The organism is Priestia endophytica, assembly GCF_026790145.1.
Taxonomy (GTDB): domain Bacteria; phylum Bacillota; class Bacilli; order Bacillales; family Bacillaceae_H; genus Bacillus_I; species Bacillus_I endophytica_A.
The window spans coordinates 69925-125244 of the sequence record NZ_JALAMS010000032.1; the positions used below are offsets into that span (position 1 = coordinate 69925).

The following is a 55320-nucleotide window of genomic DNA, read 5'->3' on the forward strand; positions in this document are numbered from 1 at the left end:
TATTTTTTTATTTTACATCATAGCCTTGGTCGTCAATTGTTTCTTTAATTTCATCAAGCGTTGCTTTATCTTTATCAAATTCAACTGTTACAGCTTTTTCACTTAAATTCACGTCTACTTTTTTTACTCCGTTAAGTTCTCCAACACTACCTTCAATTGCTTTTACACAGTGGTTACATGACATACCTTCAACATTTAAAGTTACTTTTTCCATGTTCTCCATCTCCTTTATTTCATTAACCTCTTCATTGTTGTTAATAGCTCATCAACAATTTCTGGATCATCATTTTTAACACGTTCTACCACGCAATGTTTTAAATGACCTTCAAGCAATATTTTACTCACACTATTTAAAGCTGATTGAGCAGCTGCGATTTGTGTAATTACGTCATCACAATACGTATCTTTATCAATCAATCCTTTAATGCCGCGAATCTGACCTTCAACACGATTTAAGCGACTTGTTAAATTCTTTTTTACTTCTTCAGAATGATGACTTCTTCGCTCAGTTGAAATATGACAAAGATTTTCTTCTACAATTTTCTCTTCCTTCAATTATTCTCCCCCTTTCTATTCTAAGATTAACATACCCCCCTACCCTATGTAAAGAATGAAACTTCTATTTTTTGTCTTCCCTTTTTTACACTTTTTTATCTATAAAAACAAAAAATAAGAGCTTTAGCGCTCTTATTTTAAGCTATATTATTTAAATTTTACTTCTTTTAACTTTCCTGTTTGTTGTTTCTTTTGTAGAGGAAAACGCTGCTTTTCTAATCTGTCAATTTGAGTTATTTGTGAATCATGAACAACAATCTCCACCGAACCATATTCAATGCCTTGAAGTGATTGTACAATACGATCAATCCACTGTTGGTCAATTTGCTTTTCTCCCATAGAAAATCCCTCCATTTTTAATCTCGACTATTTCAGTCGAGTTTTAATTAAAAAAGACTCCTTTCATCTACACACCATTAATTGGAATTAGATAAGAAGGAGCCTTTAGTTGTCTAATCGGCATCTTTTAGTATGTAGTTTTATAACTTAGTAATTCAATTGGTTTTGTATGATTAATTGGATTATAGCCTATTCATGAAATGATGTCTACCTATTTTCTAAAAAAAGACAAAATTTGTAGTTAGTTTAATTGGATAGATTTTAAATTGCCTTTTAATAAATCATCAAGCGTAGTTTGTTCAAGTACATATGCAATTGTGTCCCGAACAAGAGTCCAAAGTGGCTTTAATAAGCAGGTCTTTTCAAGTGCACAAGGTTCATAAGCTGTTACACTAGCACAGCTCATTGGAGAAAGAGGTCCTTCTATTCTTCGAATGACTTCACCAATGTTAATGTCTTCAGGCTGTTTACTTAAAAAGTAACCGCCGTGTATACCACGTTTACTATCTACATATCCTAGTTTCTTAAGGGTAAGTAAAATTTTTTCTAGATATTTTACTGTAACAAGTGTTGCATCGGAAATATCGCTGATAGACATAAGCTCTTTCTTCTGTCCAAGAACAATAAGAGCACGCAGTGCATACTCACCTTTACTAGAGACTTTCATATTTCCACCCCTAAAACTTACTATACTTATCGGAATTATTATAATTATATCTATTTTCTAATTTATTGTCTACCCTAAAATAAATCTCTAGATATAAAAAAGTCGTTAAGAATTTCATCTTAACGACTAAAGAAGAACATCTCGTTTTCATATTACGTGTATAAATGAAAACACGCTTTATTCATTCACAGGAATGGTACGTTTTGCTTCATTAATAGATAACGCTAATAACTTATCAATACGTTCACTTATCTCCTCTTCAATCGTGTAATGTTCACTATTTATTTTCTCCACTTGCGTGTCTATAACATAGGCTCCACTTAAAATATTTGTTGCTCCAAGGGCTGATAACACAGGCTTTAATGCATAATCAATAGAAAGTAGATGTCCAAAAGAACCTCCTAGTACAAGTGGAACAACCGTTTTTCCCTGTAGTCCTTTCTGTGGTAACAGATCTAAGTAGGTTTTTAGAATCCCTGTATAAGCAGCTTTATAAACAGGTGTAAGGACAACAATAATGTGAGCATTTGCTACCTTTTCGTTAGCCCTTATAATTTCTTGACTCTGAAAATTAGCTGAAATCAAATCCTCTGCAGGTAAGTCTGCAACAAACACTGTTTCAGTTGAGATATTCTCTTTCTTAAAATACTGCTCGGCTTTGTCGAATAAACCTGTTAAACGTGATTTTTTACTGTTTCCTCCATAGATGATCAATGCATTTGTCATATTGTTATCTCCTTTCTTTAATGCTTGCGTAATGAATTTTCTTCAAGGTTATTTAAAAAATCATCAAACTTTCTTGCTAACCCTCCTTGCCCAAACTTCAAATACTTTGTACTTCCTTTTTTTATCCCTTTTTCTTCAAGGTAATTTAAAAATGCTAATAAATAGATACGACGAGAAAGAACATTAATAATACCGTGATTATAAAGCCAGTCTTCAATTGTATTAAACGTGCCTCTGTTAAGACCGTACCTTTGATAGCACCAATTATAAAAATGTACATTTGGTAAGTTAAGATATTCGCTTGTTTTGATCGATATTTTCGCTTCTGAATACAACTCTTGCATATTCTTTGTCCTCCTTTATTTGTTTAAGAAGTGAGTGAAGTGAAGAAAATTTTTGCTCAGCGCGGATGTAGAAAAGAGGAATGCATTTTAAATGTTGACCATATAAATCTCCTTCAAAATTTAGGAGGTGAATTTCAATTGTATGTTTAAGATCAGAGCCTATCGTTGGTTTGAAGCCTATGTTCATAATACCTTCGTACTTTTTGGAATTTACATGAACTTGCACACCGTAAACTCCATTTTGAAGCGAGGGAGATGAAGAAGCTACATTAGCTGTCGGAAATCCAAGCTTTCTTCCAATCTTCATACCATGAATTACTTCTCCACCAAACTCTTGCTTATTAATCCACTGTACATTTTTCTTAGTTTCCATCCTTATCACCCTTTACTTTAAAAATAAGAAAAGGCCTTTGATGTGTAAGATACACATCAAAGGCCTCTAGTTTTCTAGCCGGCAGATTTTAGATTAAACTCATCTTAAATCAATTATTCCTATTTGTAAAGTAGGTTTTAAATTTTCACTTCTTATCTCTTTTTATAAATTCTTCTCTTCTAATTCGTTTTTTTAATATGTTGTTGCTAGATTTTTAATACATCATGCTGTTGTTGCAAAAGGTATTTAGCACTGCTATACAAGAAATAAGCTCCTTTTATTAATGCTTTTTCGTTTATTGTAAAAGAAGGATGATGCCAATCTTCTGTTCCACTTGTTCCTAAAAACGCAAAAGCCCCCGGTACTTTCTCTAGATAATGAGCAAAGTCTTCTCCTGCCGTTGAAAGCTCTGGTTCAATAATTTCTAGCTCAGCACTTTTGGCTCCAGACTCTATTGCTTCAAGTATGCTGCAGTGATTAATCAGCGGCGGCGGCCCTTCATACCATTTGATATCTCCCTCCATTAAAAATGTATTAAATATATTTTCTAAAATGGTGTAGAAACGTTCTTTGACATGTGCACGCACTTCCTTATCAAATGTTCTCACTGTTCCCTCAATCGTCACAGAGCTTGGAATAACATTCCATGTATTTCCTCCCTCTATTCTTGTTACACTCACAACCGCATTTTTTAGCGGAGAAACATTTCGGCTTACAACGGTTTGTAAAGCTGTAATGATGTGAGCTGATGCTACAATTGGATCGTTTCCATTATGAGGAAGAGCCGCATGTGCTCCTTTTCCATTGATCACAACTTTAAAACGATCAACAGCCGCCATCAATGGGCCTCTTTTAATTCCTATTGTTCCAACTTGTAAGTCAGGCTTGTTATGAAGACCAATAATAGCCTCTACATCTTCCAAATGGCCTGCTTTAATAACCTTTTCTGCTCCAGCTCCGTATTCTTCAGCAGGCTGGAATAAGAGACGAACACTGCCCCTCAGTTGTTGTTCTTCTTTTTTTAATAAATAGGCCGCTCCAATAGCAGCCGCTGTATGAAAATCATGACCGCATGCGTGCATTTTTCCAGGTATTTTCGAAGAATATGGAAGGTCGGTATTCTCTTGAATGGGTAAAGCATCAATATCTGCTCTAATGGCCACAACAGGTCCCTCATTATTTCCGATGTTTGCAACAACTCCCGTTTTTAAAACTGGCTCTTCCAAGCGAATATCTTTGTCTATTAGCCATTCTTTAATTCTACTTGTTGTTTCAAATTCTTCATGAGAAAGTTCAGGGTATTGATGTAAAGACCTATAGATATGAATTAGATGTTCTTCAAGAACTTTGGCATTCATTTTCCTCTCCTCCTTTATATAAATCGTAGCGAAAACATTTCACAAGAATGGCTTGATTTGAAAACTCTTTTGAATAATCTCTCTTAAATCCCAACCGTTCATATAGTGAAATGGCCTCTTTCATCATCTCTCCAGAATGCAAATATAAGCACCTTGCTCCTTTATTCTTTGCATAAATCAGACTTTCTTTTAAAAGAGCCTTTGCCACGCCCCTTCCCCTTGCTTTTGGATGAACGGCTAATAAACGTACAATAGGATCAAAAATTTCAAGTTCTGGTTTGTTATAAGCTGTTTCCCCATTACAAAAAATTTGAAGAGTTCCGACTATCTCTTTTCCTTGTTTCGCAACTAAAATTCTGTCAATTCCTTGCTTTTCTAGGGAGTCACCTATATTTGCTTTGTACTCTTCCCATACACTTTTATCCTCATAATCTTTCTCATACTGTCCATAGCTCGCTAGTAGAAGAGCCCTTGTTTCCTCTTTTTCAAGCTCGCTCAACTTTGAAATAATAAGACGAGAGCCTATATCTACCTTCTTCATTTATATCGAGTACTCCACATCTCGATGCTCGCTTCTTATACTTTCTTCTCTTCCCATCACTCGATCTAAAATTTTCTTCTCAAAGTAAATAAAGTCATTATCTCTTGGTCTCGGTCTTGCTAATGAGATTTCAATATCCATTTCGATTCGTCCTTCTTCAATAAGAAGAACGCGATCTGCCAAAGCAACAGCTTCGCTCACATCATGGGTCACTAGAATGGCTGTAAAAGCTTTTTCAAACCATAATTGTTCAATTAGATTTTGCATCTCAATTCGCGTTAGTGCATCAAGTGCTCCTAGTGGTTCATCTAATAACAGAAGATTAGGGTCTGCGGCAAGCGCCCTTGCTAGTGATACACGCTGTTTTTGGCCTCCTGATAAAACCTGAGGCCACTTATTTCGTTTATCTGCTAATTTTACAGCTTGGAGAGCTTCAAAAGCTGTTTCCTCTGTTTTATCAACGGAGCAAATCCTCACGTTTTCAATTACTTTTTTCCATGGAAGCAGCCTCGGCTCTTGAAAAAGCACTCGAGTTTGCTCATTATATCCTTTTACTTCTGTACCATTTGCTTGCAAGTTTCCAGCTGACGGTTGCTCTAACCCTGCAATTAACCGGAGAAGCGTGCTTTTTCCACATCCACTCTTTCCAACAATGGCAATAAACTCTCCTTTTTGAATTTCTAAATTAATATTGTGCAAAACTGCTACTTCTCCAAATCGTTTTGATAGGTTTTGAATAGAAAGGTTCATCCCATTTGAAATGTTCTGCATAAAATATCCCCCTTTAATCTTTTGCAAAGTTCGGATGCCACTTAAGCCAGCTCTTTTCCATCCATTTTGCAACTGTATCTGATAACTTTCCCAACAACGCATAAATTAGGATACTAAGTACAATCACATCCATTTGCATAAACTCTCTTCCATTCATCGCCATAAAACCAATTCCAGAGTCTGCGGCAACCGTTTCAGCAACAATAAGGGTAAGCCACATCACACCGAGAGAATAACGAACTCCTACTAGAATAGAAGGAAGGGATCCTGGCAAAATAACATGCCAGAAAAGAGCCCTTTTATTTAAATTGTAGACTCTTCCCATCTCAGTTAAAGTAGGGTCAATGGAGCGAATGCCGTGAAAAGTATTTAAATATATTGGAAAGAAAACACCGAGAGAAATTAAAACAAGCTTGGCTGGTTCTGCAATCCCAAACCACAAAATCACAAGCGGAATTAGTGCTAGATGGGGAATATTTCGTACCATTTGAATCGAAGAATCTAACAATTTTTCCGATATGGTACTTAATCCATTTATCATGCCTAACGCTAATCCTAATCCTCCTCCAATCACAAACCCAGTGAATGCTCGCTTTGCACTGTCTCCAATATATTGAGTAAGTTCCCCTGTTTGTAAAAGGGTGATTAACGTATCTAAAACTTTTAAAGGCTGTGGAAACGTTTGTGCGCCGATAATACCTTTTGTTGTCACAACATGCCATGTTACTAATAACAAAAGTGGCAAAACCCAAGGTATGAGGTAGTGAAAAAAGAACCTTTTTTGTCTCATTAACTCCCCTCCCTATTTCTTTAATACTTTGGCTAATTCTTTATCAAACTTATTGCTCCAAAATGTTTTAGCATCTAAATCTTTCTCAATAATTCCCACATCTTTAAATGTTTCAATAATATCTTGCTGTGAATCTACTGTAACTTCAGAATTTGGAATAATTTTAGTCGGTTTCTGCGCTTCTCCTTCTTCTAGAGTCTGCAGCGCCTGTTTAACAGGCTGTTTTGTATTTGCAGCAACAATTTCAGCCCATTCTTCTTTATGCTGACGCTGCCACTCATACGCTTTATTAAGACGTGAGATATAATCTACAATTGCTTTATGCTTTTTAGGATCTTCAATTGCTGTTGTTGAAGCATTGAGTTGAAAATTTCCTGAGAGGATATTTTTAGCGCTGGCAACTGTCACAGCATCGTTTTCATGGGCTGATAAAATAGCATTACCATAGCTTGCTAGTGCATCGACCTTCCCACCAACTAATGCTGCAAGACCGTCAGATGTTGTAAGTTGGACTGGCTTAATATCTTCCCAAGAAAGACCAGCATCTTCTAACATCTTAATAAGAAAATAGTGTGACGTTGTATTATTTACGTAGGCTACTTTCTTTCCTTTTAAATCTTCAACTTTTTTAATTTTTGACCCTTTAGGTACAACTAGCTCTTGTTGAAGCGTGTGAGATTGTTGGGTAGCAATGACCTTGGAGTTCTCTCCCTTTTGGGATAAAGCAGAGAAAATAGGAGGAATCTCACTTGTTGCTCCAAAATCAATATGTCCAGCCGTCATAGCTTCTAAAATAAGATTGCCACCTTGAAATACGCTGTACTCCACCTTATACGGCGCATCATCTAATCCAGCTGCTTTTAGCGCTTCCTCATAAGATCCCCATCCTGTTTGAGCAACTTTTATGGTGACACCATCTAACTCTGAATCTTTCTTAGACTCCGATGCATTACTTCCTTGACTCGAACAACCGCTCAAAATCAAAACGATCAACAAACCCAATGCTAAAAAAATGTTCACTCTATTTTTCACTTTAGTTTGTCTCCTTTTCTAAAACTTTGTATTCCGATAAGTTTACTTATTATGAAGCAGTAGTGAACTTATAAACTTTCTATTTTTTTCGCCTTTCCTACTTTTTCTGCTTTTTTTACTGCTTTTATAAAACTTTGTTGATCAACAATAAATGTTAGCTGATCCAATGCTTGTTTTCTTAGTTTGACTTCATTGATAATTTGTTTTATCTCTTCACTCGAATCTTTTAATCCAAGTTCATCTAATGTTACGGGTGCTCCCCATTCGGCAATTCTTTCTGACAGCTGTTTAGCTTCATCTTCTTTTCCTTCCAAGAAAAGTTGAACAATTAATCCATAACCAACAAGCTCCCCATGAAGTGACTGATGTGCCCCATTAAATTGAGTTAAACCATTATGAAGAGAGTGAGCAAGAACAGCGCGCGGTGCGCCATCTGTAATGCTTCCTACCAATCCAGCAAGCTCAATAATACTATCAACAATAGCTTCAAAAGAAGCATTCACTTCCCTTTGTTCGTTAGCCGAAATGGCTTTTTCAGCATGTTGTGCAATAAGTTCTAAAGCTAATTTAGAAGTAGAAAGAGAAATATGAAAGGCTACGGATTCACGTTCATACTCTTCATGTGGTTTTAGTTCATACCATTTGGCTAAAGTATCAATGATACCAGCAATCAAAAATCGCTTTGGTGCTTCGGCTAAAAGTGCTAAATCGGCTAACACTAATGCTGGTGCCTGTTTTAAAAGCTGATGTCCGGTAGCTCTTCCATCCTTATCATAAAAAACGGACAAGGCAGACCAAGCAGCACACGTAGCTGCAACCGTTGGAACCGTTACAACGGTTTTATTCTCATCATCTCCAGCTGCTTTTGCGGCATCTAAAACACCTCCTCCTCCAACTCCAATAATGATTTCTGCATTTTTAGCATGTTGTTTGATTTTATCGATATTTTCTTCTGTGCAGTATCCTTTAAAAATAATAATCTCTGTTTTTACACCTGCTTCATCTAAACTTTTCATAAAAGAATCCTGTACTCCGCGAATTGCTTTTTCTCCTCCAACAACTAGAGCGCTTTTACTAATTGCTGCTACAAGTTCTCCTGCTGATTGTAAGATTCCAGCTTCACTAATATAATTTTTGGGCGTTTTAAATACTGGCATTCTCAACACTCCTATTATGTTTGAATTTTCTTATAATTTCTTTTAGAGATCTCACTACAAATTGATTTTCAGATTCTCTCCCTATCGTAATTCGAATCCAATCATCCATTCCAAAGTCTGCACCAGGTCTTATGGATATCCCTCTCTTCAGTAGTTCTTCAACTACTTTTTTGGCATCATGATGAACGTTCATCGTAATAAAGTTTGTTTTAGAAGGAATATACTCCCATCCTTCCTCCCTACAGTGCTGTTCATAAAAGGCTAATCCTTCTGCATTGTTCTCTAAACAATTTCTCTTAAACTCCTCATCTTGTAAACTAGCGTATGCCGCAACTTGTGCGATTTTATTAATATTAACAGGAATTCGAACTTTATCTAGCATACTGATTATTTCTTGACTACCTATCCCATAACCAATCCGCAAAGAAGCTAGGCCATATACTTTTGAAAAAGTTCTTAAAATAATTACATTAGAGTACTTTTGGATGATATCTATTGAATTTGGATAATCCTCTCCAACTGCATATTCATAATAAGCTTCATCTAAAACAACAACGATATCTTTTCGAATATCATGTAAAAAACTCTCCAATTCTTCATGTGAAAAGTGTGTGCCTGTTGGATTATTTGGGTTGCATAACCAAATCACTTTTGTTCTAGGTGTAATCGCTTCTTTTATATCTAACAATGCAATTTTATGGTGAACTAACGGTATGAAAAGAGGCGTACCACCTGAAGTTAATGTAACGTTTTTGTACCACCCAAAGCTTGGAGATGGAATTAATGAAACATCGCCTTCTTCAATGAAGGTTTGACCAATGAGAGTAATCAGCTCAAAAGATCCGTTTCCAAAGATAAGCTGATTCTCCTGAATATTATAAAGATTGCTTAGCGCCTCTCTTAAAAGCTGACATTTTGCATCTGGATATAGAAACAGTTCATTTTCCGTACTTTTCATCGCTTCTTTTACAAGCGATGAAACCCCCATTGTATTCTCATTCCCTGCTAGCTTTAATACTTTCTCTTGTTTATACTCTTGCTTGATTTGCTCAATTGTTTTTGCTTGTTGATATGTTGAGACTTTTTCAAGCTTTTCTCTCTGTTTATAAAGCATGTTGATGTACTCCTTTTCCAACATGATGTTGGTTATCGTAGTTATCACCTTCAAGTCGTTTTAAAAAGCGTTTCGTTCTTTCTTCTTTTGGTTTATAAAATATTTGCTCTGGCACTCCTTCTTCAACAATGATGCCTTCGTCCATAAACAGAACATAGTCAGCTACTTCTCTTGCAAAGTTCATCTCATGCGTCACGATAATCATTGTGATTCCTTCCTTAGCAATTTCCTTAATAACAGAAAGTACTTCTCCGACTAGCTCAGGATCAAGGGCGGATGTAGGTTCATCAAATAAAATGACTTTGGGGTTAAGAGCAAGAGCTCTTGCAATTCCAACTCGCTGTTGTTGCCCGCCGGAAAGCTGGCTTGGATAGTGGTGAAGTTTATTTTCTAGTCCTACTTTAGCAAGCATTTTTTTGCTTTGCTCTCTAGCGATTGATTTTTTCATTTTATGCACAACAACAAGCCCTTCCATTACGTTTTGAAGTACAGTTTTATGGGAAAACAAGTTGTAATGTTGAAAAACCATTGCAGATTGTCTGCGTAGTGCAATAATCTCCTTTTTCCGAACACTGTGAGCATCTAAACTTATCTCTCCAACAGATACAGTGCCTTCATCTGGTTTTTCAAGATAATTCAAGCACCGTAGCAACGTTGTTTTGCCGGATCCGCTCGGTCCGAGGATTGCCACAACTTTCCCATGCTCTACATTAAGACTAATGTCTTTTAATATCTCTTGCTCTCCAAACGACTTTTTAATTCCAACTAATTTAATCACCGAACTCCTCCTTTTGCGTATGAATACACCCTTTTTTCAATCCAAGATGACAACACTTCTATAAGAATCGTTAATCCCCAGTAAATCATCCCTGCTGCAATAAAGGCTTCTAGAAACTTTAAATTTGTAGATGCCACGATATTTGCTGCTCCTGTTATCTCTTTTTGAGAGACAATAAAAGCAATTGATGATGTATGCAAAAAGCCAACAAAAACATTAGTAAAGTTAGGAATAGACCCAGCAAAAGCCTGTGGTAAGACGATACGTCTCATTACTTGAAAAGTTGTCATGCCTGTTGCGTATGCAGCTTCTACTTGACCTTTTGGAAGACTGACAATGCCCGATCGGATTGTTTCCGATAAATAGGCCCCTGCGCTCAGTGACAAAGCAAAAAGGACAAATAAAGAAACAGGAATAGCATTTGTCTGTACGTTTATGTCCATTTCTCTCACTACTTTATCAATAAGAAGAGGAAGACCAAAGTAAATCAACATAACATGCATAATAATAGGTGTTCCTCTTAAAAAAGAAACATACATTTCCGCAAATGGTGCTAATATCCTCACCTTATAAATCCGAATAATAGCTAAAATTAACCCGAGAAGAAAGCCTGCACATAAAGGAATAAGCGTTAGCATTAAGGTAATCGGCAGTGCCTTAATAATTTCCGTTAATGCTGTCCAAATAAAGGGGATATCAATTGTCATTTTCTTCTTCCCTTTCTGCTTTTTAAGCTGATTTCATGACGCTTGGTTTATATCGATTTGCTCGTTTCTCAAATAATTGAAAACCTCTTTCCATAATCCATACAATCCCGTAGTAAATAATAGAAAGAGCGATATAAACTTCTAGAGCATGCATAGAAGATGCAACTAATGCTTCTCCTCGTCCAACCATATCCATTACACCAATTGTGAAAGCAAGGGATGTATCCTTTAAGGATCCAATCACTGTGTTTGCCATGTTAGGAAGTGCTATTCCTAATGCTTGGGGAATTACAATTCGTATAAAATTTTGTGTATCGCTCATCCCAATAGATAAAGCAGCTTCTGTCTGTCCTCTGTCAACAGCTCTAATTGCACTCCGGAAAATTTCAGAAAAAACAGCTCCATTACTAAGAGAATAAGTGATCATCACAAAATACATTGGATTAACTCTTGAAACGTCCCATCCAAATAACAATATGAAAGCTGGAATTCCATAGAATACTAGAAACAGCTGAATTAAAATTGGTGTTCCTCGCACAAAGGAAGCATAGAGTACAACAAGCTGAGAAAGGAAAGGAATCTTAAAAATTCTAGGGATGGCCGCTACCACCCCTATTATTATTCCAGCAATTGTTGAAAAGGCTACAATTTCAAGTGTAACGTATAGATAGGGAATGAGCTGTGATAGAAAAGTCCAAATTAAAGGGAAATCAAATGCTTTACCCACCTTGCTTTCCTCCTCGTTAGAAGTCTACTGTATAATCTTCACCAAGCCATTTCTTGCTTAATTTGCTCACTTCTCCCTCTTTCTTTAGTTCAGCTACCGCTTCATCAATTCGTTTCTGAAGCTTTGTTTCATCTTTACGTAACATAAAATACACGTTTGAATTTTGAACAGGATCGCCCACTACTTTTAATCCTGCATTAGCCTGTTCATTCTGCAATTTCACTCCAAATGGGGTATGAATGGTTGCATCTGCACGCCCTGTACGGATTTGGTTAATCGTATCGTCAGATCCTTGGCCAGAATAAACAATATTAATTCCTGCATTATGCTCTTTATTATACTTTTCGATGAAAACAGCTGAGTTACTTGTTGCACTTACGATGACTTTTTTTCCTTTCAAATCTTTAATAGACTGGATGTCTTTATTCTTCTCATTCACTGCTACTTGCAGCGGGAAAATATTATAAGGCTCTTTGCTAAAGAGAAACTTCTCCTCACGCTCTTTATTCACTTCCATTTGATGTGCAATAAAATCAATCTTATTGGTTTCTAAACTTAACAAAAGATTAGAAAAATCCATTGTTTTAAACTCAAATTCATATTCAGGTAGTTTCTTATCAATCTCGCGCACAAGCTCCACATCATAACCTGTAAGTTTCCCATTGTCATCGATGAAGCATATGTTTGGAAACTGTGTTCCTGTTCCAACAATAATTTTTTGAATCTTTTCCTTGTTTTCTCCATCAGAGCTTACTTTCTCAACTTGCGAGCATGCTGTTGTTAGTAAAGTAAATACAAGAGCTAAAAATAGACCCGCCTTTTTCTTCATCCTTGTTCTCCTATTCCTACATGATTATCTAATAAGTTATAAAGAGATGGATTTAGCACTTTCCGAAGAAAGACAATATCATCCCCTTCATGTACTTTTTCTTGAAAAGCTTGATACCCCCGTCGTTCATAGATTCCGACAAGCCACGGGTGGCGCTTAGCCGTAGCCAAATAAACAGCCGGTGCTTTGGCTTGCTCTCCGAGTATCTTCTCTTCTACATAAGAAAGCAATTTAGAGCCAACACCTTTTCGTTTAAACTTTGGATGAACAGCAAACCACCAAATAAAGGGATATGGGGCAATGTGCTCTGGATGTGTCCAAGGATATTGAACAGTCACAGTTGCCGCAATTTCTCCATCCCTCTCTAGTACATAAGAGGCATTCCTTGTTATGTTCTCAACCACAAGGTTTCTATCAGCTGTTGCTGCTGAAAATTTAATATTCAATTCTCGAATTGGTGCATAAGCTTGTAATGTTAGAGCATGGACTTGATCTACATCCTCAGTTTCTGCTAGACGAATAACATCTTTCATCACATTTCCCCCTTTATCTATTAAATCGATAAATTTAGTTGGTTTTAAGACAATAAAGAATCCTTTTCTTTTCTAATACGATTAATAGCTTCTTGCACATATTGAATACCAACTTTTGTAACAGCTTCATACACTTCACCTTTTCCAATTTCAACAACTGGAACATGACGCACTCCATATTTGATATCTAAAATATCGCGACGGTCATCAGCATTTGTTACATCAATATCCTGATAAGCTATGTTGTGGTTACTTAAGTATTCTTTCACCTCCGTGCAATAATGGCACCCTTTCTTTGACCAAACAGCAACTGAAAATGAATTTGACATGCTTATTTCCTCCTTTATTAAACTTTTTGTTTTGTATATTGATTTTCCTTAAACGGAAGACCTAAATTTGCTCGTAACGTATTCCCTTGATATTGACGACTATAATATCCTTTGCTTTCTAGAATAGGAAGAACATGTTCTGTGAAATCGTCCAAACCACTTGCAAGAACAGGTGACCCTAAAATAAAGCCATCAGCTCCCCCTTGTTCAACCCACGCAATTAGTTTTTCTGCTACTTCTTCATAAGTTCCAAACAAAGCGCTTTTTGGAGTTGTTACTTCTAATGCTACTTCTCGTAATGTTTGATTTTTCTCGCAGGCTCGCTGCTTAATTTTATCTGTTGTAGAACGAAAGCTATTTTGACCAACTTCTCCGATGTCGGGAAATGGTTCATCTAATGGATATACGCTAAAATCAAAATGATCAAAGAAACGCCCTAAATAGTTTAATGCTTCCTCAATTGAAACTAGGTTTTGAATCTCTCTATACTTCTCTTCTGCTTCTTCAACAGTAGCTCCAACAATGGGGTGGATACCCGGAAAGACTTTAATGTCTTCTTCATCCCTACCAAACGTTTTTGCTTTATTTTTTATGTCTTGGTAATATGCTTGTGCCTCTTCTAAAGATCCTGCATTTGTAAACACAGCATCTGCTTCTTTTGCAGCTAAATTCTTCCCTCTTTCAGAAGCCCCTGCTTGAAAAATCACGGGCTGACCTTGCTCTGATCGTTCAATATTAAGAGGACCTTTTACAAAGAAGAATTTCCCTTCATGATTTAATGTATGAAGCTTGTTTCGATCAAAAAATTCTCCTGTTTCGCGATTCCTTACAAAAGCACCATCCTCCCAGGAATCCCAAAGTCCCTTTACCACTTTTAAATATTCATCAGCTATCTCATAACGTTTTTTATGAGAAGGATGCTCTCCTTTATTATAGTTTTCAGCAGACCCCTCTAGCGGAGATGTCACAACATTCCAGCCAGCACGCCCTCCGCTAATTTTATCTAGTGAAGCAAACTGCCTTGCCACTGTAAATGGCTCACTATAAGAAGTTGATAATGTGCCAACTAAGCCAATTTTGGAGGTGACGGCTGCAAGTGCTGAAAGAATCGTAATTGGTTCAAAACGATTTAAAAAATGTGGAATTGATTTTTCATTAATAAATAAGCCGTCAGCTACAAATGCAAACGTGAATCCTGCTTCTTCAGCTTTCTCTATCATTGATCTATAGTAGCTTAAATTCACACTCGCATCTGCTGGAACAGATGGATCTTTCCATGCATTCATATGTCCCCCTGGACCATGTAGCATAATGCCAAACTTTATTTGCTTTTTAGAAGACATTTTCTTTCCTCTTTTCTTTGAGAGAATGTGCAGAACTTAATAGGTGAAATGAATGCTTCCTCGCTTGACGGTCTTCGATTGGAGTATGAAAAATAAATTCTTTCACACCATAATGCTCGTGATAATACTTTAGAACGCTATGAATATATTGAGGCGTTCCTGCTAATGTTTGTAGTTTCTGCTTTCTTATCTCGTACGCTTGACCTGATTGGATTCCAAATCCTTCAGCTTGTTCTAAAGAGTTAACGGTTGCGATTCGACCACTTTCTAAAGCCACTTTATAAATCATTTGATCGCTAACACGTTCCTCAGCTTCTTTTTGATGATCTGCAGCAAATACAGATATGGCCATCGCAAAATGTCCGTTTGGTGATAAGCTTCTGTATACCTCCGCTGCTTCTGTCCATGCTGTAGAATCGCTATTAATAAATTTAGCAAAAACAAAGTTCCAGCCGAACTTAGCAGCAATCTCAGCGCTTTTAGCACTTGCTCCTAACAAGTAATAGCGAGGATTTTCAGGAGGTTCTGGCGTTACATTCACTTCAGCTAGCGGATGATCTTGGGGGAGTTTTTTTCTAATAGCTCATAAAGTGAACTTAATCGTTTTTCAAAATCTTCCCCATCATTCACTGTGCCAAATTGTAAAGCTTTTGTGGATAAAGGTAAGCCACCAGGGGCTTTGCCAATCCCTAAATCAACTCTTTTCGGAGCTAAAGCAGATAAAACACTGAAGTTCTCAGCCACTTTATATGGACTGTAATGCTGAAGCATAACACCTCCGGATCCAATCCGAATTTTATTCGTTTTTGCTAATAAGTAAGCCATCAGCACTTCTGGCGAAGATCCCGCTAGCTTTTCTGCATTATGATGTTCAGAAACCCAAAAGCGATGATATCCCCATTTTTCTGCTTCTTGTGCTAACTCGACTGTTTTCTGTAAAGCATGGAATGCCGTTTCCCCTTCGTATATAGGGCTTTGGTCAAGTAAACTTATTTTGTATTCCATCTTTTCATCTCCCTAATCCAACTTTTTTCATAAGGATAGTAAGTTTTTTCTAATTGACACTTATCCTACCATCTACATTTCATAAAATAAATGCTTTTGATGATAGAAAGATTTATTGTATTTATAGAAAAAATAAATACATTTATATAGCTTCTGCTTGCTCGCTTTTCTCTTCAAAAGATTCGATTACGTTCCAAAGGTGATCCCATAAATAAGGAGGGTTTGCTCCATAGTACGTTCCATATACTTGCTGTTTTATATTTAAAATATGGTCTGTTTCAATCGTAACCAGCGTCCCTTTCTTCAGTTCTTCTTTTATACATAAGGAAGGTAAAAACCCAATCCCTTTATTATGTTGAATAAGTGATTTAGCTACTTCTAAGTGACCAATTCGAAATTCAATACGAGGACTAACATTTGCCGCTTCAAACATCTTATGAATTCTATTCCAATCAAAAGCGCCACATTCAAAGAAGACAAGAGGATCTTCAGATAAATCGTCCACATTAATATTTTTCTTATTCGCCAAAGGATGATCTGGATGACAAACAAGGCGAACGGAATTATCAAGTACAGGACTTTGATAAATTGCATCGCGGCTCATTTCTTTTAAGAAGGCAATGTGAATCTCTTTCCGAATGAGTTGATCCACAAGTATCTCATTTGTTGCCGTTATAAATGTAAAATGGACATCAGGAAGAGCTTCCTTCCACAAAGGTAAAATATGAGGAATAAAGTATTGAGAAGAGATGGGATTAGCTCCTATGACTATTTCCTTTTGGATAAGTTCTTTACTAAGCTGCTTCTTCGCTTTTTCATACGTTTGCACAATTTGTTCAGCATACGAAAAAAATTCTCGCCCTTTTTCTGTTAGTTTAATTCCTCTTCCACTTCGTTTAAATAATGCCTGCCCAAGCTCACGCTCAAGTGTCTTTATTCGAGCCGTTACCGTTGGTTGTGATAGAAATAAAGCATCTGCTGCTTTATGAATACTGTTTAGATGCACTGCGTAAATAAAAGCTTCTATGTGATCAATATTCATCTTCTTTCTCTCCTTCTAAAAAAGCGCCTGAATTTAATTATTCAGGCACTTTTTTGATCATTAATTTTTAAATTAACTGTTTTTTAATATCTTTCGCTAAAATATCATTTCCAATCGCTTCGCCAATGTTTCCACGTGAACGTCCAATATCTTCACCAACTCCGAAAGATAAGAGCGGAAAAACAAGCTCTGCAAAACGATAAGATTCTTCTAAATGCGGATACCCGGAGAAAATAAAGCTTTCAATTCCCATTTCTTGGTACTCTCTAATTCTTGCAGCAACTGTCTGGGCATCTCCAACAAGAGCGGTACCCGCTCCCCCGCGCACGAGACCAATTCCAGCCCATAAGTTCGGACTAATTTCTAAGTCAGCTTCTTTTCCTTTCTTATGAAGATCAGCCATTCGATTTTGACCTGTGGAATCATGTCGACTTAACCGTTGCTGTGCTTGCTCAATAATCTCATCATCTAAATATGAAATAAGCTTATTAGCAGCAGCCCATGCTTCTTCATTTGTTTCACGTACAATAACGTGAAGACGAATACCAAACTTTACTGTTCGACCTTCCTTAGCCGCTTTTTCGCGAACGCTTTTTATCTTCTCCTTTACTTGTTCTGGTGGTTCTCCCCATGTTAGGTACACATCAGAATGTTCTGCTGCCACATTCTGCCCTGCTTCTGAGGATCCACCAAAGTAAACAGGTGGTGTTGGTTGTTGAACAGGTGGGAAGATAAGCTCTCCCCCTTGAGAAGAAATATGCTTACCTTCGAAATGAACTTTATCTCCTTTTAAAAGACTACGCCAAACTTTCAAAAATTCATCAGTTGCTTCATATCTTTCGTCATGAGAAAGGAAAACACCATCACCTGCAAGCTCAACCGGATCTCCCCCTGCTACAACGTTGATCAGCAGGCGACCATTTGATATACGATCAAGAGTAGATGTCATCCGAGCGGCAACAGATGGAAGCATAAGGCCTGGTCTAACAGCTACTAAAAACTTTAGACGTTGCGTCTCAGCCGCAAGGGCAGCTGCTGTTAGCCAAGGGTCTTCGCATGACTTTCCAGTTGGAATCAAAACACCCGTATATCCTAATCTGTCCGCTGCTTGTGCAACTTGACGAAAATAAGTATGATCAGCTTCTCTTCCTCCAATTTGTGTTCCTAAATATCGACCATCACCATGTGTTGGAATAAACCATAAAATTTCCATTTTTATCGCTCCTTTAGATTTGTTTTATTAACCTTTGAAACTATCTCGCCATTTTAATAGCTTTCGTTCAAATAAGCGTACAAGTGAGTCTGTTGCTTTTCCGACAACTGCAAAGATGATAATCCCTACGAATACTTTATCTGTTAGTGAATATAAGCGCGCATCCATAATCATGTAGCCAATCCCAGCGCTTGAACCCATAAGCTCAGCTACAACAAGGCCAAGCCAAGCAATTCCAAGTGATAAGCGCACACCTAGTAAAATATTAGGAAGGGCAGCAGGAAGAATCAGCTTTGTAATTTTATCTTTAAAACTAAATTCTAAAACTCTAGCAACATCAAACAGTTTCGTATCGACACTTCTTATTCCAAGAAACGTATTAATATAGATTGGAAAGAACGCTCCAAGAGCAATTAATAATACTTTGGAAATTTCATCAAATCCAAACCATAGAATAAAAAGCGGCGTTACAGCTAAATGCGGAACTGTGCGTAACATTTGAAGAGTTGGATCAATATACGCCTCTGTTTTTTTAGAAAACCCTGTTAGGATTCCAAAAATTAATCCAAGGCTACCACCAAGTAGAAAACCAAGCGCTGCTCTTATGATACTAATTTTCATATTGCTAAAAAGCTCTCCAGATAACGTAAGTTCATAAAAGGAAGAAAGAATAGCCATTGGTGTTGGTAAAATATTAGCCGAAACAAGACCAATGCTCCCTATATACTGCCAAACAGCAAGGATAACAGCTGGCAAAGCACATCCTTTTATCCATAACGGTATACCTCTTTTTCCCTTTAGTTTTCTTGTTTTCCCTTCTCTTTGCACTTGGACATAGGCTGCTGTTTTCACTTTTCATCCTCCTCTCTTACTTTTTTCACGAAAGTATTATCAACTACTTTGGATACATCAATCTCTTTATTAATTGCCCCTATTTCATATTGGAAATCAGCCGTATTTTGCTGATCTTTAATAATTTCTTTTGAAATGGGAACATTAAATTGTTTTGTATTTTTTAAGACGTTCGCCACTACTTTTTCATCTAAGTTTTTCGTCTTCGCATAAATTGCAACAGCTTCGTCGTTGTGAGCATTCTGCCATTTTACAGTTTTGTCGTACACTTTCATAAACGTTTCCAATTCTTTTGGATGGTCTTTAATAAATTGTTCTCTAGCAATTGCAAAATTAGGAGAGTATGTACCAACCGTTTCTCCATCTGCTAGTATTTTAGCGTCATGTTCAATCGTTTGAAGTGAAATAAATGGTTCCCAGATTGACCACGCATCCACAGAACCATTCTGAAAAGCAGGCATTGCTTCATCTGGCTGAAGTTGAATAATTTCTACCTCTTTAGGAGAAATTCCAGCTTTCTTTAATGCTTTGTGAAGGAAGTCAAACCCACTGCTTCCTTTTGCAACAGCAATCTTCTTTCCTTTTAAATCTTTGAGTGACTTAATACTGCTGTTTTTATTGACTAAAATAGCGTTACCTTTCACTCCATCTGATGTCATCGCAATTTCTTTAAATGGGACGCCACCAGCCTGCCCTCCAATAACAGGTGAATTTCCTACTAGTGTCACATCCAGTTTTCCACCTGCAATCCCTTCAAATTGAGGTGGTCCACTTTGGAACTCTGTCCATTTCACCTTAATCCCTTCTTTTTCAAACGCTTCTTCAAACCACTTCTTTTCTTTTGCAATCCATAGCGGTGTTAGGCTTTGTTGAATGCCAATATTAATTTCTTTTAATTTTCCAGGTTCTGCTGAACTTTTAGCAGAGCAAGCTGATAACAACAGTGCAGCTGCTATTACTAACAACCATTTCTTCATTAAAATCCCTCCTAAATTCCTGATCCTTGTTCATAGACCACTTCTTTTGTTTTTTCAAATTCTTTTAACACTTCCTGACGGAGATACTGGAAAGATGAATCAGTTCGATCTCTTGGAAAAGAAAGCTTAATAGGCATAACTTTCTGAAGGGCACCTGGCTTTGCTCTTAAAATCGCAAGCTTTGTACCTAAATAAATGGACTCATCAATATCATGGGTAACTAAAATCATCGTAATTTTTTTCTTCTGCCAAATTTGCAGCAAAACATCTTGAAGATGCTTTCTCGTGAACGCATCAAGCGCTCCAAATGGTTCATCAAGCAGTAATACCTCTGGTTCTCGAATAAGTGCGCGAGCAATAGCTACACGCTGAGACATGCCTCCTGACAGTGCTGATGGATATGCTTTTTCGTATCCATCTAAGCGAACAATTTGAATAATCTCTGCTACTTTTTGCTTAACTTTTGGATCTCGCAAATTCAAATCTGCTGCAATGTTCTGTTCAACGGTTAACCATGGAAACAACCTGTGTTCTTGAAAAATAAATCCTTGATTGATTCCAGGCTCTACAATCCTTCTATTTTCAATATGAACTTTCCCAATATAGTCAGTATCGAGACCAGCTATAATTTTTAATAGTGTGCTTTTTCCACATCCGCTTGGACCAATAATAGTTAAAAACTCACCTTGTTTAATTTCTAAACTAATATCATCAATTACTACATTGCGCTTTTCATCACTTATAAATGCTTTTTCATTTACAACAATTGAAACCGCCACTTTTCTTCTCCTCCTTATGAAAAAACTCCCTATCTAAATAAGATAGAGAGCTTTCGGTTGTTCCGATCAGCCTTTTTCAATATGTGTTTACAGTCATTCACAAAAGCATCAACTCCTTTAGTAGCAACAAAAAAAGCACACGCTTCTGTAAAAGAAACATGTGCTTTCGGTGTTCCGATCAGCTATATGAAATATATAATTTTATATCCAATTAATTCTATAGGGATTATAATATATAAATTTTCTTTCTTCGTCAATCCTTTTTTTAAAAAAATTTAAATCTAAAAAGCCTTTAAATTTTAAGGGCTTTTTTATTCTTTTATTCTCCTTTTAGCAATGCCACTTCCTCATCTGTTAACTCGCGGTACTGTCCAAGCTCAAGTTCTTCATCTAGTTTTAGTTCTCCCATTGAGAGGCGTTTGAGATAAATCACTTTTTTCCCTACGGATTCGAACATTCTCTTAACTTGATGAAACTTTCCTTCTGTAATTGTTAAGTGAATAACAAACGTTTCTCCACTCTCAATAATCTCTAGCACCCCTGGTTTCGTAACATATCCATCATCAAGTGTTACACCGTTTTTAAAAGCTTCCACATCTTCCTCAGTCACTTCTGAGTTAATGTGAGCTAAATACGTTTTTGGGACGTGCTTTTTCGGTGAAAGAAGCTGGTGAGACAGCTTGCCATCGTTTGTTAATAAAAGAAGGCCTTCTGTATCTTTATCAAGCCTACCAACTGGAAAAGGTTCAAAAACAGCATCTTCCGGTTCTAATAAATCAACAACAGTTGGTTGGGACACATCTTCTGTCGCTGAAATAAGTCCTTGTGGCTTATGTAGCATAAGATAAATAAATTCTCGATATACAACTTCTTCGTTATAAACTGTAACCTCTTGTTCTTCAGGATTTACATGTTGTTTCGCATCTTTTACAGGTATTCCATCAACTTTAACAGCTCCTGATTTCAATAATGATTTTACTTCTTTCCGACTACCATATCCAATATTCGCTAAAAGCTTGTCAATTCTCATGACAAATACCTCCTATTTTTAAAAAAACTAGACTCTTACCTATACATCTAATCAATCTTTTTCATACTTTATTGTGAACCTAGATGGAAAGGAGAAATTCTATGTATCCTTATTATTATGATTATCGTCAACAACCACAAGGCTTCTTCCCTAACCTTTCAAATATTAATCGACGCCTTGACAGAATTGACAACCGCCTTGACAGAATCGACAACCGCCTTAATGATCATGATCGTAAATTACGCCAACTAAATCGGCGCTTGCGTCGTGTTGAACGTCAAATCGGTTTCTCAGTCTTTGGCACAGACGAAGACTTCTAAAATGATAATAAAATGGCGCTAAGATTAGCGCCATTTTACTTTCTATTGTTCTCTTACTTTATTACGTTTAAAACGGCGGGTGATTTTATTCACAAATCCATCTCCAAACACAATGTTTAGTAAACGAGATTTGTAAGCAAGTCCTAAATATAGAGCTCCGCCAATGCCAACTCCGGCAAATGAGATCAGTCCAGCAGCAATTCGTCCGTCTTTGTACGATACAAAAGAAGACAAGCCAAGCTGTACAAGCCATACAGCAAGAGCCATAATAGCTACAAATAGAATAATCAAAATGGATCGCTTTACAAAGAGCGTAAATTTATATGCTGCGTGTTTTTGAATCATATAGAACGTGTAAGCAATAGCTACAAAATAGCCAAGTGCTGTTGCAAGAATAGAACCTGTTGCTTGCAAATAATACGTAAGCGGAAAGTTAAAAACAATCTTTACTAGCAAACCAAGTACTAAACTAATAACAGCATAACGTTGCTTGTTAATACCTTGTAAGATAGCTGCATTGACTGTAAAGAATGAGAAGAACAGAGCAAGCGGTGCGTACGTTGCTAGCATCTGACCTCCTAAGTCACTTGTGCTATACATAAGGGCATAAATAGGATACGCAAGAACGCACATCCCGATAACTGCTGGTAATACTAAAAACATAATAGTTTGATATGTTTGATCAATTTGGTTTTTTAATGTTCTGCGTCTTCCGTTAATATAGGAATCCGTAATTGTTGGAACAAGCGTTAACCCAAACGCTGTTGCAATAGACACAGGAATCATCACAAGCTTCGGCACCCATCCAAATGTGATACCAAAAAGCGTTTCAGCCGTGTCTTTATGTCCTGCTGCAACCATTGCTCTATTAAACATAAATTGATCAACGTATTGGAACAAAGGAATAGCTAGTCCTACAAACACAAATGGACCTGCATAAGAAAATAGCTCTTTAAACATATCTCGCGTTGAAATGTTAGCAGGCTCAACGCTTTGTTCGAGCAATTTATCAAAGTGTTTCTTACGTTTTTTCCAATACCAATAAAGAACAGCTAATCCACCAAGTGCGCCAATAAAGGCTGCAAATGTAGCAAATCCAACAGCTGTTGCAATGCGTCCATTTAACATCTTAATAATAATGTAGCTTGACGCTAATAAGAAAACAACGCGTGCAATCTGCTCGATAACTTGTGAAACGGCTGTCGGTCCCATTGAACCATTTCCTTGGAAAAATCCGCGGATAAGACTCATTGTTGGAACTACAATGATGGCCACGCTAACCATCCGAATAACCATGACAACATCGTCAAGTGAGTTATCAAGGCCATTTCCCCCTAGCATTAATTCTGCAATAACTGGTGAGAGAAAAAATAGAGCTGCAAAAACGGTTACTCCCATAATCATGGTGAACTTCATTCCACTTTTGAACATCCGCATACTTGTATGATAATCTCCAAGTGCGTTATATTTAGAAACGAACTTAGAAACCGCTAGCGGAACTCCCGCTGTTGCGATACTCAAATAAATTGTATACTGTCCATAGCCATATTGAAAAAGGGCTCCCCCTTTGTTTCCAACAAGACTTTCAAATGGAAAAACATAAATCATCCCGAGTACTCGCGCAATGTATGTACCGAGTGTTAAAATAAGTGTTCCTTGCAATAGTTTTGAATTAGACATATTGGTGCCTCCAAAAAAAGCTGACTCAACTATTGATAATAGAGATATCTTTGCATTTACGCAAGTGATTATATTAGGTAGGCTGGTGAAATAATTGTTAAATTATGATGTCATTGTCATTGGTGGTGGGCCATCAGGCTTGATGGCTGCTATCTCTGCAGCAGAAGAAGGAGCAAAAGTGTTGCTCGTTGATAAAGGAAATAAGTTAGGTCGAAAATTAGCAATATCAGGTGGCGGACGCTGTAATGTCACAAACCGACTTCCTGTTGATGAAATTATTAAACACATTCCAGGAAATGGCCGCTTTTTATATAGTGCCTTTTCGGTATTCAACAATGAAAACATTATTGAATTTTTTGAGGGACTTGGGGTGAAGCTGAAGGAAGAAGACCACGGGCGCATGTTTCCCGTTTCTAACAAAGCTCAATCAGTTGTTGAAGCCCTATTAAATCATTTAAGAAGACTTGGTGTAACAACAAAAACGAATACACCTGTCAAGAAAGTTCTATTTGAAAATGGAGCTGTAAAAGGAGTTCTATTTGAAAATGGAGAAGAAATGTTAAGTAAAAGTGTTGTTATTGCCGTTGGAGGTAAATCTGTTCCACATACAGGCTCAACTGGTGATGGATATGCATGGGCAAAAGAGGCTGGGCATACGATTACAGACTTATACCCAACAGAAGTCCCACTTACATCAAATGAGCCATTCATTAAACAAAAGACACTTCAAGGACTTGCCCTACGTGATGTAGCTCTTAGTGTATTGAATAAAAAAGGCAAAGCAGTCATTACTCATAAAATGGACATGCTTTTTACTCATTTTGGAGTTTCAGGGCCCGCAGTTCTGCGCTGTAGCCAATATGTCGTAAAAGAGCAAAAGAAACGAAAAAACGAACCAATCACATTAACAATTGATAGCTTTTCAGAAAAAAATAAAGAAGAGCTCTTCCAGTCCATCGTAAAAATGATGAAAGAAGAGCCGAAAAAAGCGATTAAAAATGTATTAAAAGGGCTTGTCCCAGAACGCTTCCTTCTTTTCCTTTTAGAAAGAGTAGGAATTCCTGAACAAGAAGCTTGTGGACAAGTCCCTCATGAAAAAGTGCGTTCACTTGTTGAAGGTTTTAAACAGTTCTCGTTTACTGTTAATGGTACACTTTCAATTGAAAAAGCTTTTGTAACAGGTGGTGGCGTTTCTACAAAAGAAATTCATCCAAAAGAAATGTCCTCAAAATTAATGGATGGTCTTCACTTCTGTGGGGAAATTTTAGATATTCATGGCTATACGGGAGGATACAACATTACAGCGGCCTTTGTAACAGGTCGCCTTGCAGGACATAGTGCAGCAGTGCATTCCTCACAAACAACATAAGTTAAAAGGCTGACGCGTAATACGTCAGCCTTTTTTATACATAACAAGAGCAGAGAAGCAGTAGACTTGATCTTTTTCTGTCATCGCTGTTGCTACATTGTATTTGATATCAATAATTTGTTCATCTGATAGTGTTTTTAAAAAACGATTTATCGCCTCTTCTAAATCCCCTTCATGTTCTTTATCAAAAATTTTCACTTTCATTTCTCTTCCTCCTCTACTATTTCTTTTTTATAATTACGAGAAAAAAGAGCAAATTATGTTAGCAAGAAAATAACCATAAAGATTTGACTTATTAGTTGAGAAAGATTATCATTATATTATCTTACTGGATAAGATAATTTCTTAGAGGAGGATGTAATAATGTTTGTTATGAATGCAAGTTTTGAAATAGATAAAGAACATGAAGATCGCTTAGCTCATAAGGCAAAGAAAAATAAACAGGAAATTCTAGAAGCTGATGGTGTAGTTTCATTTGAATGCTGGCGTAAAGAGCATCGAGAATCGGTTGAATATGTTTTTGTTTCAAAATGGGAAAAGCAAGAGGACTTTAAAGCTTGGATTTCTCGTGAAGAGCATGTTGAGGAACATAAGGAAATGAACAAGAAGAAAAAAGTGGAAGAACCTGCTGTAAAAATTAAAAAGACGCTTCGTTCATTTGAGACATTAGAAATAAATTAAAAAAGGGAGGGGATAGCCTCCCTTTTTTAATACAAATCTAAACGTTGATCTGTTATGACTGGAATATGATTTCTAACTTCTTCTACTTCGTCTAATGATAGCTCAATATGGTATACTTCTTCCTCATCATTTCCTTCTAAAAGCACTCTTCCTAATGGATCAATCACCATTGAGTTTCCAGGAAACTCCGTATCCCCACTTTTTCCACATCTGTTAACAGCAACAATAAAGCATTGATTTTCAATTGCTCTTGCAATTAAAAGGTGTCTCCAATGATCAAGGCGTGCCGTAGGCCATTGAGCAACATTCACAAGCAGACTTGCCCCTTCATTTACAAGTTTACGAGAAAGCTGTGGAAATCTAAGATCATAGCAAATCATTAATCCTATTTTCATATCCTCGTAATCTAATAAACCTACTTTTTCTCCTGCTTGTAAATATTTGTGTTCATCCATTAAGCGGAAAAGGTGTATTTTCTCATAACTTAATAGCTCCCTGCCGTCTCTACTGAACACAAACATTGTATTTTTAAAATCTTTTTGCCGAGAGCGTGTAAGTGTACTTCCTCCGATGATCATCACATTATATTTTTTAGCAAAAGAAGAGAGAAATTCTTTTGTTCGCTCTCCGTTTGGATCTGCTACTTCGTCAGCTTTTTCTAATGCATATCCACTGTTCCACATTTCTGGAAGCACAATCATATCAGGCTGCTTCTCAATCGCTTTCGTCATCAACTTCTCTATGTTCCTAAAGTTTTGATCTGGATCTCCAATCTTCACATCTGCTTGAATAAGAGCTATTTTCAAAGGGATAACCTCCTGAACATTTTGAATTTTTCATTTTTTAAAAAAAGTGCGCTTTCTACTAAAAGCGCACTTTAACAAAGAAAAACGGTATTTTATCGTTTCACTTCACCATTCCACTCTAACATGCCTCCAACCATATTACGGGCTTGATAGCCATGGTCTTCTAAAAAGAAACATACATTTTCACTGCGACGCCCTGAACGACAAATGAAGATATACTCTTTGTCTGTATCAAGTTGATCCATTTTTTGAGGAATCTCGCCCATTGGGATATGAACTGCCCCAGGAATCATTCCTTCTGCAACTTCCTCATTTTCACGTACATCAATAAGGTGAAGAGATTCACCGTTCTCTAACTTTTTCTGAAGCTCTTCTGTCGTAATTTCTTTTACCATAGTAATACACCCTCAACCTTTCCTAGCTTTGTTTTGTTAGAAAGGGCTCTCACAAAAAGAACCCTCTCCATTTCTTAGTTAGCTACGATATTTACAAGCTTTCCAGGTACTGCAATCACTTTACGAACTGTTTTTCCTTCAATTTGCTCTTGTACTTTGCTGTCTTCCATTGCAAGATCTTGAAGACCTTCACGCGTTGTTTCAGCAGGTACTTTTAGTTTAGCACGAACTTTACCGTTAATTTGAACAACGATTTCAATTTCATCATCAACAAGTTTGCTCTCATCATAAGCAGGCCATGCTTCATATGAAATTGTTCCACTTCCGCCAAGCTTACTCCATAATTCTTCTGCAATATGCGGAGTAATTGGAGCAATTAGTTTTAGGAATCCTTGCATATACTCTTTTGGTAAAACGTCTGTTTTATAGCACTCGTTAATGAATACCATAAGCTGAGAAATTGCCGTATTGAAACGAAGTCCTTCTAGATCTTCTGTTACTTTTTTCACTGTTTCATGGTAAATGCGTTCAAGTGCTTCATTGTCTTGATCTTTAATTTTCTCCACAACTGCACCTTCATCAGTTACCATAAGACGCCAAATACGATCGATAAAGCGACGAGCTCCATCTAATCCATTTGTAGACCATGCAACAGAAGCTTCTAATGGACCCATGAACATTTCATACAAGCGAAGTGTGTCAGCACCATGTGAGCCAACAATCTCATCTGGGTTAACAACATTCCCTTTTGATTTACTCATCTTCTCATTATTTTCACCAAGAATCATTCCTTGGTTAAATAGCTTTTGGAATGGCTCTTTTGTTGGAACTACACCGATATCATAAAGGAATTTGTGCCAGAAACGAGCATAGAGAAGGTGAAGTACAGCATGCTCTGCTCCTCCAATATAAATATCAACTGGAAGCCATTGTTTTAATTTTTCTTCGTCCGCTAATTTCTCACTGTTATGTGGGTCAATATAGCGTAGGAAGTACCAGCAGCTTCCTGCCCATTGTGGCATTGTATTTGTTTCACGACGGCCTTTTTTGCCCGTTTTTTCATCTACAACGTTTACCCACTCTTCAACGTTTGCAAGTGGTGACTCACCTGTACCAGATGGTTTAATTTCATCTGTTTTCGGAAGCATAAGCGGTAGCTCACTTTCGTCAACAGCTGTTGTTGTACCATCTTCCCAATGAATGATTGGAATTGGCTCTCCCCAATAACGTTGACGACTGAATAACCAGTCACGAAGACGATATGTTACTTTCTTTTCACCTTTTTTGTTCTCTTCTAGCCATGAGATCATTTTCTCAATTGCTTCTTCTTTATCTAAACCGTTAAGGAAGTCAGAGTTCACATGGGCTCCGTTTCCTGTGTACGCTTCTTTCGTAACGTCTCCACCTGAAACAACTTCTTTAATTGGTAGATCAAATGCTTGCGCAAACTCATAGTCACGCTCATCGTGAGCAGGAACGGCCATAATTGCCCCTGTTCCATATGTTGCTAGAACATAGTCTGCAATCCAAATTGGCATTTTCTCGCCGCTTACAGGATTGATTGCATAAGCTCCTGTGAAAGCACCCGTTTTTTCTTTAGCCAAATCTGTGCGCTCAAGATCACTTTTTGTTTTTACTTTATCAATATAAGACGTAACTTCTTCCTTTTGTTCTGCTGTTGTAATTTTCTCAACAAGACTGTGCTCTGGTGCTAGCACTGCATATGTTGCACCGAAAAGTGTATCAGGACGCGTTGTAAATGCTGTGAAGCTTTCATCTGTTCCTTCAATTTCAAATTGAACATGAGCTCCTTCAGAACGTCCGATCCAGTTGCGTTGCATATCTTTAATACTCTCAGGCCAGTCAAGCTCTTCAAGGTCGTCTAACAAACGATCAGCATATTCTGTGATTTTCAAAATCCACTGTTTCATTGGACGACGCTCAACAGGGTGTCCACCGCGCTCACTTTTTCCATCGATTACTTCTTCATTTGCAAGTACTGTACCAAGTTCAGGGCACCAGTTTACAGGGATTTCATCAACATAAGCAAGCCCTTTTTCATAAAGCTTTAAGAAAATCCACTGTGTCCACTTATAATAATGAGAATCTGTTGTGTTAATTTCACGATCCCAATCGTAAGAGAACCCTAATGATTGAATTTGACGACGGAAGTTATCAATGTTTTGCTTTGTAAAAATCGCTGGATCATTTCCTGTATCAAGCGCATATTGCTCTGCAGGCAACCCAAAAGCATCCCATCCCATTGGATGAAGAACGTTATAACCTTGCATGCGTTTTAGACGAGAAAGGATATCTGTTGCCGTATATCCTTCAGGGTGTCCAACATGAAGACCTGCTCCTGATGGATATGGGAACATATCAAGCGCATAAAACTTTGGCTTGTCTTTGTCTTCCCCTGTTTTAAATGTTTTATTGTCTAACCAATAATTTTGCCACTTCTTTTCAATTTCCTGATGATTATAAGCCATTGTGTTTCCTCCTTAAAGCCAATATATTCCAGTAAAAATAAAAAAACTCCCCTCCCACAAAGGGACGAGAGATGCTTTCCCGCGGTACCACCCAAATTAGCGCTTAAAACGCTCAGCTTTACGTCCGTAACGTGGACTAACGACAAATGCTACTGCTTTCGTTCACATTTATAGCTCAAAGGCGAGTTCACAAACATGCCTCTACTGACTCACACCAACCGTCAGCTCTCTTAAAGACTCATGTTTCCTACTACTCCTTATCAAAGCAAATATAATGTTCGTTACTATGTATTGTAAATAATCTAGAATAAAACTGCAAGCAATGAAAAAGCGCTTTTTCCTATTATCGCCTGCTAAAAGTCATTATAAACGAAAAATTCCGCCTATATGGCTAAAAAAAGAAGAAAGAGCGGATTTTTTTCCGCTCTCTTTGCTGGTATTACAATTTCCCTTCATTTTCCTTAGAAGGTTTTGATTTAACCGGCTGACCGCCACTCTCTTCGTAACGTTTTTTTGATTCTTTAACAGGATCGAAATCTTTTCCAACTTCCATATCGTTGCTGTTGAAGCCATTACGTGTTTTTTGTTCAGGGTTATTTTTCTTTGAACGTTTTTTCATCAGAAACTCTCCTTATTCTTAATAATCTGTTAAGATCATTTCATTTTGAAGCTGCTGAATTTGTAGACGCATACGGTAAAGCTGCTCACGCTGCTGATCGTTTGCACTGTGTGCCATTTCTTCTAGGTTCATGTAAGACTGCTCAAGCATTTCCTGCGCTTTCGTATACTCTGTTGCATTGTAATGTTCTTGTTTCATTCCTTCACTAAGCTGACCTTTTGCATAGCGAAGTGAGTCTTCGCACTGTTGAAGAAGATTGTCAATAGATTGACGTGTTGCCATATTAATCCCTCCATTTTCATTAACTTATAACATATCAACGTTATTTTTTACGACTTCCCTCTCTTTTATGTAGCTTCTCCTTTAACACCTCTTATTGGAGAAAAGGAGTCATTCTGTTAAAATGGTCTATGATTTATGATGAAAAAAGGAAGGAGAAATTCTCCGAATGAAAGAAACTAATCCATTTCTGTTTGCAAGCGATCATAAACGCTACCATACATGGAATTATCATTTACGAAACACTTTTGGACACAAGGTGTTTAAAGTAGCTCTTGACGGGGGTTTTGACTGTCCGAATAGAGACGGAACTGTTGCTCATGGAGGCTGTACATTTTGTAGTGCAGCTGGCTCAGGTGATTTTGCTGGAAACCGAGCTGAAGATTTAATTACCCAATTTAATGATATTAAAAGTAAAATGCACAACAAGTGGAAAAACGGAAAGTATATGGCTTACTTCCAAGCCTTCACAAATACGCATGCACCACTTGCCGAACTAAAAGAAAAATATGAAACAGTTCTAAACCTTGAAGGTGTTGTAGGACTTTCCATTGGAACACGTCCTGATTGTCTTCCAGATGATGTTGTTGATTATTTAGCAGAACTAAATGAAAGAACATACCTGTGGGTTGAACTTGGTCTTCAAACTGTTCATGAACGTACAGCTCTCTTAATTAATAGAGCTCATGACTATGAATGTTACGTTGAAGGAGTTAATAAACTACGAGCGCGGGGTATTCGCGTTTGTTCCCATATTATTAATGGTCTGCCTCTTGAAGATTATGACATGATGATGAAAACAGCTCATGAGGTGGCAAAATTAGATGTCCAAGGAATTAAGATCCATCTTCTTCACCTTTTAAAGAAAACACCAATGGTCAAACAATATGAAAAAGGACAGCTTGAATTTTTAGCTTTTGATGATTACATCAACCTTGTCTGTGACCAACTTGAAGTGCTTCCCCCTGAAATGGTTGTTCACCGTTTAACAGGAGATGGGCCAATTAACCTTATGATTGGTCCAATGTGGAGCGTTGATAAGTGGAGTGTTTTAAATGCAATCGATGATGAATTAAAAAAACGAAATAGCTACCAAGGACGACTTTTTGAACGAAAGGAAGTAAGAGTGTAATGAATATTGAACGCGTATTAACTTTCTCCAAAACGCTTCTTGAAAAAGTAACAGAGAACGGAGATTTTGCTGTTGACGCAACAGCAGGAAACGGTCATGACACTCTTTTCCTAGCAAATCTTGTTGGCGAGAAAGGGCACATTTATAGCTTTGATATCCAACAAAATGCAATTGATGAAACGTATAATCGCTTGAACGAGGCAAAAAAAACCGAAAATGTCACGCTTATTCATGATGGTCATCATCATTTCCACCAACACATCCCTCTTGAATTAAAAGGAAAGCTAAGCAGTGCCATATTCAATCTTGGCTATTTACCCGGTGGAGACAAAAAGATTGTCACAACCCCTGACACAACTATCGAAGCTGTGAAAGGTCTTCTACAATGGTTGAAAAAGGGAGGAATTATTGTTCTCGTTGTCTATCATGGTCATGAAGAAGGAGCAGTGGAACGAGATGCCCTTATGCAGTATGTAGCAACACTAGACCAAAAAAATGCACGCGTATTGAAATACGAGTTTTTAAATCAAAAAAACAATCCTCCATTTATTATTGCCATTGAAAAAAGTACTCCTTAATGTGGAGTACTTTTTTGTAGCATGCGGTATAAACGCCCATTCCAATAAAAAAATCGACTTATCTTTCCTCCAAGCTTAATAATCTTCTTAGCCTGCTTATGAACATTTCGCTGTTTTTTTACTTTTCGATCTGAAAGATACAATCCAAGAAGACCTCTATTAATAAAATGGTGAAAATGCTCATGTGGAAGACCTTTAATTTTTTTGTCTGCTTCACTCACAAAATGGTAAAAGCGTTTCATCATTTCCTCTTGTTCTGGATAATAAAAACAAAAGTTCAAATCTCCCTCTTCTTCATCTTCTTCTTGATCAATAAAATAGTCTAATAAAATGTGAAGTCCTTGAATATAAGGGAAATACCCTGACATAATTTGTATTGCTTGCTGTTTAGTGAAATCACGTTGAAAACTATAAGAAACAAGACAAAAAATGCCAAGGGTTGAACCTGCACAGGCCGAAAATTCATACCAAGTCATGTTTGGGAATTTCTCCTGATGCTCGTGAAACCACGTTTCTAGGCGGTGAACGCGCTCCTCTTCTCTTACATGTTTATGTATTTGCAAATCACAATAATAGCGGCAAAGCTCTAATAAATGGCTTTTAATGAGTGGATAATGTTCAATACTTGCTAGCACTTCCTGACATGTTTGAACAAGAGCGTGCAAATACCCCCCATCATTTTGATCCTCTCGATAACGATAATATTCTCCGAGTGTCGCATGTGGTGTGAGAGCATGCGGCATTGATTCATGAAGAGCCGCAAAGTCAAGCGGATCAAGCGAAGTACTTCGATCACACAAGTTATCAAGGTAGTCACTGATCGTTTGGTAAGCAACAATAAAACGGATTGCTTTTTTAAATTCTCCACATGCAAGCAACCCCATAATTGATCCACCTTCACAGTGAAAGGTTTTATCATTTATGCTTGCTAACGCTTGCGTTCGAAGTTCTTCATTTGGAATATTGCTGGCTTTTTTCTTCCACTTCAACAATTCTTCATGAACAATCGGCATTACTTCTTTATAGACTTTTCTCATTAACATAAAAGGGTGTTTTGGTATCTCCACATTGCTCACCTCGAGATTGTTACGGCTCTATTTTTCCCGTTATACATGTAAATGAACAAAGCTTTTCGCATAAGCAAACACTTGGTCCTGTTCAGGCTCATTGAATACTTCATGATAAAGTCCTGTCCATTCCTTATAAATCTTTTCACTTAAACTCATATCATCAAACCATTGTCTTACAATAAATTTCTCAATAACCTTATCTTCCCCAGCTTGAAGAATTAATAACGGCACATCTGGAAATTTATCCATATCTTTAAAAGCTAAATTCATCGCTTCCACAAACTGACGATACCAGCGTACAGACACTTTTTTCACATACAGCTTATCTTCTTTATGTTCTCTCCAAAGACGCTGATTTCTTGTGACATTTTCAATCACAAGTGGAGACTGAACAAGTTTACCAGGCATGAGCTTATTTAAACCTTTTGACAGGACATCTTTAAAGGCTGGTGGTTGTTCTTTTAATCCTAAGGCTGGTGATGATAAAATAACTCCCCATACAGGCAAACTGCGAAGCTGAAGCGCTCGTATAGCCGTCAATGCTCCCATACTGTGTCCTAGTAGAAAAATGGGTAAGTCGTATGTTTGCGCTTCTTCAACCCACTCTTCAATTGCTTCAATATACTCATTAAAAGAGCGAATATGTCCTCTTCTTCTCGTAGTCACTCCTTGGCCTGGGAGATCTCCCATGATAACGTGAAAACCTTCTTCATTCCATCTTTCTCTCAGCCATTCATAGCGTCCGTGATGCTCTCCTGCTCCATGGATGATGACCATGACTCCCTTTGCGTTCTCTACTTCCCATGTCCACATATTATGTACTTCCCTTCTTTTTATATTTACCGATGCAAAAAAAGTTTGTACACTTACATTAGAAGATTCTTTGTTTTTTTGCAACTGATAACATGGAGGGATAATAAATGTTGTACGCTTACAAAGGGAAAGAACCACGTATTTCAGATACCGCTTTCATTGCTGACTATGTAACAATTACAGGAGATGTTGAAATTGGAGATGAAAGCAGCATTTGGTTTAATACCGTTATCCGCGGTGATGTTGCTCCAACAATTATTGGTCGTCGAGTGAACATCCAAGATCAATCAACACTTCATCAGAGCCCCAATCATCCTCTTATAATTGAAGATGATGTAACAGTTGGTCATGCCGTTATTTTACATAGCTCAATCATTCGTAAAAAAGCATTAGTTGGAATGGGGTCCACAATTTTAGATGGAGCAGAAATCGGCGAAGGAGCTTTTATTGGTGCAGGAAGTCTTGTTCCTCCTGGTAAAAAAATCCCCCCAAATTCTCTTGCTTTTGGACGGCCAGCTAAAGTTATTCGAACGTTAACAGAAGAAGACCTAAAAGAAATGGAACGCATTCGTACAGGCTATGTAGAAAAAGGACAATATTATAAGCAGCTTTCTCCTCTTGAATAACAGAATTTACACACCGCTCACACGGTGTGTTTTTTTGTAAAGAAAAGCTACACGATAATTTTACAAATTCTTAGCACTAACTCTAAAATTTCTTTCTACAATAGAAGTAAAGGCTGTAAAAAGGAGATGAAAAACGAAATGGAAAGATGGCTAAAAAGAGCCTATATATTTGAATGCTTTTTATTCCGTTCACTTAACAACCAATTTCATCGCAAATGGTTGAACGGGTATTTTCGTTTTATTACACATCTAGGAGGAGCAGCTGTCTCCATCAGCGTTTGTCTATTACTTCTTTTCTTGCCTTTTGAAACATTGAAGGAAGCAAGTTTAGCGAGTGCTTTAGCGCTAGCTTTAAGTCATATTCCAGTTGCTCTCTTAAAAAAACTTTATCCACGAAAACGACCTTATCTTCAAATTATAAACAGCTATGTTTTACAGAATCCTTTGTGTGATCATTCTTTTCCATCTGGTCATACGACAGCTATCTTTGCTATCTCAACACCTTTTATTATTTCATTTTCTGCTCTTTCTCTTTTGCTTCTTCCACTTTCATTAAGCGTCGCACTCTCAAGAATTTATCTTGGTCTTCATTACCCAAGCGATGTTGCAGCTGGTATGCTTATTGGCAGTTCATTTGGCTATGGATGTTTTTCTTTTTTTCTGTAGATCATGATTTTTCATTGGAGGGATTGAAATGAAAATTGCCATCTTCACAGATACCTTTACACCTGATGTTAATGGGGTTGCGAAAACATTGAAAAGACTCACGGAGCATTTGCGTAATGAACATATTTCATTTCAGCTTTTTGCTCCTGATAGTACGGGAGAAAAGCCATATTCGCTCAATGTTCATCGATTTATGAGCTTACCGTTTTTTCTTTATCCACAATGTCGGCTCGCCCTTCCCAACATGCTCAAAATCCGGCAACAGCTTCAATCTTTCAAACCAGATATTATTCATGTAGCAACTCCCTTCAATGTAGGACTTTGTGGAATTCACTATGCTAAAAAATTCAACGTTCCTCTCGTTGGTTCTTATCATACTGATTTTGATCAATATCTTTCTTATTATGATTTAGAATTTCTTTCTCCTCTTGTCTGGAAGTATATGCGATGGTTTCACCGCTCAATGAAAACTATTTTTGTGCCTTCTCAAGATACAAAAGAAACGCTTATGCGACATGGTTTTTCTAATCTTTCCATTTGGTCTCGTGGTGTTGATCATCGCCTTTTTCATCCTCACTACCATAAAAAAAATGTTCGGGATGCTTACCATATTAAAGAACCCTACGTTATTACATATGTTGGGCGGCTTGCTCCTGAAAAAAATTTAGAACTTCTAATGAATGTAGCTCAGGCACTTCCTTCCAAGCTGCGAGATAAGATCCATTGGCTCATTATTGGAGATGGACCAATGAAAAAACAGCTTGAACAAAAGGCTCCCAGAAATATGTCTTTCACAGGATTTCTAAAAAGTAAAGAAATTGCACCTTTGTACGCAGCCTCTGATTTGTTTTTTTTCCCTTCTACAACTGAAACGTTTGGAAATGTTGTTCTTGAAGCTGCGGCTTCAGGAATTCCAACAGTTGCAGCAAATGCAGGAGGAGTAAAATCGATTGTGAAAGATAGAAAAACAGGTTTTTTATGTGACCCTAATAACCCTGATGAGTTTATTAAAGCAGTGACCTATCTTTTAACAAGGCATCATGATCGACTGCAAATGGGAAATGAAGCTCGTCATTACGCCCTTACCCAAACATGGGATCAGATTTTCACCAACCTTCTTACTCAGTATGAAGAAACAATTTCAGTTGCTTCTACCACCAGTAAGCTTGCTTAAAAAAGAGATCCTCGTTATCAACGAGGATCTCTTTTTATATTTTCTGCTGAAAAAAGTATTGACTTTCTCTCTTCTTCAACATACAGTATTAACTGTACTACTTATGTTAATACACATATAACAATTTTATTTTATAAAATGAAAGAGAGGAAAAAGCATGATTAGCATAAAAAACATTTCTCATTCTTTTAAAATCGGCAAAAAAGGAACAGAAGAGACTGTTCCTGTCCTAAAAGATGTTTCTATGGACATTCCTAAAGGTGAAATTACCTGTATTGTTGGAAAAAGTGGCTCTGGTAAATCAACGCTTCTTAACTTAATTTCTGGCTACATTGCCCCAACAGAAGGAACCATTGAAATCAATAATCAAACGGTCACAAACTTCAATGAAAAAGAATGGGCTCAGTTTCGTCTTGAGCATTTTGGGTTCATCTTTCAAAACTTTCAACTTATCCCTAGCCTTACTACATATGAAAATGTTGAACTGCCACTTACTTTAAAAGGTATGCGCAAGTCTGAACGAAAACAAAAGGTTTTAGAAATTCTACAAACAGTTGGATTAGAGAACCACCGTAACCATTATCCTAATGAGCTTTCAGGCGGACAGCAGCAGCGTGTCAGTATCGCAAGGGCCCTTGTTTTGAACCCTTCTATTATTCTCGCAGATGAACCAACAGGAAGCTTAGATTCAGAGACTGAGAGAGTTATTCTTTCTTTCATTCAAACGTTAAATAAACAATACGGAATTACATTTGTCATGATTACTCATGATGAAGAAGTATCCTCTATTGCACATCATAAGCTTCATTTACACGATGGTGTACTACGTAAAGAAGGTGTAATAAATGAATTTTAAAGATCAAGTTAGTTTTATCAAACGAAATATGAAGAAAAACCGACTCCGTGTCTTTATGACCGTTCTTGCAACAGCTATGTCGTGTGCATTTCTTGTTGTTCTTGCTTCAATTGGTTTTGGAATGCAAAAGACAGTTATAGACGAAATACTCTCACAGCAGATTGTTACAAAGATTCCTATTTACGGTAGTGACAAGAATACAAAAAATTTAAGTGGTGACTTAAAAAAAGACTTAAAAGACAACGAAAATGTCAAAGCTATTGTTGAACGTACAACAGTTAACGAACCTATTCAAACAATGCTTGATGAACGATCTAGTGAGAACTCTTCTCTCATTTTTACGAATATGAAACAAGAAACAAACGCAGGAATGAGTCTTTCAAAAGGACGGATGCCAACTTCGTCACATGAAGTTGTTGTTGGCTATAACTTTGCAAGCCAGCTTTGGTCTAAGAAAGAGCAGGAAAAGTTTGAACAAGAACTAAAAAGGTCTGAACAAAATGTAAATTATGATCTAACACAACCTAAAGGGTTTCAAGGAAATGTCTTAAATAAAAACATTACTCTAAAGGTGTCTAATACAGACGAAGAGACTGGGAAAGTAAAGGAGGAGAAATCTTATACTTTCAAAATTGTAGGCATTGCGAAAGAAAACCCAAAGGATTGGGTTGTTGATTCTAACATCTTTATAAGCAGTTCATTTTTAAGTGATTTCTCAAATGTTCTCGGAGTTGAAGAGGAGAGCTTTCCAACAGACTTAGCTGTTTTTACAGATGAATTTGAGCATGTAGAGCAATTAACACAAGCGCTTTTAGATAAAGGTTATCAAGCAGATTCTGTTACACAGCAGCTTGATAATATTAACAAGTTTTTTACAGCTTTCAAAATTGGACTAGTATTTGTTGGAACTATCGCTGTAATTATTTCAGCTATCGGTATCTTTAATACAATGACAATGGCTGTCACAGAACGAACTCAAGAAATTGGGATTATGAAAGCGATTGGTGCACAACCAAAAGTTATTCAAAAAATCTTTTTAATGGAAAGTGCTTTTATTGGAGTGTTAGGATCTATTATTGGGATTATTGTGTCCTACATTGTAAGCTTTGGGGCAAATGCTATTCTACCAATGATTCTTACTTCTGTATTAAGTGAAGGAGCGGATGATTCGTTCCATGTCACTTATTCTTATATTCCGCTTTCACTCATTATTATCGCCGTAGTTATTAGCGCTGGCGTTGCGGTTCTTTCAGGATTAAGACCCGCTCGTAAAGCAACAAAAACAAATGTCCTCTCTGCTTTGAGAAGAGAGATATAAAAAAAGCTTGTCACTGAATTAGTGACAAGCTTTTTTTGATTATTTTTCAAGGGCTTGAGTACGAAGAGCTTCAGCTTTATCCGTTAATTCCCATGGTAGTTCAACATCAGTACGACCAAAGTGTCCATAAGCAGCAGTTTGCTTATAGATTGGACGACGTAGGTTCAACATGTTGATAATTCCCGCTGGGCGAAGATCAAAGTTGTTGCGAACAACGTCAACAAGTACTTCTTCAGATACTTTTCCTGTTTTGAACGTATCAATTGAAATTGATACAGGTTGTGCAACACCAATTGCGTATGCAAGCTGCACTTCACATTTGTCAGCTAAACCTGCAGCAACAATGTTCTTTGCTACATAACGAGCTGCATATGCTGCTGAGCGGTCCACTTTTGTTGGATCTTTACCAGAGAAAGCTCCACCACCGTGACGAGCATATCCACCGTACGTATCAACAATGATTTTACGTCCAGTTAAACCTGCATCACCTTGAGGGCCACCAATTACAAAACGACCTGTTGGGTTGATGAAATATTTTGTGTCTTCATCAATAAGCTCTGCTGGTACAACTGGGTTAATAACATATTCTTTTACATTACGTTGAATTTGCTCAAGCGTAATTTCTGGATGATGCTGTGTTGAAATAACAATTGTATCAATACGAACAGGTTTATCATTTTCATCATATTCAACTGTTACTTGTGTTTTAGCATCTGGACGAAGGTAAGGAAGAATTTCTTCTTTACGTACTTCTGCTAAGCGACGAGCTAAACGGTGTGATAATGAAATTGGAAGAGGCATAAGCTCTTTTGTTTCATTACAAGCAAATCCGAACATAAGACCTTGATCTCCTGCTCCAATTGCTTCAATTTCTTCTTCAGACATTGATCCTTCACGAGCTTCAAGAGCTTGGTCAACACCTTGAGCGATATCAGCAGATTGCTCATCAATAGATGTTAATACAGCACAAGTTTCAGCATCAAAACCATATTTTGCACGAGTGTAACCAATTCCTTTAATTGTTTCACGAACAATTTTCGGGATATCTACATAAGTAGAAGTTGTAATTTCCCCCGCTACTAATACTAAACCAGTTGTTACAGATGTTTCACAAGCAACACGAGCATTAGGGTCATTTTCTAAAATAGCATCAAGGATTGAGTCCGAAATTTGGTCACAAATTTTATCTGGGTGGCCTTCTGTCACAGACTCAGAAGTAAATAAACGACGTTTAACTGACATCTTTGTTCCTCCTTCTAAAGGTAGCAAATCTATGATACGGTACTCATTCCCTTATTATTGTAAATAAAGTTCCCTCTTACACACATATAAAAAAACCTTTCCTAGCTCGAGGAAAGGTTTAACGTCAAAGTTTGCCTTTCGCTCTTATCGATCAAGGTTTCCCTTGCGTCAGGTTAGCACCTTTTCATCTTTAATTGATGACGGTTGCTGGGTTTCATAGGGCCATGTCCCTCCACCATCTCGGGATAAGAGAGTATCCGTTCAATGACTTATCTTAACGTACAAAAGGGAAAAGTGTCAATACGTTTTAGGAACTTCCTTTTCCTTAATACGTTATCCGTTTCATTTAAGAGAGAAAACTCTTTTTTCTCTAGTCTAGGATATCCTTACTCTCCTCCTATCTATCACAGAGAGTAAGGAAGAAAGACTCTGTTTCAGATAGCTATAATAAGGTAAACTTTTAAAAAAGATGGTTGTTTTTTCACTAGAACTTTCCTCTTTACTTTACTATAGGCAGATTTTCTACCAGCATATTTTTTTACCCTAAAAAAGAACATACGTTCCGGTTAGGAGGATTTTTTATGAAACCTTTTCATTCTTTGCCTAATAACTCCTTATTAAAGCATTTTTTCTCTTCACCTTCTCACCAAAGAAAGTTTGAGAACTACCAGCAAAATCCAAGCAAGCAAACAAAAAAAGAGCTTGATCAAGCTTTTAAATGTTTTTATGAGGAAGTTCGACTTGTCGCATACTTTTCTCGATTTCTTTCTTCAGAAGCTATCGCTTTTAAGAAGAAGATTCAAAAATATGAATATACTCACTCTTTTGTATTGGATAAACCAGTGTTTGAAAATAACAGAGAGCCTAGAATAAATATGATCAAGGATGACAGTTTTTTTAATTATTATCATCAGCATGAGGAACATATAGAGGAATGTATTACAAACGAATACACTTATCACTGTGTCAAAATGCTTACAAAACGCGAAAAAACCGTTCTCTATCTACATTTTTATGTTTGTTTAACAAACGTTGAAATTGCTCAAAAGCTCGCTGTCTCTCCCCAAGCCATCTCAAAAACGAAAAAAAATGCCCTGAGAAAACTGAGGAGGTCTAGAATATGATGGAAAGTATAAGTATTGTCTCTCTTATCCAGCATGCAGGATTTCCGATAGCAATGACCTTCTACTTGTTATCCCGTTTTGAGAAGCGCATGGAAAATTTAGAACGCGAAGTATCCCAACTTCGTGCACTTCTGCAAGGTAGAAAGGAAGGATAATTTTGAACGAACAAACTAAGAAACAATATAAAATAGCTGTTCTCAATCTGCTTCAACCTAAGATTGCAAGCCTTGTAAAAGAAGCCCATCCCGTTTATCAAGAAGATTTAGAACAAGAATTAAAACTCAAAATGCTTGAGAAAATGCAAACTCCTTTTTTACACAATATCCCTAGTTTCTTTGAATTTGTGTCATCTAACGAAAAAGAATAAAATTCAAATTTAAATTGTATAACACTTTTAAATTATAGAAACAATATAACACTCAACCCTTATTACAAATTTATTTATCTAATATAATATCAGTAAAGTGATGCACTTTTTTCATAAATTAGTATAGACTATTTAAATAAATGTGTTATACTCTTTTTAAGTTAAAATAAAAACGTTATGAAAAAAGGATGATATTGCTTATGAGTACTGTCGATATGTCAACAAAATTAACTGAACTATTAACGCTTCCGTCTGTTCAACATAACCTTGCAACACCTTCTCTTGTTGAACGTATTTTAGATCGTAAAGAAGGTATATTAACAGAAACAGGAGCCGTCAGTGTTGCAACAGGAAAGTACACAGGGCGTTCTCCTCTTGACAAATTTGTTGTACGTGATGCTTCTGTCGAAAAAAAAATCAATTGGGGGCAGGTAAACCAACCAATTGCTCCTGATATGTTTTCTCGTTTATATGAGAAAGTTGTAAATCATTTAAAGAAAAAAGATGAACTTTTTGTATTTGATGGTTTTGCAGGGGCAGACGAGAAATACCAACTTCCTCTTCGTGTTATTAATGAATATGCATGGCACAATCTATTTGCGCGTCAGCTATTTATCCGTCCTGACAAAGATGCGGATTTAAAGACTCATAAGCCTGAGTTTACAATTGTATCAGCACCTGACTTCAAAGCAGATCCGGCTATAGATGGAACAAACTCTGAAACATTCATTATTATTTCTTTTGAAAAACGCATTATCTTAATTGGGGGAACAGAATATGCTGGGGAAATGAAAAAGTCCATCTTCTCTGTTATGAACTTCCTTCTTCCTGAGCAAGATATTTTATCAATGCATTGTTCAGCGAACGTTGGCAGTGAAGGTGATGTTTCCCTTTTCTTTGGTTTATCTGGAACAGGAAAGACAACCCTTTCTGCAGATGAAAACCGCCGCCTTATTGGAGATGACGAGCACGGATGGTCAAATTCTGGCGTCTTTAATATTGAAGGTGGATGCTATGCTAAATGTATTGGTTTAACAAAAGAAAAAGAGCCTCAAATCTTTGATGCTATCCGTTTTGGAGCAGTGCTTGAGAATGTTTTTGTAGATCCAAAAACAAAAACTCCAGACTATAACGATAACGCACTAACAGAAAATACAAGAGCAGCTTATCCGCTTGAGTCTATTGATAATATTATAAAACCAAGTGTTGCAGGTCACCCTTCAACAATCATCTTTCTTACAGCAGATGCAACAGGTACGCTACCTCCAATTAGCAAACTAACAAAAGAACAAGCTATGTATCATTTCTTAAGCGGATACACTAGTAAACTAGCAGGAACAGAACGAGGTGTCACAGCACCTGAAGCCACATTCTCTACGTGCTTTGGCTCTCCATTCCTTCCTCTTCCTGCTACTGTATATGCTGAGATGCTTGGAAAGAAAATAGTAGAACACGGTGTGGACGTTTACCTTGTAAACACAGGATGGACTGGCGGCGTTTATGGCGTTGGCCAACGTATGAACCTAGCTTACACACGCGCAATGGTGCAAGCAGCACTTGAAGGTGAACTTGCTAATGTAGAAACAGTTCAAGACGGTATTTTTGGGCTTCATATGCCAATGCATGTTCCTGGAGTGCCAGATGAAGTTCTGCAGCCTTTCAAAACGTGGAAAAACCCTGAGGAATATAAAAATGCGGCAACAACGCTTGCATATCAATTCAAAGAGAATTTCAAAAAATTCTCAACAAACAATTCTGAGATTGAAAAACTTGGTGGACCAATCGTTTAATCGAAAGAGCGAGCGCAACAGCGCTCGCTCTTTTAGTTTGTAGAATTCAAGGAAATGAACTCATATGTTAAAAAAGTCGTTTCTTTGGACCATTCTATTTTCTTTATGATTGCTCGTCCTCGACTTTCGCCTTCTTTAGTCGTACGGATGTCAATTGGAATATCAAGTGGGTAAAGACGGTATCCACTTTTTTCAAGTGCAAACTCGTTCTCCCCTACTCTTTCTTCGTTGCCTTTTGTTACAATCATCGTGTTTAGCTCCATTGGCATACCCATAAAAATCACCTCTTTTTTTTTATTATATCAAATTATCAAACCTGTGAAAGGCTTGAATGCTTCTTCATCCAGCTTGTAAGTGAATGAACAATTCGGCGATTTTCACGTGGTGGAAAGTAATGTGTAAACCCCTCAAAGTACCATGCTTCATATGTATGATTTAGCTTTTTGAGTTCTTCTTCTAATTTGTAAGCATGTTGTACTGAGACATTTTCATCCTGTACTCCATGTATAAGGAGTACAGGACAAGAAATTTGATCCACTTCATAAAGAGGGGTACGCCACTTGTAAGCTTCTGGTACCTTATTTGGACTTCCTCCAATAACGCGCTTCATCATTCTACGCAAGTCTTTTCGCTCATTGTAGGTGAGCACCATGTCTGTTACGCCTCCCCATAATACAAGAGAGCGAACGGTATCGGATAATTCAGCAACCAAAAGAGCCATTACTCCTCCTCTTGAAAACCCAAAAACGTGAATGTTATCCTTGTCTACTTTTGAATGTTGCTCAAGCACTCCTAAGGCACTCAGCGCGTCATAACGATCTTCTCCTGCAAAATCTTCATTTCCTTCTCCCCCTTGGTTTCCTCTATAAAAAGGGGCCATTACAACAAATCCTTCTGAAGCAAATTGAACAATTCGACCAACTCGAACCATACCAACGCTTTTAATGCCTCCTCTTAAATATAAAAAACCATCGTATCTTCCGTTAGCTACAGGCTCTGCTAAAAGTCCTTTAACACGAAGTCCATCCACCATATATTCCACAACATGAAGGAGTACATGCGGGTTTGGTGATGGAAATCGCTGCTTACTAACTACCGTTCCATTTAGCAAAAAACATCATCCTTTAAAATAATTTTTCTAGGCATTCACACATATTGTCTCCTCCTCATATTTTATCAATATAGACAAAAGAAGTCTTTTTAAAGGAGGTTTACTCTTTCATGATGAAAAAAGGTAAAGTTTATTTATCTATAGCTCTTCTCTTAGTTTGCTTAAGTTTGTTTGGATGTAGTCAAGAAACGAAAAAAACGGTCAGAGTTGGAGAAGTAACGCATTCTATCTTTTACGCTCCACAGTATGTCGCTGTTTCCAAAGGTTTTTTTGAAGAAGAAGGATTAGATGTTGAATTAAAAACAACGTGGGGCGGAGACAAAACAATGACGTCTTTACTATCAGACGGCATTGATGTTGCTCTCGTTGGTTCTGAAACATCCATTTATGTGCAATCTCAAGGAGCAGATGATCCTGTCGTTAACTTTGCACAGTTAACAGAAAATGATGGAACTTTTTTAGTAGCAAGAGGAAAAATAGAGAACTTCTCATGGGAACAGCTTAAAGGTTCTACATTTCTCGGTCAGCGTAAAGGTGGCATGCCACAAATGGTTGGTGAGTATGTATTAAAGCAGCATAATATTGATCCTAAACAAGATTTAGAGCTTATCCAAAATATTGATTTTGCAAACGTTGCGAATGCCTTTGCATCAGGAACAGGTGATTATGTCCAGCTTTTTGAACCAACGGCAAGTATTTTTGAGCAACAAGGAAAAGGCCATATTGTTGCCTCATTTGGAACCGAATCAGGCAAAGTTCCTTACACTTCTTTTATGGCGAAAGAAAGCTACCTTACTGAAAATGAAGAAACGATGGAGAAATTCACACGTGCTCTTTATAAAGCGCAAAAATGGGTTGATGAGCACAGTGCAGAGGAAGTAGCAAAAGAGATTGCTCCTCAGTTTGAAGATACGTCCTTAGAAACAATTGAAACTGTTGTTGATCGTTACAAGTCACAAGATTCCTATGCAAAAGATCCTTTGCTAAACAAAGCAGAGTGGAATCAGCTTGAGGAAATTATGAAAGAAGCAGGCGAACTACCTAAAAATGTGGATTATACAAAACTTGTGAACACGAAGATAGCCAAAAAGGCTATGGAAGAGTAGGCGATAAAAAATGACATTTCTTGATGTTCAAAACATAAGTCATACGTACTTCTCAAAAAAGCAAGCTACTTCTGTTCTTGAGAACATTTCATTCACTCTTGAAGAAGGCGAATTTATTTCTCTTTTAGGACCGAGTGGCTGTGGGAAAACAACGCTTCTTTCTATCATTTCTGGGCTCCTTTCTCCAACAGAAGGGAGCATATTTATCCAAGATCAAAAAATGAAAGACCGGAAAGACTTAATTGGCTATATGCTTCAACAAGATTATTTGTTTAATTGGAAAACGATAAAAGAAAATGTCCTTCTTGGGCCTAAAATCAAAAAGCAAACGTCAGCAGAATGGGAGGAAAAGGCGACAGCTCTCTTAGAAACTGTTGGACTGCCAAATGTAGAATCCCTCTATCCGAGCGAGCTTTCAGGTGGGATGAGGCAGCGTGTTTCACTCGTTCGTACACTCATTACGAATCCACAGCTTTTATTGCTTGATGAACCTTTTTCAGCGTTAGATTTTCAAACCAAATTAAAGCTTGAAGATCTTGTTGGGGAAACGTTAAAGAATTTCAATAAAACCGCCGTTCTTGTTACACACGATATTGGTGAAGCCATTGCAATGAGTGACCGTATTTTTCTTCTTTCAAGAAACCCGGGGAGACTTTCTAAAACATTTATCGTTCCTCAAAGTTTACGGAGCTTATCACCGCTTGAAGCACGTCAACATGAAGAATATAATGCCTTATTTCAACGCATTTGGAAGGAGTTTGAACATCTTGAACAATAATAAAAATACAGCCTTCCTTCATGAACAGTATTTGCGTACCTTAAAAAGAGAAAAAGTTTATGTTCGTCTTTTTCAACTTCTTATCCTCGTTTCTTTTTTTATTCTATGGGAAGTTGGTTCGCGAACAAAAATTTTAGATCCGCTTATTTTCAGTTCCCCTGTTAAAGTGAGCGAGCTTTTTATTGAAAAGCTGATAGATGGCTCTCTGTTGCAGCATACAAGCGTCACTCTTTTTGAAACACTGCTCGGGTTTTTAATTGGGACGCTTGCTGGGATTTTACTTGCATCGCTTCTTTGGTGGTCACCAAAGCTTGCTAAAATTCTTGATCCTTATCTTGTTGTATTAAATGCGATGCCTAAAGTAGCGCTCGGGCCGATTCTGATTGTTGCGATTGGACCAAACTTTTCCTCCATTCTAATTATGGGGGCTCTCATTTCTGTGATTATTACTACCATTGTTATTTATACATCATTTAAAGAAGTGGATCCTAACTATGTAAAAGTCCTTCGTATTTTCAATGCCTCACGACTTCAATGTTTTAAAGAAGCCATCCTACCAAGCTCTTTTCCAGCTATCATTTCTACTTTTAAAGTGAATGTTGGATTATCTTGGGTAGGCGTTATTGTCGGGGAATTCCTCGTTTCAAGTCAAGGGCTCGGTTATATGATTATTTATGGATTCCAAGTGTTTAATTTTACCCTTGTGCTTCTAAGCCTCTTGCTTATTGCCATTTTAGCTACGCTTATGTATCAAGGCGTTGCTATTCTTGAAAAAAAATTGCTGAAATAATAAAAAGGAACATCTCTTACGAAGATGTTCCTTTTTGAGGTAATATTCCCTGACGTCGCATTTCAGTTAACACGTGCTGAAGAACGTCATCTTTCATAATAAAACTGTATTCTTCATGATTTTTAATATCTTTTGGTAATTCTCTTACTAAAACAGGTCCTTTAGTTTCTAGGTAATCATCTCTTTTTTTAATCTCTGGAATAGAAGCAAAGTAAATGTTTTTGATAATAATTCGTTGGCGGCTACATACTTTATACTGCCCTAAATAGTGTAAATCTGTAACAACTCCACCTGTTTCCTCCATTACCTCTCGTCTAGCAGCTTCTGCAGGTGTCTCTCCTTGCTCTACTTTTCCACCTGGAAACTCCATTCCACGTGTTGAATGATCTGTTAAGAGCCATTGGCCTTCAAAACGACACACAACCCAGACATGTTTCGGATTTTTAGAAAAAGCATGTTTATTAAAAGACAAAAAAACTTGATTCTGGTAGCTATCTTTAAACGTGTACATATGACATTACTCCATCGCTCATTATTATGATTTCTATTGTAGCATAGAAGTTTTCAATACGTTCTTTTTTCCCGACAAAAAAAGAGCAATTATTGAAATCACTCTTTATTTCTGTTCAGCAACGGCAGGATTTGTTCAATATGGGCTTTGGCATTCTCATCTCCAAGCTCATACAATTTATCATATATAGCACAAATATGGCGATCATAAATGTCATTTCCTTTATCATGATGATATTCTAAGTATGGAACATGGGCTCTGAAGTAGTTACCCCAATCTGTTGCTCTGTTTTCATTAAAGATCTCTCTTAGTTCTTCTATTTCCTCATTATTGGCATAAATCGTATAGTTCCAATCTGACGCAGTACTAATTTGTGAAATTTCCCCTGTTGCTAATGTAACGTAATAGGTTTGTCGCTCGTTTATCATAGAATTCTCTCCTCTTTGTAGAGATAATAGTGTTCTTATCCCACAAAAAGGAGAAAAATATTCATTTTATTTTTTAAATCGGTTTTGTAAGGCTTGAATTGCATTGATAATAATTTGTGGTACAGGTAGTCCTACTCTTTTTGCGTTATCAGTGATAGAAATGATTTCGTTAAGCGTATAAAATAGGATTGTTGTATTGCGGATGAAATTCTCATCCCAGAGTAGAACATCCATAAAGTTTGCTACAGCAACTAAAATAAAAATTAAAATCTTTTGAGCAATTCCTCTATAACCGATACGGCTATTGAATTTCTTGTGCACAATAGCTGATAGCAAGCCAGTTATATAATCGAGAATAACGCATGCCAAAAGAATAGTTAGTAAATAATCCCACCCACCGAACAGCAGTCCAGTAAAAGATCCGATGCTAGCAATGCCGAGCAAGAAAGACTGTTTAAACACAGTTTCCCTCCTCCCAAACTCCTATGATAGGAAATAGTTAATTCACAGTATTATTATATGTACAAACTACCAAAGTGCGTGGGAATTTAAAGAAATGAAGATAACGTGTAAAAAAAGAGGGAAAAGGAGGCATATATCATATAAAAAAGCAAACAAGCATAAGGCCTGTTTGCTTTTCATTACATTTTCACAATAACTCTACCCGTTGATTTTGCTTGTAAAATGTTGTCTAGAGCATTTGGAAGTTCTTCCAAGGAAATCTCTTTGTTCACAAGCTTTGAGAAGTCTTGGGGTTTTAAATCTCCTCCCATTCGCTCCCAAAGTTTTTGTCTACGCTCCATTGGACAATAAACAGAATCAATGCCAAGGAGGTTTACCCCACGCAGTATGAATGGATAAACAGATGTTGGAACTTGGCCTCCACCCGTTAACCCACTTACGGCAACAGAACCGTTATAAGAGATTTGACTAAGAATTGACGCTAGCACTTCACCACCAACAGGATCTACGGCTCCTGCAAACTTTTGTTTATCAAGCGCTTTTATTTTGCCATTGTAAACATCCTCACGCGAGATAATCTCAGACGCCCCAATACTTTTCAAATACTCGTGCTGTGATTCTTTCCCGCTGCTTGCTACAACGGTATAGCCCCGCTTAGAAAGCATTGCGATAGCAACGCTACCAACTCCACCTGTTGCTCCTGTCACAAGAACATCACCGTTTTCTTCTTGAAGACCGTTTTCTTCTAACCGTTGAACAGATAGAGCAGCTGTAAATCCTGCTGTCCCTAAAATCATTGCTTCTTTTAATGTTAAACCTTCTGGTAATGGTACAATCCAATCTCCACGAAGGCGTGCATATTCACTATAACCACCAAAATGAGAAACCCCAATTTCGTAGCTTGTTGCAATTACTTTGTCACCTTCTTTAAAGCGCTCATCTTTTGAGGAAACAACTTCTCCTGCAAGATCAATTCCAGGGATAAAGGGATAAGAAGAGACAATTTTTCCATTCTTAATACTTGCTAGTCCATCTTTATAGTTCACACCAGAGTAAGCAACTTTTACAACAACATCTCCTTCTGGTAAGTCTGACAGAGATAGATGCTCAATGTTCCGTGAAACCTCTTCACCTTGTTCACGAATAACTAATGCTTTAAAAGTCTCTTTCATAAAAATTCTCCTTTCTTATATTCCCATACAATTTATATTAAATGAAAACAGAGAGTGTAACAAATATCTGCTACACTCTCTGCCTTCACGCTTCTGAAATTACTTTTAAAACTGTTTTGCAGCCCATCCAAAGTAAGCGAGGAGCGTAATAAAGAAGTTCAGGTACTTCAAGCAAAACGTCAAAGGCTGTCTCTGCTACTTCCTTCTTTCTCCTGTTCTGCTTTTTCTTTTTCAGCTTCACTTCTGCACCGTCTCCTTTCTTTGTTTAAAAAGATATACGGAGCAAAGAGAGAAACTGTTTCAAAAACTTGCTAGAAGCAAAAAAGCGAAGATATTCTCCGCTTTTTCTTATCGTCCTAAGAACGAATTTAACATCCATTTATGTTTTTCAAAGCTTTTATGCATAGCAAGGAGCATATCTCCTGTTGTTTCATCGTCAGCTTCTGCAGCAGCATCCATACCTTCTTTCAACTCTTTTGTTAATGTATTGAAGTCTGCTACAAGGTTTGCTACCATGTCTTTTGCACTTTCATTCTTTTCTGCTTCTTTGATAGAAGACATTTCAAGATATTCTTTCATTGTTGCAACAGGTTTTACTTCAAGAGCTAATAAACGCTCTGCTAAGTCATCAATATTTGTAGCTGTCTCGTTGTAAAGCTCTTCAAACTTTTCATGTAGGGTAAAGAAGTTTTCTCCTTTTACATACCAGTGATAATTATGTAGCTTAATGTAAAGGACACTGAAATTTGCGATTTGATTATTTACAATTGTTGTAACTTTATTGTTTGACATCGTTATTCCTCCGAATTATTTTTTTTAACACATTTTCTCTATTATAGTTGTACCCACTTTTACACAATGTTCAAACTTAAAATTATGGAAAAAAAGCGTCCTTTTTAAAAAAGGACGCTTTTTTTCTTAACCAAATACTTTTTCTAAATCTTCATCATTTTGTTCAAGCCAGAACTTCATTAGACGTTTTGCTCCATCTAAATCGTGAAGTTTCGCTTGACCGCATTGTGTTTCATTTGCAGCTGGGATTTCAGTAATATTCACAGCATCTTCAAATGTTTCTCTTAACAATGTAATGATTTCTTTTACAGTTGGCTCGCCGCTTACCACTAAATAGTACCCTGTTTGGCAACCCATTGGAGAAACATCAATGATATCAAAATGGTCGTGTTTCTCTGCGTATTTACGGATTGTAAATGCTAAAAGATGTTCCAATGTATGAATAGTATCAGGCTTCATCGCTTGCTTATTCGGTTGACAAAAACGGATATCAAACTTATTAATTAATCCATCAGTTCCTACTTTATGAACACCACAATGACGAACATAAGGAGCTTTCACGGCTGTATGATCAAGTTCAAAACTTTCAACTGAAGGCATAAAAAAGCTCTCCTTTCAATGTATCATTTGTATTTTTTAATCGTATCTAGTATAACATATCGTAGGTTATAATAAATTTAGAACACTCTTTTTAAGGAAGGTTTTATTTATGAAAAAATTATTGCTCTGGCTTATTAGAGGATATCAGCTGTTCATTTCTCCCCTTTCTCCTCCACGCTGTCGCTTTCATCCCACATGTTCACACTATGGTCTTCAATCGATTCAGCGCTTTGGAGCCATTAAAGGTACCTACCTTACAATAAAACGAATATTAAAATGCCATCCCTTCCATCCAGGAGGCTTTGATCCAGTTCCTGAAAAAAAGGACAAGCATTCACATTTAAAATAATTATTTCGCTGAAGTAACGGCTTTTTCGTCACGATCTACAACATCTAATTTTCCTGTTGCAGGGTCAATGACTAAACCGTGCACAGGGACGTTTGGTACAAGCGGATGGTTGCGAATTTGATCAACGCTTTGTTGAACGCTATCTGTTACATTATCAAATCCACGAAGCCAGTCATCAAGGTTAACTCCAGCATTTTCTAACGTATGGATTGTATCTTCTGTAATACCGCGTTCAACAAATTTTTTCTTTACAGACTCTGGATTGATACTGCTCATTCCGCAGTCATGATGACCAATAACAAATACCTCATCTGCGCCTAATTCATAAATAGCAACAATAAGGCTGCGCATAATTCCGCCAAATGGTGTTGAAACAACAGCACCTGCTGATTTTACAATTTTAGCGTCTCCGTTTTTTAAGTTCATACTTGCTGGTAAAAGTTCGATAAGTCTTGTGTCCATGCATGTTAAAATAACGCATTTCTTGTTTGGAAACTTTGTTGTTTCAAATGTTTTGTACTCTTGTTTCTCAACGAATTGCTTGTTATATTCTAGAATTTGTTCTAACATTTTTCTACTCCCCTTATCATATCTTATATTGTGAAATTCATTATTTATTATATCAAATTTTTAAAAAAGAGGATGTCCTAAAATTTATCCTTTTAGAACATCCTCCTTTTATTGTTGTTTTTACTTCATATTATATTTCTTCTTAAACTGCTCTGCTCGTCCATCACGGTTACCAAATTTTTGACGGCCTGTGTAGAATGGATGTGTGTCAGATGAAACCTCTACTTTTAAAAGCGGATAAGTGTTTCCGTCTTCCCACTCTATTGTCTCGTTTGATTTCTTTGTTGAACCACTTAAAAATTTATATCCGCTGTTTGTGTCCATAAATACTACAGGCTGATAATCTGGATGTAAATTTTGTTTCATAGTTATCGTGCTCCTTTCAAAATCATATCCCTATTATAAAACGTAACCATTACTATTTGCAAACGAAAAGTTTTCCTCCCTTCCAAAATCATGAATAATTAATTCCAATAAGTGGACAATAAGGTTTATTGATACTTCACTGGAAAGGTAGGAGCATTATGGATCACTTAGTTACAGCACGCTCAATGTTTGGAATGACAATGGGTTTTCATATTATTTTTGCCACACTAGGCGTTGGTCTTCCTCTTATGATTCTCATTGCAGAACTTTTATATCAAAAAACAAAAGATCCGTCTTATAACATTATGGCACAGCGTTGGATCAAAGGTTTCTCTGTTTTACTTGGCGTTGCTATTCCAACCGGAACAATTGCCGGAACACAGCTCTCTTTATTGTGGCCTGGTTTTATGGAGGTTGTTGGTAAAGTTATGTCTCTTCCGTTCCAAATTGAAATTTATGCTTTTTTTATTGAAGCTCTCTTTTTATCTATCTACGTGTATGCAGCAGACCGCATTTCTCCATTGATGAGGATTATTAGTGTCATATCTATTGCAATTGGTGGAGCAGCTTCAGCTGTCTTAATTACGAATGTCCATGCTTTTGAAGGAACTCCTGCAGGGTTTACCATTACAGATGGAAATATTACTAATGTTGAACCTTGGGCAGCTTTCTTTAATCCAAGCTTTTTAGTCACAGCAGGGCATGTTGTTGTCTCAGCATATACAACAGTTGGTTTTATTATTGCTTCGATTGCTGCTTACAAAATGCTACGCTCGCGCAAAGATAAAAAGGTATACTCTTTCCACCGAAAAGCTCTTATTATCGGTTTAACTGTTGGAGGAATATTCTCTTTTCTAACAGCCCTTAACGGTCATGAATCAGCGCAGCATCTTTATGAATATCAGCCAGAAAAGCTAGCAGGTGCTGAAGGGCTTTTCGAAACTCAGGATCATGCTCCACTAACACTCGGAGGATTCACGGATGTTGAAAATCAAGAAATTAAATACGGAATAGAGTTCCCATGGGCGTTAAGCTTTTTAGCTGGCAACAGTTTTAATACTACTGTAATTGGGCTTAATGATTTCCCAAGAGAATATTGGCCACCGTTATTTATTCACACTTTATTTAACTCAATGGTTGTCATTGGTGGATTTCTTCTTATGTTAGCTCTTGCAGCATTCGTGTGGACGAAGTTCTTAAAGAAAAAAGAATTTCCGAAACTTTTTCTCTGGGCATTTATTATCTCAGGCCCGCTTGCTGTAATTGCTATTGAATCCGGATGGATCTTTGCTTGTACAGGACGTCAGCCATGGATCATTTACCGTATGATGAAGACGTCTGAAGCTGTTACAACATCAGCAGATTTAAGTCTACTCTTTTTCCTATTCCTTCTTGTCTATATTATTTTAGGAATAGCTGTTGTTCTTGTGCTTCGCTATTACTTCAAGAGACATCCTGTTTCAGAAGATTTAGCTAAACTAAACTCTGAAGGAGGAATTTAAATGGCGGATACGCTCATTGCTGTTACTCTTTTGTGGGGGCTTGTTTTTATCTATGCCATTATGGCTTCCATGGATTTTGGAGCTGGGTTTTGGTCTATGGTGTATATTAACAAAGAAAAAACGAATGCAACGAATATTGCAAACCGTTACCTTTCACCAACATGGGAAGTTACAAACGTATTTATTGTAGCTATTGTGGTTGGATTATTTAGTTTCTTTCCAAGTGCTACATTTACGCTCGGAACAGTTCTCCTTATTCCAGGAAGTATTATGCTTCTCTTGCTTGCGATTCGAAGCGGATTCCTTGTTTTTTCTCACATGGCTAAAGGATATGAAAAAGCACTAATTTACGTTTCTGGCGTATCAGGTATTTTCATCCCTGCTCTGTTAATTTGCGTTCTCCCTATCACACACGGTGGCTATATTAACAAAGTGAATGGAAACGATCATTTAAATTTAGGAGCACTTTTTACTAGCCCAAACGTATATATGTTTATGCTATTCGCCTTCACATCAACGCTATTTCTTTCATCACTTCTATTGACAGATTACTCCAAAACATCTGATCAGTACAATGCATACGAAGTATATCGACGTGATGCTCTCATCACAGGCCCATGCTCCCTTATTGCTGGGTTTCTTGTTATAGCAACATTACGAACTGAAAGCCCTTGGATTTACAACAATATGATGGATCATATTTGGGCTCTAGTTGCTTCTATTATTGCTTTTATTATCGCAGGACTGTGTCTCTTCCTTCCAACAAAATCAAGGCTTGGAAGACCCCGCATTTCTGTTGTGATGGTTATTATTCAATATTTCTTTGCAAGCTATGTGTATGGCCGCTCTCATCTCCCATACATGGTTTACCCACATGTAACACTTGAAGAAGGATTTACAGATCCGGCAACTTTTAAAGCTCTGTTTATCACTTATATTGTAGCGTTCATCATTCTCTTCCCTGGGTTTGTGTATTTTTGGAGACTTTTCATGAAAGATCGCGGCTATCTGAAGAAGAACTTCAAATCAAAAGATGATAATGATCCAGAAGGTGCCTATTAAAAAAACCCCCTCCTAGGACTCTCTAAGAGGGGATTTTTGATTATATAAAAGAGTTGTTAATAAGTAATCACTGACTTTTGCTAACAAAAGGTAATATTCAGTTAAGGATTGAAAAGACTCTCTCGGGATATTATGCCAGTACTTGTCAATAAGTTGAAGTAAATAGAGAGAAGAACGTTCTTTTTGCGGGGCTTGATAGAACAAAGTTGTAATTTTCTCTATTGCCCTTATAATAGGCTTCTTCCACTTTGCTTCACTTTTTGTACTTTCTATTATCCAATCTAAGAACAACCCTTCTTTCCTTATGTCATTACAGCTCATACTATCCCTCTTTCGTTTTTTATTAGTCTATCTTTTGAATTACTCGGTAGATTGCGCTCCACGAATGATGAACAAAGTAAATTGGTTTAGCGCTT

General features: G+C 37.2%; 71 protein-coding genes, 1 pseudogene, 1 riboswitch and 1 other annotated feature (1 of these 74 only partly in view). Of the genes and pseudogenes, 20 read left to right on the forward strand and 52 right to left on the reverse strand.

The annotated features are described in order from the left end of the window. Window positions 1-7: 7 nt before the first annotated feature. From copZ to MOC86_RS20680, 29 genes and pseudogenes are all read right to left on the reverse strand, one after another. Window positions 8-214, reverse strand: a complete 207-nt coding sequence (gene copZ / locus MOC86_RS20545) for a copper chaperone CopZ (RefSeq protein ID WP_268585858.1) — start codon at window positions 212-214, stop codon at window positions 8-10. Between the two features lie 14 nt (window positions 215-228). Continuing rightward, window positions 229-555 (reverse strand): metal-sensitive transcriptional regulator, encoded by a 327-nt coding sequence (locus tag MOC86_RS20550; RefSeq protein WP_326847751.1) that lies wholly within the window; start codon window positions 553-555, stop codon window positions 229-231. 147 nt (window positions 556-702) lie between these two features. Continuing rightward, on the reverse strand, window positions 703-894 hold the full coding sequence (locus MOC86_RS20555; protein ID WP_019391140.1) for a YezD family protein: 192 nt from the start codon (window positions 892-894) through the stop codon (window positions 703-705). 241 nt (window positions 895-1135) lie between these two features. Then, window positions 1136-1561 (reverse strand): RrF2 family transcriptional regulator, encoded by a 426-nt coding sequence (locus MOC86_RS20560; protein ID WP_268585859.1) that lies wholly within the window; start codon window positions 1559-1561, stop codon window positions 1136-1138. Between the two features lie 177 nt (window positions 1562-1738). Further along, entirely contained in the window at window positions 1739-2287 is a 549-nt protein-coding gene (ssuE, locus tag MOC86_RS20565; protein WP_268585860.1) for an NADPH-dependent FMN reductase, read from the reverse strand. Window positions 2288-2304: 17 nt separating this feature from the next. Then, a complete protein-coding gene (locus MOC86_RS20570) occupies window positions 2305-2631 on the reverse strand; it encodes a hypothetical protein (protein WP_268585861.1) in 327 nt (108 codons plus the stop codon). Further along, window positions 2576-3004, reverse strand: coding sequence for a riboflavin kinase (locus tag MOC86_RS20575; RefSeq protein WP_268585862.1), 429 nt, complete (start codon window positions 3002-3004; stop codon window positions 2576-2578). Before MOC86_RS20575 ends, MOC86_RS20570 begins: the two co-directional genes overlap by 56 nt. A gap of 206 nt (window positions 3005-3210) precedes the next feature. Then, complete coding sequence (locus tag MOC86_RS20580; protein ID WP_268585863.1) at window positions 3211-4362, reverse strand: amidohydrolase; 1152 nt, start codon at window positions 4360-4362, stop codon at window positions 3211-3213. Further along, a complete protein-coding gene (locus MOC86_RS20585) occupies window positions 4343-4903 on the reverse strand; it encodes a GNAT family N-acetyltransferase (RefSeq protein WP_268585864.1) in 561 nt (186 codons plus the stop codon). The genes MOC86_RS20580 and MOC86_RS20585 overlap by 20 nt, the downstream gene beginning before the upstream one ends. Further along, window positions 4904-5674, reverse strand: coding sequence for an ATP-binding cassette domain-containing protein (locus tag MOC86_RS20590; protein WP_268585865.1), 771 nt, complete (start codon window positions 5672-5674; stop codon window positions 4904-4906). A 13-nt stretch (window positions 5675-5687) separates the two neighbouring features. Beyond that, a complete protein-coding gene (locus MOC86_RS20595) occupies window positions 5688-6464 on the reverse strand; it encodes an ABC transporter permease subunit (RefSeq protein ID WP_268585866.1) in 777 nt (258 codons plus the stop codon). A 12-nt stretch (window positions 6465-6476) separates the two neighbouring features. After that, window positions 6477-7496: an ABC transporter substrate-binding protein gene (locus MOC86_RS20600; protein WP_268585867.1), complete on the reverse strand. Its 1020-nt coding sequence runs from the start codon at window positions 7494-7496 to the stop codon at window positions 6477-6479. Window positions 7497-7564: 68 nt separating this feature from the next. Next, window positions 7565-8653: an iron-containing alcohol dehydrogenase family protein gene (locus MOC86_RS20605; protein ID WP_268585868.1), complete on the reverse strand. Its 1089-nt coding sequence runs from the start codon at window positions 8651-8653 to the stop codon at window positions 7565-7567. After that, window positions 8640-9767: a histidinol-phosphate transaminase gene (hisC, locus tag MOC86_RS20610; protein ID WP_268585869.1), complete on the reverse strand. Its 1128-nt coding sequence runs from the start codon at window positions 9765-9767 to the stop codon at window positions 8640-8642. Before hisC ends, MOC86_RS20605 begins: the two co-directional genes overlap by 14 nt. Next, window positions 9757-10545 carry an amino acid ABC transporter ATP-binding protein gene (locus MOC86_RS20615; protein ID WP_268585870.1) on the reverse strand — a complete coding sequence of 263 codons (789 nt, stop codon included), beginning with the start codon at window positions 10543-10545 and terminating at the stop codon, window positions 9757-9759. Before MOC86_RS20615 ends, hisC begins: the two co-directional genes overlap by 11 nt. After that, complete coding sequence (locus MOC86_RS20620; protein ID WP_268585871.1) at window positions 10542-11252, reverse strand: amino acid ABC transporter permease; 711 nt, start codon at window positions 11250-11252, stop codon at window positions 10542-10544. Before MOC86_RS20620 ends, MOC86_RS20615 begins: the two co-directional genes overlap by 4 nt. 22 nt (window positions 11253-11274) lie before the next feature. Further along, on the reverse strand, window positions 11275-11979 hold the full coding sequence (locus MOC86_RS20625; protein WP_268585872.1) for an amino acid ABC transporter permease: 705 nt from the start codon (window positions 11977-11979) through the stop codon (window positions 11275-11277). Window positions 11980-11995: 16 nt separating this feature from the next. Next, window positions 11996-12808, reverse strand: coding sequence for an amino acid ABC transporter substrate-binding protein (locus MOC86_RS20630; RefSeq protein WP_268585873.1), 813 nt, complete (start codon window positions 12806-12808; stop codon window positions 11996-11998). Further along, window positions 12805-13341 carry a GNAT family N-acetyltransferase gene (locus MOC86_RS20635; RefSeq protein WP_268585874.1) on the reverse strand — a complete coding sequence of 179 codons (537 nt, stop codon included), beginning with the start codon at window positions 13339-13341 and terminating at the stop codon, window positions 12805-12807. The genes MOC86_RS20630 and MOC86_RS20635 overlap by 4 nt, the downstream gene beginning before the upstream one ends. A gap of 44 nt (window positions 13342-13385) precedes the next feature. Next, the gene (locus MOC86_RS20640; RefSeq protein ID WP_268585875.1) at window positions 13386-13670 is read right to left on the reverse strand and encodes a glutaredoxin family protein; all 285 of its coding nucleotides are present in this window, start codon (window positions 13668-13670) and stop codon (window positions 13386-13388) included. A 17-nt stretch (window positions 13671-13687) separates the two neighbouring features. Continuing rightward, window positions 13688-15013 carry an LLM class flavin-dependent oxidoreductase gene (locus MOC86_RS20645; RefSeq protein ID WP_268585876.1) on the reverse strand — a complete coding sequence of 442 codons (1326 nt, stop codon included), beginning with the start codon at window positions 15011-15013 and terminating at the stop codon, window positions 13688-13690. Further along, complete coding sequence (locus tag MOC86_RS27410) at window positions 15003-15554, reverse strand: hypothetical protein (protein ID WP_326847752.1); 552 nt, start codon at window positions 15552-15554, stop codon at window positions 15003-15005. The genes MOC86_RS20645 and MOC86_RS27410 overlap by 11 nt, the downstream gene beginning before the upstream one ends. Before the next feature lie 5 nt (window positions 15555-15559). Beyond that, the gene (locus MOC86_RS27415; RefSeq protein ID WP_326847753.1) at window positions 15560-16018 is read right to left on the reverse strand and encodes an MsnO8 family LLM class oxidoreductase; all 459 of its coding nucleotides are present in this window, start codon (window positions 16016-16018) and stop codon (window positions 15560-15562) included. 142 nt (window positions 16019-16160) lie between these two features. After that, the gene (locus MOC86_RS20655) at window positions 16161-17060 is read right to left on the reverse strand and encodes a LysR family transcriptional regulator (RefSeq protein WP_268585877.1); all 900 of its coding nucleotides are present in this window, start codon (window positions 17058-17060) and stop codon (window positions 16161-16163) included. A 67-nt stretch (window positions 17061-17127) separates the two neighbouring features. Then, on the reverse strand, window positions 17128-18273 hold the full coding sequence (gene ssuD, locus MOC86_RS20660) for an FMNH2-dependent alkanesulfonate monooxygenase (RefSeq protein ID WP_268585879.1): 1146 nt from the start codon (window positions 18271-18273) through the stop codon (window positions 17128-17130). Between the two features lie 27 nt (window positions 18274-18300). After that, window positions 18301-19132, reverse strand: a pseudogene (locus tag MOC86_RS20665) (ABC transporter permease). Beyond that, window positions 19122-20102, reverse strand: a complete 981-nt coding sequence (locus MOC86_RS20670; protein WP_268585882.1) for an aliphatic sulfonate ABC transporter substrate-binding protein — start codon at window positions 20100-20102, stop codon at window positions 19122-19124. Before MOC86_RS20670 ends, MOC86_RS20665 begins: the two are co-directional and overlap by 11 nt. Window positions 20103-20113: 11 nt before the next feature. After that, window positions 20114-20881 carry an ABC transporter ATP-binding protein gene (locus MOC86_RS20675; protein ID WP_268585884.1) on the reverse strand — a complete coding sequence of 256 codons (768 nt, stop codon included), beginning with the start codon at window positions 20879-20881 and terminating at the stop codon, window positions 20114-20116. A 319-nt stretch (window positions 20882-21200) separates the two neighbouring features. Continuing rightward, entirely contained in the window at window positions 21201-21911 is a 711-nt protein-coding gene (locus MOC86_RS20680; RefSeq protein ID WP_268585885.1) for a pseudouridine synthase, read from the reverse strand. A gap of 83 nt (window positions 21912-21994) precedes the next feature. Between MOC86_RS20680 and MOC86_RS20685 the strand changes: the two genes are divergently transcribed. Next, the gene (locus MOC86_RS20685) at window positions 21995-22231 is read left to right on the forward strand and encodes a hypothetical protein (protein ID WP_268585887.1); all 237 of its coding nucleotides are present in this window, start codon (window positions 21995-21997) and stop codon (window positions 22229-22231) included. A gap of 42 nt (window positions 22232-22273) precedes the next feature. Here the strand turns inward: MOC86_RS20685 and MOC86_RS20690 are convergent, their stop codons facing one another. Further along, complete coding sequence (locus MOC86_RS20690; RefSeq protein WP_268585888.1) at window positions 22274-23911, reverse strand: putative polysaccharide biosynthesis protein; 1638 nt, start codon at window positions 23909-23911, stop codon at window positions 22274-22276. Between the two features lie 94 nt (window positions 23912-24005). Here MOC86_RS20690 and MOC86_RS20695 point away from each other — a divergent pair, with 94 nt between their 5' ends. Continuing rightward, the gene (locus MOC86_RS20695; protein WP_268585889.1) at window positions 24006-25280 is read left to right on the forward strand and encodes an NAD(P)/FAD-dependent oxidoreductase; all 1275 of its coding nucleotides are present in this window, start codon (window positions 24006-24008) and stop codon (window positions 25278-25280) included. A gap of 24 nt (window positions 25281-25304) precedes the next feature. Here MOC86_RS20695 and MOC86_RS20700 read toward each other — a convergent pair whose 3' ends face one another. Next, window positions 25305-25484, reverse strand: coding sequence for a sporulation protein Cse60 (locus MOC86_RS20700; RefSeq protein ID WP_268585890.1), 180 nt, complete (start codon window positions 25482-25484; stop codon window positions 25305-25307). A gap of 159 nt (window positions 25485-25643) precedes the next feature. Here MOC86_RS20700 and MOC86_RS20705 point away from each other — a divergent pair, with 159 nt between their 5' ends. Further along, window positions 25644-25961: an antibiotic biosynthesis monooxygenase family protein gene (locus MOC86_RS20705; RefSeq protein ID WP_268585891.1), complete on the forward strand. Its 318-nt coding sequence runs from the start codon at window positions 25644-25646 to the stop codon at window positions 25959-25961. Window positions 25962-25987: 26 nt separating this feature from the next. Here MOC86_RS20705 and MOC86_RS20710 read toward each other — a convergent pair whose 3' ends face one another. The 5 genes from MOC86_RS20710 to MOC86_RS20730 form a co-directional block, all read right to left on the reverse strand. Continuing rightward, window positions 25988-26767 (reverse strand): carbon-nitrogen family hydrolase, encoded by a 780-nt coding sequence (locus tag MOC86_RS20710; RefSeq protein ID WP_268585892.1) that lies wholly within the window; start codon window positions 26765-26767, stop codon window positions 25988-25990. Between the two features lie 92 nt (window positions 26768-26859). Beyond that, window positions 26860-27162: a rhodanese-like domain-containing protein gene (locus tag MOC86_RS20715; protein ID WP_185183394.1), complete on the reverse strand. Its 303-nt coding sequence runs from the start codon at window positions 27160-27162 to the stop codon at window positions 26860-26862. 74 nt (window positions 27163-27236) lie between these two features. Further along, window positions 27237-29651 carry a leucine--tRNA ligase gene (gene leuS / locus MOC86_RS20720; RefSeq protein ID WP_268585893.1) on the reverse strand — a complete coding sequence of 805 codons (2415 nt, stop codon included), beginning with the start codon at window positions 29649-29651 and terminating at the stop codon, window positions 27237-27239. A gap of 57 nt (window positions 29652-29708) precedes the next feature. Beyond that, window positions 29709-29924: a binding site (T-box leader), on the reverse strand. Window positions 29925-30090: 166 nt separating this feature from the next. Further along, window positions 30091-30270: a hypothetical protein gene (locus tag MOC86_RS20725; protein WP_019391112.1), complete on the reverse strand. Its 180-nt coding sequence runs from the start codon at window positions 30268-30270 to the stop codon at window positions 30091-30093. A gap of 18 nt (window positions 30271-30288) precedes the next feature. Continuing rightward, complete coding sequence (locus MOC86_RS20730; protein WP_019391111.1) at window positions 30289-30552, reverse strand: YtzC family protein; 264 nt, start codon at window positions 30550-30552, stop codon at window positions 30289-30291. Between the two features lie 166 nt (window positions 30553-30718). Here MOC86_RS20730 and MOC86_RS20735 point away from each other — a divergent pair, with 166 nt between their 5' ends. Together MOC86_RS20735 and MOC86_RS20740 are read left to right on the forward strand one after the other, a co-directional pair. Next, window positions 30719-31681 carry a TIGR01212 family radical SAM protein gene (locus MOC86_RS20735; RefSeq protein ID WP_268585894.1) on the forward strand — a complete coding sequence of 321 codons (963 nt, stop codon included), beginning with the start codon at window positions 30719-30721 and terminating at the stop codon, window positions 31679-31681. Further along, entirely contained in the window at window positions 31681-32259 is a 579-nt protein-coding gene (locus MOC86_RS20740) for a class I SAM-dependent methyltransferase (protein WP_268585895.1), read from the forward strand. The genes MOC86_RS20735 and MOC86_RS20740 overlap by 1 nt, the downstream gene beginning before the upstream one ends. On the opposite strand, the gene MOC86_RS20745 is transcribed toward MOC86_RS20740, so the two are convergent. Continuing rightward, the gene (locus MOC86_RS20745) at window positions 32256-33326 is read right to left on the reverse strand and encodes a tetraprenyl-beta-curcumene synthase family protein (protein WP_268585897.1); all 1071 of its coding nucleotides are present in this window, start codon (window positions 33324-33326) and stop codon (window positions 32256-32258) included. The two genes, MOC86_RS20740 and MOC86_RS20745, sit on opposite strands and share 4 nt — an antisense overlap. Before the next feature lie 39 nt (window positions 33327-33365). After that, window positions 33366-34142: an alpha/beta hydrolase gene (locus MOC86_RS20750; RefSeq protein ID WP_243516970.1), complete on the reverse strand. Its 777-nt coding sequence runs from the start codon at window positions 34140-34142 to the stop codon at window positions 33366-33368. 107 nt (window positions 34143-34249) lie between these two features. Here MOC86_RS20750 and MOC86_RS20755 point away from each other — a divergent pair, with 107 nt between their 5' ends. The 5 genes from MOC86_RS20755 (at window position 34250) to MOC86_RS20775 (ending at window position 38782) form a co-directional block, all read left to right on the forward strand. Further along, on the forward strand, window positions 34250-34768 hold the full coding sequence (locus MOC86_RS20755; protein WP_268585898.1) for a gamma carbonic anhydrase family protein: 519 nt from the start codon (window positions 34250-34252) through the stop codon (window positions 34766-34768). Between the two features lie 138 nt (window positions 34769-34906). Continuing rightward, window positions 34907-35434 (forward strand): phosphatase PAP2 family protein, encoded by a 528-nt coding sequence (locus MOC86_RS20760; RefSeq protein ID WP_268585899.1) that lies wholly within the window; start codon window positions 34907-34909, stop codon window positions 35432-35434. Window positions 35435-35462: 28 nt separating this feature from the next. Then, entirely contained in the window at window positions 35463-36608 is a 1146-nt protein-coding gene (locus MOC86_RS20765; RefSeq protein WP_268585900.1) for a glycosyltransferase family 4 protein, read from the forward strand. Between the two features lie 157 nt (window positions 36609-36765). Next, window positions 36766-37464 carry an ABC transporter ATP-binding protein gene (locus MOC86_RS20770; protein ID WP_268585901.1) on the forward strand — a complete coding sequence of 233 codons (699 nt, stop codon included), beginning with the start codon at window positions 36766-36768 and terminating at the stop codon, window positions 37462-37464. Then, a complete protein-coding gene (locus MOC86_RS20775; RefSeq protein ID WP_268585902.1) occupies window positions 37454-38782 on the forward strand; it encodes an ABC transporter permease in 1329 nt (442 codons plus the stop codon). The genes MOC86_RS20770 and MOC86_RS20775 overlap by 11 nt, the downstream gene beginning before the upstream one ends. A gap of 39 nt (window positions 38783-38821) precedes the next feature. Here the strand turns inward: MOC86_RS20775 and metK are convergent, their stop codons facing one another. Next, window positions 38822-40024: a methionine adenosyltransferase gene (gene metK, locus MOC86_RS20780; RefSeq protein ID WP_243516939.1), complete on the reverse strand. Its 1203-nt coding sequence runs from the start codon at window positions 40022-40024 to the stop codon at window positions 38822-38824. Window positions 40025-40165: 141 nt separating this feature from the next. Continuing rightward, a riboswitch (SAM riboswitch) is annotated at window positions 40166-40276 on the reverse strand. Between the two features lie 329 nt (window positions 40277-40605). On the opposite strand from metK, the gene MOC86_RS20785 reads away from it, so the two are divergent. From MOC86_RS20785 to pckA, 4 genes are all read left to right on the forward strand, one after another. Beyond that, window positions 40606-41148: a sigma-70 family RNA polymerase sigma factor gene (locus MOC86_RS20785; RefSeq protein ID WP_268585903.1), complete on the forward strand. Its 543-nt coding sequence runs from the start codon at window positions 40606-40608 to the stop codon at window positions 41146-41148. Beyond that, window positions 41145-41303, forward strand: a complete 159-nt coding sequence (locus MOC86_RS20790) for a YvrJ family protein (protein ID WP_019391099.1) — start codon at window positions 41145-41147, stop codon at window positions 41301-41303. Before MOC86_RS20785 ends, MOC86_RS20790 begins: the two co-directional genes overlap by 4 nt. Before the next feature lie 2 nt (window positions 41304-41305). Next, entirely contained in the window at window positions 41306-41515 is a 210-nt protein-coding gene (locus tag MOC86_RS20795) for a hypothetical protein (RefSeq protein WP_268585904.1), read from the forward strand. 200 nt (window positions 41516-41715) lie between these two features. Next, window positions 41716-43305, forward strand: a complete 1590-nt coding sequence (gene pckA / locus MOC86_RS20800) for a phosphoenolpyruvate carboxykinase (ATP) (RefSeq protein ID WP_268585905.1) — start codon at window positions 41716-41718, stop codon at window positions 43303-43305. 32 nt (window positions 43306-43337) lie between these two features. On the opposite strand, the gene MOC86_RS20805 is transcribed toward pckA, so the two are convergent. Further along, on the reverse strand, window positions 43338-43580 hold the full coding sequence (locus MOC86_RS20805; RefSeq protein WP_019391096.1) for a DUF2584 domain-containing protein: 243 nt from the start codon (window positions 43578-43580) through the stop codon (window positions 43338-43340). A 35-nt stretch (window positions 43581-43615) separates the two neighbouring features. After that, window positions 43616-44416 carry an alpha/beta hydrolase family protein gene (locus tag MOC86_RS20810; RefSeq protein WP_268585906.1) on the reverse strand — a complete coding sequence of 267 codons (801 nt, stop codon included), beginning with the start codon at window positions 44414-44416 and terminating at the stop codon, window positions 43616-43618. Window positions 44417-44529: 113 nt separating this feature from the next. On the opposite strand from MOC86_RS20810, the gene MOC86_RS20815 reads away from it, so the two are divergent. The 3 genes from MOC86_RS20815 to MOC86_RS20825 are packed head-to-tail and all read left to right on the forward strand — an operon-like array spanning window position 44530 to window position 47090. After that, on the forward strand, window positions 44530-45522 hold the full coding sequence (locus MOC86_RS20815) for an ABC transporter substrate-binding protein (protein ID WP_268585929.1): 993 nt from the start codon (window positions 44530-44532) through the stop codon (window positions 45520-45522). Window positions 45523-45532: 10 nt separating this feature from the next. Next, window positions 45533-46300, forward strand: coding sequence for an ABC transporter ATP-binding protein (locus tag MOC86_RS20820; protein ID WP_268585907.1), 768 nt, complete (start codon window positions 45533-45535; stop codon window positions 46298-46300). Beyond that, complete coding sequence (locus MOC86_RS20825) at window positions 46290-47090, forward strand: ABC transporter permease (RefSeq protein WP_268585908.1); 801 nt, start codon at window positions 46290-46292, stop codon at window positions 47088-47090. The genes MOC86_RS20820 and MOC86_RS20825 overlap by 11 nt, the downstream gene beginning before the upstream one ends. Before the next feature lie 16 nt (window positions 47091-47106). Here MOC86_RS20825 and ytkD read toward each other — a convergent pair whose 3' ends face one another. The 7 genes from ytkD to MOC86_RS20860 all read right to left on the reverse strand — a co-directional run bounded on the left by ytkD (window position 47107) and on the right by MOC86_RS20860 (window position 51055). Further along, window positions 47107-47601 (reverse strand): RNA deprotection pyrophosphohydrolase, encoded by a 495-nt coding sequence (ytkD, locus tag MOC86_RS20830; protein WP_019391091.1) that lies wholly within the window; start codon window positions 47599-47601, stop codon window positions 47107-47109. Between the two features lie 98 nt (window positions 47602-47699). Next, window positions 47700-48029 (reverse strand): hypothetical protein, encoded by a 330-nt coding sequence (locus MOC86_RS20835; RefSeq protein ID WP_019391090.1) that lies wholly within the window; start codon window positions 48027-48029, stop codon window positions 47700-47702. 66 nt (window positions 48030-48095) lie between these two features. Next, complete coding sequence (locus MOC86_RS20840; RefSeq protein WP_268585909.1) at window positions 48096-48491, reverse strand: phage holin family protein; 396 nt, start codon at window positions 48489-48491, stop codon at window positions 48096-48098. Window positions 48492-48670: 179 nt separating this feature from the next. Beyond that, window positions 48671-49663 carry an NADPH:quinone oxidoreductase family protein gene (locus MOC86_RS20845; RefSeq protein ID WP_268585910.1) on the reverse strand — a complete coding sequence of 331 codons (993 nt, stop codon included), beginning with the start codon at window positions 49661-49663 and terminating at the stop codon, window positions 48671-48673. A gap of 85 nt (window positions 49664-49748) precedes the next feature. Beyond that, window positions 49749-49904 (reverse strand): hypothetical protein, encoded by a 156-nt coding sequence (locus MOC86_RS20850; protein WP_268585911.1) that lies wholly within the window; start codon window positions 49902-49904, stop codon window positions 49749-49751. Window positions 49905-50011: 107 nt separating this feature from the next. Further along, entirely contained in the window at window positions 50012-50455 is a 444-nt protein-coding gene (locus tag MOC86_RS20855; RefSeq protein ID WP_061803994.1) for a Dps family protein, read from the reverse strand. 126 nt (window positions 50456-50581) lie between these two features. After that, window positions 50582-51055: an S-ribosylhomocysteine lyase gene (locus MOC86_RS20860; protein WP_019391085.1), complete on the reverse strand. Its 474-nt coding sequence runs from the start codon at window positions 51053-51055 to the stop codon at window positions 50582-50584. A 109-nt stretch (window positions 51056-51164) separates the two neighbouring features. On the opposite strand from MOC86_RS20860, the gene yidD reads away from it, so the two are divergent. Further along, on the forward strand, window positions 51165-51404 hold the full coding sequence (gene yidD / locus MOC86_RS20865; protein ID WP_268585913.1) for a membrane protein insertion efficiency factor YidD: 240 nt from the start codon (window positions 51165-51167) through the stop codon (window positions 51402-51404). Here yidD and MOC86_RS20870 read toward each other — a convergent pair whose 3' ends face one another. Beyond that, window positions 51405-51974, reverse strand: a complete 570-nt coding sequence (locus MOC86_RS20870; RefSeq protein ID WP_268585914.1) for a beta-class carbonic anhydrase — start codon at window positions 51972-51974, stop codon at window positions 51405-51407. It lies immediately after the preceding gene. A 120-nt stretch (window positions 51975-52094) separates the two neighbouring features. Continuing rightward, window positions 52095-52340: a type B 50S ribosomal protein L31 gene (locus MOC86_RS20875; RefSeq protein WP_061803998.1), complete on the reverse strand. Its 246-nt coding sequence runs from the start codon at window positions 52338-52340 to the stop codon at window positions 52095-52097. A 158-nt stretch (window positions 52341-52498) separates the two neighbouring features. On the opposite strand from MOC86_RS20875, the gene MOC86_RS20880 reads away from it, so the two are divergent. Together MOC86_RS20880 and MOC86_RS20885 are read left to right on the forward strand one after the other, a co-directional pair. Continuing rightward, window positions 52499-53842 carry a cytochrome ubiquinol oxidase subunit I gene (locus MOC86_RS20880; protein ID WP_268585915.1) on the forward strand — a complete coding sequence of 448 codons (1344 nt, stop codon included), beginning with the start codon at window positions 52499-52501 and terminating at the stop codon, window positions 53840-53842. Continuing rightward, on the forward strand, window positions 53843-54904 hold the full coding sequence (locus MOC86_RS20885; protein WP_243516883.1) for a cytochrome d ubiquinol oxidase subunit II: 1062 nt from the start codon (window positions 53843-53845) through the stop codon (window positions 54902-54904). Window positions 54905-54916: 12 nt separating this feature from the next. Here the strand turns inward: MOC86_RS20885 and MOC86_RS20890 are convergent, their stop codons facing one another. Together MOC86_RS20890 and MOC86_RS20895 are read right to left on the reverse strand one after the other, a co-directional pair. Then, entirely contained in the window at window positions 54917-55225 is a 309-nt protein-coding gene (locus MOC86_RS20890; RefSeq protein ID WP_268585916.1) for a hypothetical protein, read from the reverse strand. Between the two features lie 22 nt (window positions 55226-55247). After that, on the reverse strand, window positions 55248-55320 hold the 3' portion of the coding sequence (locus MOC86_RS20895; protein WP_243516877.1) for a DUF2325 domain-containing protein. It continues 209 nt past the right edge of the window; 73 of the gene's 282 nt are visible here — the last part of the coding sequence; its start codon lies beyond the right edge, outside the window — the gene reads right to left on this strand; its stop codon occupies window positions 55248-55250.

Coding starts and splice junctions, on each gene's coding strand:
- copZ (WP_268585858.1), bottom strand. CDS start 214: ATGGAAAAAGTAACTTTAAATGTTGAAGGTATGTCATGTAACCACTGT.
- MOC86_RS20555 (WP_019391140.1), bottom strand. CDS start 894: ATGGGAGAAAAGCAAATTGACCAACAGTGGATTGATCGTATTGTACAA.
- MOC86_RS20560 (WP_268585859.1), bottom strand. CDS start 1,561: ATGAAAGTCTCTAGTAAAGGTGAGTATGCACTGCGTGCTCTTATTGTT.
- ssuE (WP_268585860.1), bottom strand. CDS start 2,287: ATGACAAATGCATTGATCATCTATGGAGGAAACAGTAAAAAATCACGT.
- MOC86_RS20570 (WP_268585861.1), bottom strand. CDS start 2,631: ATGCAAGAGTTGTATTCAGAAGCGAAAATATCGATCAAAACAAGCGAA.
- MOC86_RS20575 (WP_268585862.1), bottom strand. CDS start 3,004: ATGGAAACTAAGAAAAATGTACAGTGGATTAATAAGCAAGAGTTTGGT.
- MOC86_RS20580 (WP_268585863.1), bottom strand. CDS start 4,362: ATGAATGCCAAAGTTCTTGAAGAACATCTAATTCATATCTATAGGTCT.
- MOC86_RS20585 (WP_268585864.1), bottom strand. CDS start 4,903: ATGAAGAAGGTAGATATAGGCTCTCGTCTTATTATTTCAAAGTTGAGC.
- MOC86_RS20590 (WP_268585865.1), bottom strand. CDS start 5,674: ATGCAGAACATTTCAAATGGGATGAACCTTTCTATTCAAAACCTATCA.
- MOC86_RS20595 (WP_268585866.1), bottom strand. CDS start 6,464: ATGAGACAAAAAAGGTTCTTTTTTCACTACCTCATACCTTGGGTTTTG.
- MOC86_RS20605 (WP_268585868.1), bottom strand. CDS start 8,653: ATGCCAGTATTTAAAACGCCCAAAAATTATATTAGTGAAGCTGGAATC.
- hisC (WP_268585869.1), bottom strand. CDS start 9,767: ATGCTTTATAAACAGAGAGAAAAGCTTGAAAAAGTCTCAACATATCAA.
- MOC86_RS20620 (WP_268585871.1), bottom strand. CDS start 11,252: ATGACAATTGATATCCCCTTTATTTGGACAGCATTAACGGAAATTATT.
- MOC86_RS20630 (WP_268585873.1), bottom strand. CDS start 12,808: ATGAAGAAAAAGGCGGGTCTATTTTTAGCTCTTGTATTTACTTTACTA.
- MOC86_RS20635 (WP_268585874.1), bottom strand. CDS start 13,341: ATGAAAGATGTTATTCGTCTAGCAGAAACTGAGGATGTAGATCAAGTC.
- MOC86_RS20640 (WP_268585875.1), bottom strand. CDS start 13,670: ATGTCAAATTCATTTTCAGTTGCTGTTTGGTCAAAGAAAGGGTGCCAT.
- MOC86_RS20645 (WP_268585876.1), bottom strand. CDS start 15,013: ATGTCTTCTAAAAAGCAAATAAAGTTTGGCATTATGCTACATGGTCCA.
- MOC86_RS27415 (WP_326847753.1), bottom strand. CDS start 16,018: ATGGAATACAAAATAAGTTTACTTGACCAAAGCCCTATATACGAAGGG.
- MOC86_RS20655 (WP_268585877.1), bottom strand. CDS start 17,060: ATGAATATTGATCACATAGAAGCTTTTATTTACGCAGTGCATCTAAAC.
- ssuD (WP_268585879.1), bottom strand. CDS start 18,273: ATGGAAATTTTATGGTTTATTCCAACACATGGTGATGGTCGATATTTA.
- MOC86_RS20670 (WP_268585882.1), bottom strand. CDS start 20,102: ATGAAGAAATGGTTGTTAGTAATAGCAGCTGCACTGTTGTTATCAGCT.
- MOC86_RS20680 (WP_268585885.1), bottom strand. CDS start 21,911: ATGAGAATTGACAAGCTTTTAGCGAATATTGGATATGGTAGTCGGAAA.
- MOC86_RS20685 (WP_268585887.1), top strand. CDS start 21,995: ATGGAAAGGAGAAATTCTATGTATCCTTATTATTATGATTATCGTCAA.
- MOC86_RS20690 (WP_268585888.1), bottom strand. CDS start 23,911: ATGTCTAATTCAAAACTATTGCAAGGAACACTTATTTTAACACTCGGT.
- MOC86_RS20700 (WP_268585890.1), bottom strand. CDS start 25,484: ATGAAAGTGAAAATTTTTGATAAAGAACATGAAGGGGATTTAGAAGAG.
- MOC86_RS20705 (WP_268585891.1), top strand. CDS start 25,644: ATGTTTGTTATGAATGCAAGTTTTGAAATAGATAAAGAACATGAAGAT.
- MOC86_RS20715 (WP_185183394.1), bottom strand. CDS start 27,162: ATGGTAAAAGAAATTACGACAGAAGAGCTTCAGAAAAAGTTAGAGAAC.
- leuS (WP_268585893.1), bottom strand. CDS start 29,651: ATGGCTTATAATCATCAGGAAATTGAAAAGAAGTGGCAAAATTATTGG.
- MOC86_RS20725 (WP_019391112.1), bottom strand. CDS start 30,270: ATGAAAAAACGTTCAAAGAAAAATAACCCTGAACAAAAAACACGTAAT.
- MOC86_RS20730 (WP_019391111.1), bottom strand. CDS start 30,552: ATGGCAACACGTCAATCTATTGACAATCTTCTTCAACAGTGCGAAGAC.
- MOC86_RS20735 (WP_268585894.1), top strand. CDS start 30,719: ATGAAAGAAACTAATCCATTTCTGTTTGCAAGCGATCATAAACGCTAC.
- MOC86_RS20740 (WP_268585895.1), top strand. CDS start 31,681: ATGAATATTGAACGCGTATTAACTTTCTCCAAAACGCTTCTTGAAAAA.
- MOC86_RS20750 (WP_243516970.1), bottom strand. CDS start 34,142: ATGTGGACATGGGAAGTAGAGAACGCAAAGGGAGTCATGGTCATCATC.
- MOC86_RS20755 (WP_268585898.1), top strand. CDS start 34,250: ATGTTGTACGCTTACAAAGGGAAAGAACCACGTATTTCAGATACCGCT.
- MOC86_RS20760 (WP_268585899.1), top strand. CDS start 34,907: ATGGAAAGATGGCTAAAAAGAGCCTATATATTTGAATGCTTTTTATTC.
- MOC86_RS20765 (WP_268585900.1), top strand. CDS start 35,463: ATGAAAATTGCCATCTTCACAGATACCTTTACACCTGATGTTAATGGG.
- MOC86_RS20770 (WP_268585901.1), top strand. CDS start 36,766: ATGATTAGCATAAAAAACATTTCTCATTCTTTTAAAATCGGCAAAAAA.
- MOC86_RS20775 (WP_268585902.1), top strand. CDS start 37,454: ATGAATTTTAAAGATCAAGTTAGTTTTATCAAACGAAATATGAAGAAA.
- metK (WP_243516939.1), bottom strand. CDS start 40,024: ATGTCAGTTAAACGTCGTTTATTTACTTCTGAGTCTGTGACAGAAGGC.
- MOC86_RS20785 (WP_268585903.1), top strand. CDS start 40,606: ATGAAACCTTTTCATTCTTTGCCTAATAACTCCTTATTAAAGCATTTT.
- MOC86_RS20790 (WP_019391099.1), top strand. CDS start 41,145: ATGATGGAAAGTATAAGTATTGTCTCTCTTATCCAGCATGCAGGATTT.
- pckA (WP_268585905.1), top strand. CDS start 41,716: ATGAGTACTGTCGATATGTCAACAAAATTAACTGAACTATTAACGCTT.
- MOC86_RS20805 (WP_019391096.1), bottom strand. CDS start 43,580: ATGGGTATGCCAATGGAGCTAAACACGATGATTGTAACAAAAGGCAAC.
- MOC86_RS20815 (WP_268585929.1), top strand. CDS start 44,530: ATGAAAAAAGGTAAAGTTTATTTATCTATAGCTCTTCTCTTAGTTTGC.
- MOC86_RS20820 (WP_268585907.1), top strand. CDS start 45,533: ATGACATTTCTTGATGTTCAAAACATAAGTCATACGTACTTCTCAAAA.
- ytkD (WP_019391091.1), bottom strand. CDS start 47,601: ATGTACACGTTTAAAGATAGCTACCAGAATCAAGTTTTTTTGTCTTTT.
- MOC86_RS20835 (WP_019391090.1), bottom strand. CDS start 48,029: ATGATAAACGAGCGACAAACCTATTACGTTACATTAGCAACAGGGGAA.
- MOC86_RS20845 (WP_268585910.1), bottom strand. CDS start 49,663: ATGAAAGAGACTTTTAAAGCATTAGTTATTCGTGAACAAGGTGAAGAG.
- MOC86_RS20855 (WP_061803994.1), bottom strand. CDS start 50,455: ATGTCAAACAATAAAGTTACAACAATTGTAAATAATCAAATCGCAAAT.
- MOC86_RS20860 (WP_019391085.1), bottom strand. CDS start 51,055: ATGCCTTCAGTTGAAAGTTTTGAACTTGATCATACAGCCGTGAAAGCT.
- yidD (WP_268585913.1), top strand. CDS start 51,165: ATGAAAAAATTATTGCTCTGGCTTATTAGAGGATATCAGCTGTTCATT.
- MOC86_RS20870 (WP_268585914.1), bottom strand. CDS start 51,974: ATGTTAGAACAAATTCTAGAATATAACAAGCAATTCGTTGAGAAACAA.
- MOC86_RS20875 (WP_061803998.1), bottom strand. CDS start 52,340: ATGAAACAAAATTTACATCCAGATTATCAGCCTGTAGTATTTATGGAC.
- MOC86_RS20880 (WP_268585915.1), top strand. CDS start 52,499: ATGGATCACTTAGTTACAGCACGCTCAATGTTTGGAATGACAATGGGT.
- MOC86_RS20885 (WP_243516883.1), top strand. CDS start 53,843: ATGGCGGATACGCTCATTGCTGTTACTCTTTTGTGGGGGCTTGTTTTT.
- MOC86_RS20890 (WP_268585916.1), bottom strand. CDS start 55,225: ATGAGCTGTAATGACATAAGGAAAGAAGGGTTGTTCTTAGATTGGATA.